This is a genomic window from Roseburia sp. 1XD42-34 (assembly GCF_009917385.1).
GTDB lineage: Bacteria > Bacillota > Bacilli > Bacillales > Amphibacillaceae > Virgibacillus.
Genome location: NZ_QWLJ01000007.1, coordinates 1 through 57,671 on the forward strand (window position 1 = coordinate 1; position 57,671 = coordinate 57,671).

Below are 57,671 nucleotides of genomic sequence, written 5' to 3' on the forward strand. Positions count from 1 at the left end.
AGAAGTTTTCAATAACGGCATTATCATAACAGTTGCCTTTACGTGACATACTTTGCGTAATCAATCTTTCTCTCAAGGCGTGCTGATATTGTTTCATTTGATAATGCCAGCCTTGATCGGAATGAATAAGCAGTGCATCTTCCTCTGATAACCGTTTAAATGATTTCTCCAACATTTCCGATACAAGTGAATAAGTAGGTCTAGAGTCGATTGTATAGGCAATGATTTCCCCATTATATAAATCCAGTATAGGTGAAAAATAGAGTTTCTCCCCAAATAATTTAAACTCTGTAATATCCGTTACCCATTTTGATTTGGCTTTTCGGCATTAAAGTTCCGATCTAAAATATTTGGTGCAATATTGCCAACCTTTCCTTTGTAAGAGCGATATTTCTTCATTCGAACTAGGCTTTTTAAACCTAATTCTTTCATCCAGTAGTACATTTGATGACTTTTTAAATCATGTTCCTGGCACCACTGTGAAACACTTTGACCGCTTTGTTTCCAAGCCTCAATACGAGATTCCCATTCTATTAGTTTTTGTTTTAAGGTCAACGTAATACCTCCTTAAATTATTTATTAAGGAGATTATCGCATGGATTAAGGTACAAGGAAATGTGGGGGTTATTTGACGCTTACCTTTCAATAACCGGCTTTTGATTATTATTCTGCTCCTCTAATATCGTTACCTTTAACTTCCTTTTCTATTGTTTGTAATTGATCCCTTGGCAACTTCGTATTGAGTGCTGCATCATAATATTATTGCATTTCTATTTTTTCACGATTTTTCACATAGCCTTTTTTGTTCTGGATACCTCTCTTCATTTTGTTTAGCAAATAGAAGCTCGCTAACTTTCTTGTTAAATTTGTTTTTGATTGAACCTTAAAACAGAACCTCCTACATTTTGTAAAAAAATAAAAAGAAAAAACTTTGAACAAGAAGTACCTTGCTCAAAGCTTTTTTAGGGGGATAACCTATGTTATTAATGTACCATGTAAATTAACCAATTAGTATTTAGTCTACAAAGTTTGATGTTTACAGAAAAGAATAATCTAAACAACAAATGACCTTACTATTACCTTTAAAACACTGCATTTATAGAACCATTTTGAATTATTCTTAAATATTTTAGTATCAGGTAATTTTTTAAAAATTTTATGCTAGTAGTGCCCCTGTAATCTTCCTTAATTTTTCTTGTTCCTCTTTATTAATTTCACAATCAGTATTATTACAGCAATAATAAAAATCAGGAAAAAAATTTGGAAACCTGCATCAAACCAATTCATTTCTCCCATTTATTAAAACTCCTTAAAAATTTCTTGTGATAGTATGTTTTTTAACATATCCTGCTGGAATACCTTCAATCGCTATTCCGTAAGTTTTTTCTCCGACAGCCCATAACGACCCGCTTCTAGTAGAGTAAGAGTAATCAGTATAAAGTTCCTTCCAAGTGATTCCAAAAATAACCCCAGATTGATAGCTATGTACATTACTTACCCCTGTTATCATACCGCTCGAATTTCTTTTTACTGTTCCTTCGACGCAAATCTTTCCTGTTAAATTCCTTTCACAATATGATGGATTACTTGTTGCGAAAAGTTGAATTTGAGGTTCTTGTTGCTCTAATTTATCTTGTTCTTGTAAGAATGTTTCAAACTCTTCAACAGAATCGAATTCTAATCTTTCTCCTTTGAATTTGCTTGTATCTGTAGTTTCTAAACCATGCTTTTCTGCAGCCTTGTTAGCTTCCTTCAAAATTTCGTCATTTGATTCAGCACTAACTGTAATCCCCCCTACTCCTAAGAAGACTATGAAACATAAAGACGCGACAAAACTTTTCAATTTCATGAATACCCCTCCGATTATTGTAATTTTGTATTACTTTTTAAACATTAACACTGAATATAACATTTAAAAAACTAGATGGTAATGTGTATTTAAAAGTAAATAAATGTTTCATAAAGAAAACCTGTATTAAATAAGCTAGAACCCATAATACGAGAATTAAAGCATCTTTACTTTTGTAGTATTTTTTGTTAAATAACTTCTCCCATGTTATTTCCCCCTTAGTTATTTTTCTTCCATCATTCGGTCAAATTCTTCAATGTTTCGTTCACGTTTATAGTCATGATAGGTTTTCCTTAGACTGTTATTTAACCTCATCAAAGAATAGTTAATATTTAACTTTCGTTCCCAAGCATGCGGGGCATACGTAAAATTAGAATATTGACGACCTTGCTTTTGTTGATAAAAACGGTTAGCACGCTCTTCTTTTACCTGTTCTCTCATTTCTGTTAAAACAGCATTTCCCATGCGCTTTTTTAAATCGTTTAATTTTGTCTGTTTATATGCTTCATGCTTGCTATCTTCTCCGTATAATCGTTTAGAAATTTCCACTTGCTCATCTAATAGTTGGTTCAATTCCTGCATTTCTGTTGCATGATTCGTTTCTAAATAAATGGAAACCATCTCATCAATGTATGGCCTTGCATCATTAACAGACTCATAGCCATACCTCCATTGCCGTAAATCTTTCGGCAAATGAATCAATGCTTGCATGTACGATTTCTTTGTGCGTTTAAAGGTTGCTAGATTCATTCGCTGTTCTTTCTTAGAATGAACAGCACCACGAATTAACGCATCGATTCGATTGTATTCTTTACTTCAGTCTAACATTTGATTGGCAACCTTGGATTTCATTTTGTTTAAAGAACTTTGCTTTCTGTTGCCACGAAACTGTTCTACCCACATATCATTTTCTTCATCATAAAAGCGCACAGTTTCTCTCGTTGGCTTCGGCTCAATCATTGCAATATGCACATGAATATTATCAGTATTATGATGAATGGCAGCTGCCCAAACAGTTGTATCATTCATCTTTTCGGCCTGAAGCATTTCCTTTACTGCACCTCTGACAATATTCTTCATACGCCGTTCATCTAACTGTTTTGTTTTCGAATTATACAAGCCTTGTTCTTCTAAAAAAGCATTATCAAACGAAAGGACATCCTGCCACATAGGAGAGCCCTTTTTCTGACCCAGTTGAAACTGTTGCTTCATTTCTTTTTTTTGTTTATCATCTAATTTATTATGATGCTGCGTAAACAGTTCTCCTTGCTTTTCTTCATCTCCCATGTATTCCATGTAGTGGTGTAATATCTGAAAGTCATCCTCATGGTCACGCTTAAAGTTCAATTGCTGTTTTACTTTCGCTTCATCTCTATCAATATAATTAATATAATCTTGATACTCTTTGGAGTCAGCCATCACGAATTTACTGACTAAAACAATACCTGGTCTGGACATACAATCACCTCAAAAAAAAGAGACTTCCACACTTTAGTGTAGAAATCTCCTTTCATTCATTTTAATTATCTTATAAACATTGCTGGTATTCCTAAAACCATGATAGCTATACCAGTTATTAATGATGGATATATTATATAAGATGGTAAATCTAACTGTAGAATAATAACACTTAATAAAATACCTAATGTAGACATCAATATAACATAAGTATCTTTTCTATTTCTTATTTTCATGTTCATCTCTTTACACCGAACTTTGTGAACTCTTCTTTAAGGTTTAATTATGAACTATTATTTTCTACTACTTATAGACTACTGAATACCAAATTTAATCACCCATAATATTTAATTATATTTCGATTTTATTTTTGGAATGACTTTATAAAGAAATGGTGTTAAAGCTAAATTATGTTGTAATTGATTATTGGCTATTTTATTTTTTGCTGAATCAAAGTCTAAGCTATCCATTAAATCATCAATAAAAGGAATGTCATTAGGGCTTGTGCTTGAATATGCCTCTACTGACTTTTCAAAAATCGTCGAATTTAACCCCCAATCTTGTGCGATATTATATATATCACTTCTCTTTTTATCGTTTTTCCAATTTTCAAATGCTTCGTCAAAGTTGATCTCACTTGATATGTTACCAGGCTCAAGTTCTTCCATCACAAATTCTTTTAATAATTCCGCCTGTTCATGATCCCCCATATTACTTAATTCTTCAATTTGCTGATAAATAATTCGTAATGTTTCCGTATCTACCGTCTGCTTTCCGTTAGATGAGGTGGTCTTGGAACCAATTAAATTTAGTATATGGCTTGCATCAATTACTTGTGTACCTGCTAATTTCGTTTTTCCGACAAGCACATTCGCAGGTGTAGGAGACGCTGGGTTCCCTGGTTCCCACGTAAGATTTTTATACGCACCGACATAGCGCAACCACGTATGCTCATCAATTCCAAAAGCATCGTCATCCCATTTATATTCATAATACTGTTGAACTAAATGAAGTTGTTCAGCTGCATCTTTATAAGCAAGAATAAATGCTTCTTTCTTCTCTTCATCATGTTCAATTGTTTGCCAGCTCGTTGGGTCAGGTAGAGTTGGAATCATTTCACTTATTTTTATTGCTAATTTTTCAACCGCTGTTTGATATGGCTCAACAATCGCCTTACTACTCTTTCCCCCACTTCCATACAACGTTAGTGCTTGATTTACCATTTCCTCAGTTATTCTAGGATATTGAAAATTGATAATCGTTCCAAATTCTTTATTAGGCCCATATACACGATTCGTTCGCGAGTAAGCTTGAATTAGCCCTTGTAATTCGAGTGAACGATCAACATAGAGTGTATTTAGACGTTTCGAATCATATCCTGTCAACAGTTGGTCTGCTACAATGACAAGGTCGATATTTTTAGGATTACGTCCACTGCCTCCACGTGTCGCTCGTTCTACAACATCTTCAAAATAAGCATCTTCACCATGTTTTTTGTCTCCTACAACAAATTCGATTCCAGTAAATGCAGCATAATCTTTAAACATTTCTTCTACAATAAGTGGGTCTAGCGGCTCAGGATCATCTTCATTACCGAAACTAAACGTCATCGCCATATTCAATGATTTTCCCTTTTTTTTCATCTGTTTCTTGAATTCATGATAATAAGCAATGACTCGTTTCTTATAAGCAACGGTTAAAATTGCATTAAACTTTCTACCTTGTGATTGAGATTCCCAATTACTCAATATTTCTTCGACAACACGTGGAATATGCGTTTCATCATGATAATTAAGGATATTTCTTTGTTTTGCCTGTTTTTCAACTTCTAATTCAGACCAGCTGTATACAAGTCGCTCGATTTCTCTTTCAACTACATCAGGTTGCTCTTCTTTCATCTCAGATATGATTTGTTCTCTTAAACTATCATAGCTTTCAAATTCACCTGTGTTAATATAATCGACATGAAAACCTAATACGTTCTTATCAGCAATTGCTTCATCAATGGTATATTGATGTAATAATGGTCCAAATAACTTCTCCGTTGTATTAATAACTTCACTTTTTTCATTGATTTTTCCTTTTACTTTATTTTCATCAAACAAGGGTGTTCCAGTATAACCAAAAAACAAACTATTTTTCTTAAAATATCGCTTGATTGTTCCCATCATTTGTCCCATTGTCGTCCGATGGGCTTCGTCGATAATAAAAACCATTCGTTTCTCGGCTAAATTATTATCTTGCGCTTCTTCTAATTCTTTAACTAGAGTATTTAGTTTAAATGTTGTTGTAACGACAATTCCATTATTGGCTGATGTTAACTTTTTCCTTAGTTGATACGTGTGTTTTGTATCATCAACTGAAACGGACTCGTATGCTGCGTACGCTTTAAAATTTTCACTTGTGCGGTTATCCAATTCTTTTCTATCAACGAGAAAAACGACCTTATCGAATCCTACACGAGTTGATAAGAATAGAGCTGTTTTAAAACTTGTAATCGTTTTTCCAGAACCTGTCGTATGCCAAACAAATCCTCCATGTGGGATTCTATCTTTATTATCCCAACCAAAAGCAGCAGCTTCAACTGCTTGTAATGCATGAACTTGATACGAACGCATCAGCATATGACGTCTATTCTCTTCTTCACGCGCTTCATCAATGACTAGATAATCTCCAACCATTTGGTGCGCCATGGGAATCATTAGAAATTGGCTAATGACTTCTTCCCAATTATTAACGGGTCGATTGTTTTTATCTGCCCAATGGAAAACAAAACTTGGGTTAAAATCGTGCACCGTTTTAGGTGTCGCAAAATAGCGTGTGGCAATTTCTGATGTAATCACCATCATTTGCGAAAATGCCATGAAGTTATATGTATACTCTCCATCTTGGTAATACCGTTTAAATTGTCGAAAAGCTTCGTCTAATGTTTTATCTGTACGCTTTTGCTCAATATTGATTAAAGGCAATCCATTAATAAGCAAAGTAATATCAAAACGATTACCATTCTCTGACTCTACTTCTCTGGCAATACGATAACTTGAATCCCCACCACGTACTTCCGCCTTTTTAAAAATCGTTAATGTAATTTGTTTTCTCGTCACATCAGGGTGATTATCACGATAAATCCCATCAATCTTGCCTTTTGATCCCTCCATCGCTAATAGTTTTGCTGCTTCAAAACTATTAGCGATTTGGTTAACTTTTGTCATCACTTGACGAAACTCATTATCTGTTAGTGGAACACCTTCTAATTGGTCCACATTGATACGATTTAACTCACTACGCCAATGGTTAATTAAATGTTGAACGGTTACCTTTTGTTTATTTCCATTCAGTTCCTCAGGCGCTTCCCATTTATACTTCTGTAATCGTTCCACAAACTTCTCTTGAAACGTCTTCTCAGCAGCGTTTTTTGGTGCATTGCTCATCTATTTCACTTCCTTTTTACACAAACATCTCATGTAAATACGCTTGTTTTAACGCTTGTAACTTTTCTAGTTTACGTTGATGGCTCGCGATTAGGTCGTCAAGTTTTTTGAAAAACTCTCCAATTTTTTGTTGTTCAATATATGATGGTACATCTAGCTTCATTTTATTTATGTTTTCTTTAGAAATCCCAAATACTGAAATTCCAGTTCCTGTTTTATAACTGAATTTCTTAAATAAGTTAGATTGAGAATAGTAAAGGTAAAACAAGGAATTCATATATTTATTAGGTGTAAACTTAAATGTATGAAGCCCTGCAATTATTTTTCTCTTGTCAGTTTCTTCAATTACAACTGTCTTCCCTAAATCCTTGTAGTCCTCGGAGGCATCAGCAATTACAATATCTCCATTGTTTAAAGTCTCATAATTACCTTCCACTTTTAAAGATGGTATTTTTGTAGTCTTTTTTATTAGACCGTCAAACCTCGCATGAATATCTCCATAATGAATATGATAATAGTCACCAACTCCTTCGTTAGCACGAGAATATGAGTATGTCTTTCCAAAACAACCTAAATCTCCAAACTTCCGTTCTTCCCACTCACCCGTAAATCCTGCAAATCTTCTTTTAGGCACTCGCTCGCCTTCAGCAGGGAACATTTCAGCAAGATAAGCAGATTTTATTTCTTTTGTTTTTTCTAACTTGCGTTGTTGGAGAGTAATGGTTTCGTCGAGTTTTTTTAAAAATAACCCTATCATTTTTTGTTCTTCAAGCTCGTTCGGAATCATTACTCTCATAGAAAGTAGATCATCTTTCGTAACTCCCTTAATAGAAGTTCCTTGTACGGCCTTTCTTTCCTTTTGTAAGAGTTTATACATCACGTATGTTCCAAACCAAGAATCAACGTTCAAATCGCTAATTGAAAGGAAATCTTGACTTGTCGAATAGTCATAAGGTATTAATGCTAGCTTACCCACACCTACTCTTGTAACTATTGCAATAGAGTTTGCAGGAACTAGTTTTGTTGCTGAATTTTTAAGTCCAGCCTCTGTAATTGTCTTTTTAGGTTCATTCACATAGAGTATATTTTCACTAATATCTGATGATTGAATCCAAGGTAAATCTCCACCCCAATATTCATCTTTACCAGTCTTTGGAGTTCCTCCTCCATAATAAAAATTACCGATTTCACCAACCTTCTGCTGACTCCACTCATCCACAAACCCTTTAAATCTTCTTTTGGGCACTCGTTTTTTTTGCTCCATCACTCATTCACCATCAATTCATGCATCATTGCTTCGAGTTGTTTTTCTAATCGTTCACTTTCTTTTTCCATTTCAGATAATGTCTCTGAATAGCGTTCTTGCAACCTTTCGAGTGTATGTAACTCCTCTTTTAAAGGGGCTTCGATTAAACGCACCATTTTCTCTAGGACATTTCCAAACCATTTTTCATACATTAAGTGATCAATTTCGTCATCCGTTAATGTTAAAATACGTTCTTCCGTTGCCTGTTTTAATTCTTTTTCTAATTTATTCGTTTTAGTATTTAATGTGGCTTTTTCGTTTAATAATGATTCTACGTTTTTTAACAATGCATATTCTGCCGTATCTTTTTTCACTTCTTTTAATTCCGCTCTAACAGATCCAACAAGAAATGCATTTTCTTTATCATTTAATGTTTCACCTAATGCAAATTCTTCTTCACTACCTTCTACTTTGGCAGCTTCCACTAAGTCAGCTAATTCTGTTTCAATTTCTTGTAATCTCATTTTCTTAGCTTCAATTGCTGCTAACTCATCCCTATATAAATGCTTTGTAATTAAGGCATTAGGCACAATGCTTCCCATCCAACCATCTTGCTCTAGACGTTTTTTCTTTCCTGTTCCTTTTGTTACCATACGCGGGACACGGGTACGACCTGATGTATAAAAACCATTAGATGCAATAATTTCAGTATCATCTGTCAATGTGTGTTGCCAAATTTCTGCAATAATTTGATATCCATCATAGACATCAACATGATTAAATTCGAATAGAATGTTTTTAATTTCGATCAGCATTTCATTTTTCAAATCTGTTATTTGATTTACATTATCTATATTTTTAAGTAGTTCCCAATACTTATTCATGTAAGCTGTTATTTTAACTTCCATTTCATTTGATTTCTCTATGACATAAGGATCTTTTAATATATACTCCGTCATCTCATCGATCGAACTTGATAAGACGAAATAGCCATTACGAATTTCTTTCAAAGATTGTTCCAAAATGTTAGGAACTGTTGATGTTAAAACGTTTAATTCTGCTATATTTGAACGTGGTATGCCACCAAATAAATGCGCATCAACATCGTGCGGAATATCTTCTTCGATTGATTCAATATAACGTGGAATGTTTAAGTTATATTCATTTTTTATGATTTCTTCTCTTGTTGCTAAATGGCTATAACCTTTTTCTTCTCTACGCTCTGTATACGTATCGGCAATTTTTGCAATATCTTTTTCTTGTAAGACGTTCTGCTTTCCTAGTTTCATAAAATCTTTTGACGCATCAATCATTAACACTGGATCACCAATGTTACGATTCTTTTTTAAAATGATAACAGCAACGGGAATGCCTGTATTTGTAAACAATTTATCTGGTAATCCGATAATTGTATCAATATAATTTTTATCTACTAAACGTTTACGAATTTCACCTTCCGTTCCACCTCTGAACAATACGCCATGAGGTAAAACAATTGCCATCGTACCATGCTGTCCTAGATGAAATAGTCCATGTAAAAGGAATGCATAGTCTCCTTTCGAATCTGGAGGCAACACTCCAGCAATTTCAAATCGTGGATCACTTACTTTTAAGTCTGATTTATTCCAGTTTTTTGCGGAATAAGGTGGGTTCATCACAACCGCATCAAACTGCACACCTTCATTTGGTCGCTGTGGGTCTTCAGGCCAATCTTCTGCTAACGTATCGCCATTTCGAATGGTCATTCTATCAGGACGCACACCATGTAGTAATAAGTTCATTCGGGTTAAGTTATATGTTGCAGTATTTTTTTCTTGACCGTAATAAATTAAACTTTTCTGTGCATCTTCATTCAATTGTTTCCTAACAGTTAATAATAGAGAACCCGACCCAACAGTAGGATCATAAATGGACTCAATCCCTGATGTTTTAGCTACAATTTGCGCCATTACTTCGCTTACTTGGTGGGGCGTGTAGAATTCCCCCGCTTTTTTTCCTGACTCCATTGCAAATTGTCCGATGAGATATTCATACGCATCACCTAAGACATCGCCTTTTTGTAAGGCAACCATATTTAAGTCAGCAAAAAGCAAAATAAGCGATTTTATATTTTTGCTACGTTCATTCAAATTACTACCCAAAGCAGTGTCTGTAAAGTCAATTGTCGAATTTGAAAATATCCCTTTAAAGTCATCCGCATCACCAGTGACAGCTACCGTTCGTTCAAAGCTATTTAAACTATCCGTTACTTTTTGAACTTCAAATTCTCCTGCCTGTATATCTTCGAGCCAAGTTTGATATAAATTATCAGGTAATACGTAATAACCAAGTACATCTCGAATCATCGTTATCAATTGTTCACCGTATTGTTCATGCGCTTCACGATAGGCTTGTACAATTTCTTTCTCGTCATTTTGCTTCATACCACTGCTCTTTTTAAATGTGTCTAATGTTTTATCACTTAAAAACTTATAAAACATTAAACCTAACATATAATCTTTGTATCGGCTGGCATCCATAGAACCTCTTAATTCATTGGCACCATCCCATAGCCTTTTCTTTATTTCCTCTGATGTAATCATTGATGCATTCTCCTTTTTGCATGTTAACTAGTATGATTTTGACCTTTCTATAAAAGCATGATTCTTCCTACAGCATTATTAGTTTGAACAAATTCTCAGCAGCTCTTCACCTAAAGATGCTTTGTTCACTTTAAATTGTGCCCATTTTTCAATTTCGGATTTAGGATTAGTGCTAAAACGATAGGATTTACCTTCAGATATAGGATACGCTAATTCTTCAAATTTCTCTGATGGTGTTACCATACTATAGCCACTTCTAAATCATTAGGAGTAGGAGTAAAATACATAAAAATAATGTAAAATGACGGATGACTCTTGAAAGTGTGTAATCCTACATTCTGAACAAAGCGCTTGTTTTTATTTAATATGAATCGGCTCTTCACTTGCACATAAACAGGTCTAAACGCACGTTTCAAATTTACAATGATATCAAATTCCGTCATCATCCGAATCTGGGGTATAGCATGTTAATTGTCCTTGTGAGCCTAATGTTATCAATTCTGCAACTCTACTTTCTGTTATATATCCTTTTACTTAGATGAAATTTTTCTTCTAAGTACTTTCACATACTTTCCCCCAATAATAGAAATATTATAGATTAGTATTTTATATTTTTACTTTTTTTAAAACATAAGGGCTGTGAATATCCAGCAATCCAACTTATCATTTTCTCTTTGGTTTGAAAATTATATAGAAGATGAAAGTGAAATAGTTGTTTTACATTTTTGACGAAGGAGGCATACTTGAAATAAAATCGAACACATGCCTCAGGTTTCCTTCTATTACATTTCACTCGGAAGCATCTTGTTTTCTACATGTTTTTTGCTGTGTTGCTCGAATGAAGCTATATACTTACGAGAAATTATTGTGAAGCATCGTCATTAGAAAAAAATGCAATTTATTAAACTGAAGTATCACCTTTGCTTTTCGTTGATTTTATTAATTCTATTAGCACAAGCAAAGAAATAATCCCCATAAATGTGGCGTCCACATAATCGTCAGCATTAACATTTAAAAAGGTTACAATAACAGATAGAATAAGCGATATAGTAAGTGCTATTCGATCCATCATAACACCTCTTTTATTCATAAAACAGTTCTCATATAAACTAGTTTTATCATAACATATTATTCCACTTCAAGGTTTATACATACTTAAAAAATCACTGCTTAACTTTCTTTTCTGTTCCCTTCCCTGTTCTTAAACAGTTGTTTCGAATTAAGTTGGCCTAAAGATACATAGTTATCAGGATAAGGCAATGGATCTAGTGCTATTCTTTGATCTATATTTTTTGATAGCGCCAGTTTTAATCTTGTTTTAGCCAGTATACAGCAGTTTTATCCCTCCTTATTTTTATACAAAGAAAAAGCGCTCCATCTCACACATGGAGCGCTTCCTACAACGTATATGGACATTTGTTTGATACTAATAACGTAATACGAATTATAGCTAAAATCGTACAAAAAAAGGACACCAAAAGTATTTATCCAAAAAGTTTTCATTTTGTGTCAAAATCAGGTATAATTATAGATAGAAAGACATACAATAAAAAAGACCGTCTGGTGCTGTGACACCAAACGGTATATTGTATAGCCCTTCAAGGGTGCAGCTCACAATGTAAAAAGGATAAAATAACCACTTCCACATGCTTGCTAAGGCGCTATGGGTGGTTATTTTTTTTGATGAAACGATAGCACCGCAACAATAAGTGAAGAAAGAGCGACGGAAAACATTAACGTTTCAAATACTGTCATAAACTCACCCCCTTTCTTATTAAAGGGGTGAGCCACCACCCATGAAAGCCTTATACACTTAGGAATATTATAACATTGTAGCTATAGAAATCTACTATATATTTGATTAATCAAATATAACTTATAGAAAAGTGCATATCATGATAAAAGGAGAGCTAGTTTTAAACTCTCCTTTTATCTATTAAACTTTTTTCTTCTCAGTAGAAAGAATGAACTGATACCGATTAGTAGTATGGTTGATACTTTCTCTTGTCGAGCCCTGCAGAGAAGAAATTAATTTATCTAACTATTCCGTTTTTTAAGAACATCTTTTCAGCCATTGCCGTGGTTTCTTGGTTTCCGAAATAGGCGTTAATATGGATGTGTTTCCTACAGTTAAGCTTTTATGTTCCTGAGCAGGACTAACACCTACGAATAATGAAAGTGCTGGCAAGAAAAAACTAGTACGGGTTTCAAAAACTGGTGTTTATATCAAGCCCTTTTGGTACAGTGTGCAAACTGCTATAGCCAAAAGTGAAAAATATCCTGAAATCCGAAACCGCTTGCACGAATGTTGTTAACTGCAATTTATCACTTTTTAAAGAAAAAAGAACCTTATAATCCAGAGTTATATCAAAAATCATTAGAGACTATCACTCAAATCAGAAATAAAAAAATTGGTAACAAAGTCGGTATGCAACAACCAACTTATACCTTGCAAAAGAAGTATACCTATTATAGTCCTAATGAAACGAACCAAATTGTCTTTATAAAATTTAAAATCAGTTCAAACCACCCATTGGAAATATTAATAAATTAAGAAACAGTTTGCTTCTTACATTGTCTAGTTCAAGCTAGATTTAAAGTGCATTCTTAGAATTTATGTATTGCTCAATCAAAATTCATGACCAAACAATGCTCTTCCAATGCCTTTTTCTTCATTTGATAATATTTGGCTCGTGAGATATTCAATTTTGGATAAATAACCTCATCTTCATATGTATGTCTATTTCCCCATCTTTGTAAATAATTCAATTAAATTGCTGTAATTTATCGGTAGGTTGTGTTCTTCCTTAAGAGGGGATTAAAATCATTTTGATGAAACTTTCTGTTGTAATTTAGCTTAGTGTGTTGTGGGATGTTAAAGCGCTCTGAATTTTTATTTTGCTTTCTATGAATTGAACACTCCCACTAAAACTTCAGTAACAAAACGGTTTTTTGTCTTTACCTTTAAATAAGCGAGTTTGAATTCGACCACCTATTCCAATCATGCTGCATTTATTCATGTAAGCCGCTAGGTTTTCAGCAGTTTTTTAATTTCACAGGAATCAGGCATAGATATAAGATTTGCAAGCAGGCCAAATAAATTCCAAGCTCAATTTATCCCTGTCCTGTAGCATAATTTATAGCCTTTACAACTATATCTTTTAATGTTTCCTCCACCCATTCGTTACACCTCACACACTCTTTTATAACACTTGTCTAAAGTGGAATAGCACCCATGAATTTTCCTAGGACGTAAGTTCGTACAAATTGAACTTTGTATACGTAATACATGCTTCACCACATTGAAGGCTTTCTCCAACCTGTAAACGTTTCATCTTTTGGTAAAGTGGGGCAGTATACACTCCTAGGTATTCTTATTAATGCACATGTTGCATTTTCAAAAACCGCCTCGTTAAATATTTGCTTTATTCGTATAATTTTTGATTTATAATGAACAGTAAAGTAGATATGTGCTTGTCCATCTGAAAAAAAGGAGGCTTATTCAAGCCTGCTTAAATAAGTGCTCTTTGCTTTATCTGGATTGAAATAGGGTTCAAATGCTTTTCGGAAACATTCTTCCATTGGCATGTCGCCAAACGTTTCCTTTCCAAGCTTTAAATGACTTTTTCTCTTTGGACGCTTCTTTTCATTTTGCTTCGTCATGAAATCCCCCCTCTTCTTAACATATGCAAAATGAATAGATGGACTGCCCTATCATTTTTAGTTACTTGCTTTCTGCATTAAAAACTCCGTTTGGGGTAATCTCATAAATACACAAATTTTAATACAATTTTTGAATATTTGATCTTGCTTTTTCCTTTAAGCACACGGTAAATTCGGTTCGACAACAGAACCTAAATACTTAAAACAAAATTTGGGTATTAGGTTATCTAAATAGATAGCTTTTGATCAAGGAAACGAATCGTTTGCTTTTTTTCAAAAAAATTTTCATCAATTGATAAACCATAATACGCAGCGATGTTTTTCGCTAAATGTAAAGAAGGGGTTCTATCTCCTCTTCAATAGAGACAAGCATTTATGGTGTAATACCATTTAGATACTTTTTGATGAGATTTGTCTCCTCTACAATCCATTATTTTTGATGTATACTAGCTTCAACCTCCAACAACAGAAACATCTTGCGTCCTTTATAGACTAGAAATACTTTATTTCCTATAATGATAATTAAAGGTGAAAAAACGTTAAAAAAACGACTTGTTTATTTAAGAAAACAAAAAAATATAATCCAATATTAAACTGCTTCTAGAGGTAAATTAGCAAATTATAAGGGACTAGACGACCTGATACGATACACTAAAACAATTTAGCTGATTTCTACGATGTATCTGTAGACTACTTACTAGGTAGGACAGACAAAAGAAAATGATAATTGGAATAAACTAACCGAAAAAGACGAGAGATATATTGCTAAAAGAATGGAAAAGATTAAAGAGGATTTGCAAAACGCTGATGGATTAAATTTTTCTGGGGAACCAATTAGCAAGGAAGCTGTTGAATCCTTGTTAGAAGCTATGGAATATGCTGTTTGTCAAACACAGAAAATTAATAAGAATTATATTCCTAAAAACATAGAAACGGTATTTGAGGTTTTGTAACTAGCTAGTTTTAAACCCCTTATAACCAAAGTCACGAGAGGTTCAATAAAACATATCTGTCACCTTCATAGTATTATTTTGATTGGGTTATACTTTCATTTGCTAACTCTAAAGCTTTTTTAATAAATTGATCGTGAGAAATTTCTCCATTTAAGCTTTCTCTGACTAAATTAGTCTGTTCTTCACTTACCTTTAAGTTCTCCATTTCAAGAGTTTTCTTTGCATATAGCATGCCTTTTTTTATGCTGCTTTCCTTCATTGAAAAACCCCTCTCAAAGATTTCAAAAGTTTATTGAACAAAACGTATATAGCTATTAAATCCCCACTTATAGCGTGTGGGGATTTAATATTCTTATTTTATAAAACAAGCTTCTTTTCTATAATTTCATGTTATCATAATAAGAACGTTTTCTATTTCTTTATTACATACCTGCTATTTTCAAGATTGTAAACTTCACCAATATTTCCTGCAATAGTTTTATAATATTCTTTTTTTGAAAGGCGGTTATAATCCCCTATCATGTAAAATTCTTTTTTCGCTCTTGTCACAGCCACGTTAATTAGATTAGGCTTAGAACATGACCAATCGGCAGCACTATCGCTTTTTTCATCTGTTCCAGCTACAAAATAAACAATATCTGCCTCCCTACCCTGGAATGTATGAACGGTTCCAATTGATTTAATGATCCAGCTACTTATATCTCTATTTGGAATACCTTCTTGCTTTAAGCGTGCTCTTACAATGTTCTTAATACCGTCTTTTACAGCTGTAAAAGGGGTAATTACATATATATCAGGACGCTCTATACCATTTTTCCATTGTGAGGCGATCTTTTCCGCAACAAAGTATGCTTGTTCTTTTACAAATTGGCGATTAGATGCACTGCCGATACAATGAAACCATGCACTTTCCCCAATCTTTTGCTCTTTAGCTAAAACCATTTTATTATCATAAGCAATTTCATTAGAGATGGTAAACATTGGACTTGAACACCTTCTATGAACCCATAAAGGAATTCCAATCCACTGCCGATACTTATTATATACTCCAAATCTATTTGCATTATCAGCAATAGATTGTACAGAGGACCCTTTATCAATATAAATAGAATCCACATTATAGTATTTTTTAATGTCTCCTAGAATTGTTTGATCAATAGTTACGACTGGTTCTATTTGAAGTGGATCTCCAACTACAATAGCATTTTTGGAACGCCATAATGCTCCTGCTGCTTGCTGTGGACTAGCTTGTCCAGCTTCATCAATAAACAAATAATCAATAAAATCTTTGCTTACCCCTTTGTACATCAAACTAAAACTTGCAAAAGTAGTACTTATTAATGGAGTTATCAAATGAATAGCTTGCCAAGCATATTCCAAGTATCGTCTATGTTCACTCTGGTTTAAATCTAACTGATTTCGGTAATTTAATAAACGAAGGTTAGATCTTATCGCTTTGTAGTTGAATATTAATATCAACTTATGAATCTTCATTGCTTTTAAAAATAACAATCCTCTTTCATAGTTTAATTCATCTGTGATCCAAATTGCTTTTTCTTGCCTATAATCATATACAGAACTACTCCAATATTTCTCATCAGGTAGCACTAAATTTTGATTTTCATATTTTTCCATTACACGATCATAGTAATCTATTTTATTTTTTTCTTCCTTCATAACTTCTTGTGTTGCATACTTTTTTAAGTTTAATTGATGTAAATCATCTAATTCTTTCTGAATTTTTGCATTAATTTCTACTAATTCAGCTTCTAATTGTAATATTTGTTCATTCTTTTTACGAAGCACTTTTCTAATTACTCTCTTTAAAAGCCCTTCTCTTGAAGCTGTTTCAAATTCTTCTTCTAATAATGTTTTTCTCTCTTGGTAATGTTCTAGTGTCTCTTCTACTCTTTTCTTCTCTTCTTCAATAAATATTAAAGTTGTCTCCAATCTATCTAATGCTCTTGGTAACTTATCAATATCTTTAAGCTGCTCACATAGGAATTGTAGTTCTTTTTTCTTTGCTTTAATAGACCTTAGTGTTGCTTGAAAATCATTAACAGCGTCTTTCCAATTAGACATGTCAATGTTTTTACTATCTTGTTCTAATTGATTTATAAAACTATCCTCATCTTTATTATAAAGTTTATTATAATAGCTCGATATATTTTCCTTTTTTCCCATTGCAGCAGAAAACAATCCCCACGCCTTTTCGTCATTTCCCATTAGCTCTTTGGCAGCAATTGGGTACATATTTAACTGTTTTACCTCATCAGCATAAAGTTCCTCAAATGCTTTAAACTTATCCTTTTCGTTAACTTTACGAATTACTTCCCCTTCTTTTGGAAGGTCTTTAGAAATGTTTTCTACTGCACCATTATTACTTGAAGCTACAACCATTGAATAATTTCTAATTGAGTTTTCCATCTCATAGATTGGATAATTGTAGCCTTCTAATTGAAGGGTTTTCAACTTTTGAAACGCTTTTTTTGGATCTCCTAATTTAATCATGGCTTCTGCTCTTTCAACCATGGTATGTGCAAAAATATCTTTTAATAGAGTTGTTTTCCCTGTTCCTGGAGGTCCATTAACTGAATGCACTTTTTCATTCATGTTTATAATTTGGTTAACTGCAACCTGTTGCATCAAAGTCAACCTATGTTCAACTTTGGAAGGCCACCTACCATTTGGTAAATATTTAGGCTGTAATATTTCTTCTATAACCTTTCTATTTTCATCAATGATGATTCTATTATTAGAATCTACTCCTTCGATAAACTTATATAAAGTCTCATTAGTTCCTTTTTGAATAATATTTTCTAAATCTTTTAAAAAGAAGCTGTTGAAACTACTCTGACCACTACTGCCTTCTTTTATGATTTCTTTCTCCACATAGTGTAACGATTGGTTTTCTAGTAGAAAAAAATACTGTCGATATGTATTTAAAGCTTTGTAGAGCGAATGTTCATCTACTCCACCTTTAAAAATAGCATCTACTTTGTCTTCAAACAATTGTAATTTATCATCAAATGCTGTCTTCAATTCATCATATGCTATATGAGCTTTTTCACTCATTATCCTAGTTGCATACATTAAAATAGGAACAAAAATTGAGTCCTTTATGTACTCCCCATTTTGATCAATCGAAAAGGAAAAGCTAAAAAGAATTGTTTTGTCTTTGTTGATAAGTTTTTCATTATTTTGCAGTAAATAACGTAAATACTCAACTAGTTTATATTGTTGAAAGCATCCCAAATAATATCGAAATTGTAGTTTTTCTTTACTAGACTCTTTTAATTTAACCTGCTCCCATGGTTTATCTGACAAACTAATTTGTTCAGTTTTACGACGCTTTTTCTCGTCTGCAAAATGATTTTTGCTGATCACTTTTCCAATACTATTCACCTTACTTGGAGATAAAGATTCAACTAATTTCCAAGCCTCTAAAACAGATTTCACATCTTCTTTCCGCATTGTTTCACTCCTAAATATTCTTCCTTCCCAATTGAAAGGTTTGTCTACTGGATAACTTAAATGCATTATACCAAATTTCCAGTTGCAGGAATATAGATAGGTATATTTATCTATTAAAACCTCCATCTTAGCAAAACAGGTCACCTCTTACCTTGATGCAAATAATAGAAATGCACTTAACCTATTTCTTTTAAGTCTTCATGATGAGCAAAAACGTAGCATCAGGCCTTTACTTTAAGAAACTGCCGCTATGTCGATATTATAAAAAAGGATGGCTACACTATGATGGGAGGATGGATCGATTGAGTTGGATAAAGGATATAGTAAATCAATTAATAAAAAAGTATCGTTCTAATAATCCATTTGAACTAGCAAACTTTAAAAATGTCCATGTTATCGAGTGGAATTTACATGACGAAATCAAGGGGTTTTACAAATATGATAGAAAAAATCAAATATTTTTATTAATTCTAATTTAGATGACATAACTAAAAGATTTGTATGTGCTCATGAGCTCGGTCACTCTCAATTACATACAAGAGTAAATACCCCTTTCTTACGGAGTACCACTTACCTTCCAGTAAGTAAGATTGAAGGTAGAAGCAAACACCTTTGCTGTAGAGCTTCTTCTGCCAGATGAGTGTCTCTATGAATATGTAAGCACAAACATTACCATTAAAGAAGTAGCTGCAACTTACGGTATCCCTGAACAAATTTGTCATTTAAAAATTAGTTTGGGCGGGTATTTAGAACTAAAACTTTTTAAGTGGAATTAAATTCATTTTACAAAACCAATAATATAATTGGTTAGTTTTTACTATATTACCAAATGATAAAGACTGTTAACATTGTAGTGAGCTATAATATTACAGAAAATTTTATTAATATTTTAAGGAGGGAAAACAAGTAATATATCAACAGCTATAGGATTTTTTCTATTACTCTAGCTATATACATTATAGTAAATTATTTAAAATGGAGGGATTACTATGTTGAAGAAAATTATATCGTTAGTGACAATTTTTACAGTAACTATGCTACCAATAGCTGTGTCAGCTCAAACAGTTAGCAATGAAAAGAAAAAGGAAGTTTCACCTGAAGAAGTGGAAGCTATGGCTTCTGAGTTAGAATACATCTTCACTGAAATTGCTGTTAAGGACGAATCGACTGGTGAATATGTTCTTGATAAACAAGAGCTGAATAATTCATCTTTTAGCGAAAAAGAAAAGGATGGCATTCTAAATGTTCTTAATTATATGAATAGCCAAAAAGGAATAACAACTTTTGACAACGCTTTTAAAAGATGTTGGGCTGATGCTGTAGGTATTGCCGGAGATGTGTTAGACGAGTTTTTAGGATACGTTGAAAATAAAGATTGGATTGCTGCAGCTGGTATTCTTGCATTAGCTGGTATATCCATTAATCCAGCTGTTATATTTGTATTTTCACTAACTTGTGGAGCCACTCCAGTAGAATAGAGTCTCTTTAGCATATATCAAGAACCTGTAAATGTAACCATACATTTACAGATTCTTTTATTTCATTACATGATGTTTTATAAGAACATTTTGGATCAATCTTATACTCCACATAAGAGGCTAATACCAATAGGTAATATCATTGAATGAAATTTAGTCGATAGAATAAAGTAAATTAAAAGGAGTTGTCGTATATTAACATTTTAAATAATATAAACGATTTATCTATACTGCTCTTGCTACTATCCTCTTTCTTTTATTATATTCAATTGAGGCAAATTAAAAGAGAAAGGAAGCTTACTACTTTTGAGACTTCAATGTATATATTAACACAAGTCGCATATCTTCTATGGGCAGGTAGTTATCTCCTTATGATATTGTCAAGATGAAAATGTTATACATGTACAGATAATATCGCTAGCTATTTAAACTGCTAATCTTGATGGAGGTAGATATCGGAGTTTGGTACCTTTAATTACTCTTAAGTGTTCACAAACAATCATTTATTTTTTAATACAGAATGGATAATCGCATCCTATAGCACCATTATCCATTCGTTTTTTTAAGCATTTGCAATTGGTATGCATAGCATTTGAAATATGGTTTCGGACTGTTTTTTCTGATATGAATAATTCCTGGGCAATTTCTTTTGTGGTTTTATCCTGTACTAATAGCTCGAATACTTCTTTTTCCCGTTTGGTTAATAATTGCTTCGGTTTATACTCGTTGTCCTTCAAATGGTAACCCCTCCTTGCTGTCAATAGAGCTGCAAAATGAAGGGAAATTATTTAGTCAATAATAGCTTATGTGAAAGCAATTAAACGGTGCGTACATTTATAAGGGTTAACAGAAATCTTCTTTGAGATTAATCGACACATTCAAGCCAGATGACAAATGTTTTTATCTTCCTATTTATTATTTGTTTTATTTTTAACATACACTCCTTCCTATTGTAAACGCCAAAATCTTGATTAGGATTGCGACATATTTTTCCAAACCCTAAGCCAACAATCTCAACTGGTATTCCTTTTACAACCGATTCATTCATTAAGCTCACACTTAATACATGGACCTGTATGGACTATTACTACAGACATACACGAAACAATTCAATCCATAGGTTTTACTTTTTCAACAATGCCGTTCTCATCGTTTTTTCCAATGATACAGGCTTGCCTGTTTTTGCATGAATATAGACAAGCCTTCCTCGTCCGGTTAAAGCTATTTCTTGTTTGTCGTCTAGTACCATATAATGAATATCAACAGATGATCTACCGACATGGTGCGCTTTTACATAAATATCAACGGTTTGATCAAAATACAATTGTTTTAAGTAATCACATTGCAAATCAGATACTACGGGGATGCCATCGGTATTTAAATTGCCATCAAAGATGCCAACTGCTTTTAAAAATTCGATCCTGGCCTGTTCAAAATAAATAAACGCTGCTGTATTGTTCATGTGTCCGAATAGATCTGTCTCAGAAAAACGAACTGTAACCGGGATGGAAAAGGAAAATGTAGAGCGCCATTGATTTAAATCTTCTATATAAGAAATTCTCATGCTTTCACTCACCTCATCAATTAGATATATAATACGTGGGCTTAGAATACTCTCACGGCTATTGAACAATTGAACTTTCATACTTGCACAGTTATGTAATTCGCCATCAAAAACATACTATTAGCTACCTTTTTCCACTTAACTACCTACTTGTCCCATGCCAAAAGCAAAGAAACATTATAGATTTCCTGGTATGGTAATATGTTAACCTAATTAATGTTAAGACCCCTTTTACTACTATCCTGGAATTTACATATTGACTTCCCCAAGCTGCATAAGAAAAGTATTTCCCAAAGTTAAAAAATAATGTGGAGCAATAATATTTCCTGGGTGTGTGCGTGAATAAATAAACAAAATCACCAAAACAAACCGCTATTCAAAAATTTCTCACTTTTTCAAGTGGAAAACAGCCCAAAGCCTAGCTAGAGGCAGAGGGCCGTTTGTCAAAACTAGATGTTAATGTGCGTTGTCACTTCCAAAAAAGTTTTTAAACGCTTGAATGTTTGTAGCTCGGTTCATTGCAGCAATAGAGGTTGTTAATGGAATACCTTTAGGGCATACTTGTACACAGTTTTGCGAATTTCCGCAACCATCAATACCACCGTCTTCCATCAACCCATTTAACCGTTCACTTGCATTCATCGCTCCGGTTGGATGTGCGTTAAACAAACGAGCTTGTGATATAGCAGCTGGTCCAATAAAATTGGATTTGTCATTCACATTTGGACAAGCCTCCAAACAGACGCCACACGTCATACATTTAGATAATTCGTAAGCCCATTGGCGTTTCTTTTCGGGCATACGTGGTCCAGGACCTAAATCATGTGTACCATCGATGGGTATCCACGCTTTCACTTGTTTTAATGCATCAAACATGCGTTCACGGTCAACAATTAGATCACGAACAACTGGAAATGTTGACATTGGCTCTAAGTGGATCGGATGGTCAAGCTGATCCACAAGTGCTGCACAAGATTGTCTTGCAACCCCATTGATCACCATGGAACATGCACCACATACTTCTTCGAGACAATTCATATCCCATTGTACTGGTGTCGTTTTCTCCCCATTTGCATTAACCGGATTTTGCCTAATTTCCATCAATGCAGAAATAACGTTCATATTTGGCTTATATGGTACTTTAAACGTTTCTTTATAGGAGTTAGAATCAGGGCTGTCTTGTCGAGTTATAATAAACGTAATTGTTTTATTATCAGCCATTCTTACTTACTCCCTTCGTTTTTTTTCGTGTAGTCGCGCTTACGAGGCTTAATTAATGAAATATCGACATCCTCATAAGAAAACTTTGGCGCTTTTTCTTCCATATCAAACTCTGCTATAGTAGTTTTCAACCAGTCTTCATCATTTCTGTCTGGAAATTCTGGCTTATAATGCGCACCGCGACTCTCATTTCGATTATAAGCGCCTTGTGTAATGACACGAGCTAGATGAAGCATGTTTTCCAGTTGTCGTGTAAACATGACACCTTGGTTGCTCCAACGAGATGTATCATTAATATTAATGTTATCAAAACGCTGAAGTAGCTCTTGAATCTTTTCATCCGTTTCTAGTAATTTCTTATTCTCACGCACTACGGTAACATTGTCGGTCATCCACTGACCAAGCTCTTTATGAAGTTGATAGGCATTTTCTTCGCCATCCATGCTCATTAACTTATCAAAGTTATCCTGTTCAGCTTTTACATTTTCTTCAAATAAGTTAGCTGGCAAATCATCTACATGTTTATCTAAACCTTCAATATACTCCATTGCTTTTGGACCAGCAACAGCCCCACCATAAATGGCCGACAATAGTGAGTTAGCACCAAGTCGATTAGCACCATGCTGCGAATAATCACATTCTCCCGCAGCAAAAATCCCAGGAATATTAGTCATTTGATTAATATCAACCCACAGTCCACCCATAGAATAATGGACAGCAGGGAAGATTTTCATCGGTACTTTTCGAGGATCTTCGCCAACAAATTTTTCATAAATCTCAATAATTCCACCTAGTTTTATATCTAACTCTTTCGGATCTTTATGAGATAGATCCAAATACACCATGTTTTCACCGTTAATACCAAGCTTTTGATTAACACATACGTCAAATATTTCACGTGTGGCGATATCTCTTGGTACCAGGTTTCCATAAGCCGGATATTTTTCTTCTAAGAAATACCACGGCTCTCCATCTTTATATGTCCAAATTCTGCCGCCTTCACCACGAGCAGATTCACTCATTAATCGTAATTTATCATCACCTGGGATGGCCGTTGGATGAATTTGAATAAATTCTCCATTCGCATATTTTGCTCCCTGCTGATACAATTTGCTTGCAGCAGATCCTGTATTAATCATTGAATTGGTAGATTTACCGAAGATAATTCCAGGTCCCCCAGTGGCAAAAATAGTTGCGTCAGATGGGAATGCTTTGATCTCGTGTGTTTTCACATTTTGAGCTACAATTCCTCTACCAACGCCTTCTTCATCGATTACCGCCCGAACAAATTCCCAGTTTTCATATTTTGTAACAAGGCCCTCTACTTCATAGCGACGTACTTGTTCATCTACCGCATAAAGCAATTGTTGCCCTGTTGTTGCCCCTGCATATGCTGTTCTATGCATTTGTGTTCCACCAAATCGACGAAAGTCCAGCAATCCTTCCGGTGTACGGTTAAACATAACACCCATGCGATCAAACATGTGTATAATTCCAGGTGCTGCGTCACACATCGCTTTTACTTGCGGCTGATTTGCCAAGAAATCTCCACCATACACTGTATCATCAAAGTGAAGCCAAGGAGAGTCTCCTTCCCCTTTCGTATTGACTGCACCATTTATTCCACCTTGAGCACATACAGAGTGAGAGCGCTTTACAGGAACAATTGAAAATAAATCAACACTTACTCCTGCTTCTGCTGCTTTTATTGTTGCCATTAAGCCAGCCAAACCTCCGCCAACTACGGCAATTTTTCGTTTATTCATAACTTGTCACCCACTCCCTGTTCCTTTAAATTAGACACCGTACGCAAACGTGATGATTGTTCTTACCCCAACATAACTCAACGCTAAGAAGACAATCAGAGTTGCATATGTAGCAATTTTTTGTGACTTAGGTGTTTGCGTAATCCCCCATGTCACACAGAAGCTCCATAGACCATTGGCAAAGTGAAAAATAGTAGATAGAACACCAATCATATAGAACCAGAACATAAATGGATTGGAAAGAATTCCTTCCATGAGACTGTAGTCTGCTCCTTCTGACCCTAATTGAATTCTTGTCTCCCACACATGCCATACAACAAAGACAAATGTAATAACTCCCGTTATTCGCTGTAAATAGAACATCCAATTACGGAAAAAGCTATAATTTCTCATGTTGTTTCGTGCTACAAAGACAATATATACCCCTAAAATCGCATGAAACAAAATTGGGATGAAAATAACTCCAAACTCCAATACTAGTCTAAATGGAAGACTGTGCATGAACTCCGCTGCTTTATTAAAATTTTCTTCCCCATAAACAGCGAAATGATTCACCACTAAATGCTGAATCAAAAAGATACCGATTGGAATTACACCTAATAACGAGTGCAATCTTCTTGTTAGAAACTCACGATGCTCTGTCAATGTGTTCCCCCCCTTAATTTGATCAGTAGTTAGTTTCATAATGTTGTACATATTTAAAAGTTCAACTCTTACATTTCTCAAAAAAGGAAAGTACGACGAGTTGACATTGTACAATTGTGACATGTTTATTGTACTTCTAACTGTTTCAAGCGTCAAGAAAACGGTACCTTTATTTCTATTTTTGAATGCGTTAAAAATATTCACATTAAAGGAACTCTTCTTTATATGAAACAACTAACTATAAAACAATCATCTCAGGATAAGAAGAATCGGTAGGATTGCTGTTGCAGACTAAATAAAGTCTGATAAAATGGAATTTCAATCAAGGTCCTTCTCTTTCTGATGGTTAGTTATACATGTTGCCAAACACATCCCATATTTGCTAGAAGCATTCTCTATGATACGGAACGTGCCTTAATCGAACACTTTTTGACAGTTGGCCCCCCTTACCTACATATCCTATGGTTCTTCATGGTTCTTCGGAGGGTAGTGGGAACTCACGGTTAGCTACATGCGAGATAAAATCAATTACATCATTTAGTAGTTGACCTAATTATGATAAACTGTAAGAAGTCACAAAATGTAGTACTATACTTGCGGGTAACCCTAGTTTTATAGATAATAGAAGTATTGGATACAGAAAAAAAGGGCAATACGATTTTGTCTTCGGTTCTAATGTAAGTGCATAAAAAAGTTACGGCCTTTTAATATGTAAAGGATCAATCCATACAAAAGACTAACAATCACAAGTATAATAGATTTTGATGTACATATCGACTTTCATACATATCTTTTAGGATGGTTATTCGGTAGATTATTTCTAGACAATCAACAATATTAATATGTTAATAAGCTAATTTTTTTTGACTATAAGCGCTTTTTATATTTTTCTTGGTTGGGATTATTAGTAGAGAGGATGACACAAATGATAAATCAACAAGAAACGGTAATATCCGTTAGTGAATTAGGAACATTACATACAGAAGGTGCAGGATATGATATTTTGCGATATATTAGCTTACCAGAATTATTAGGAAAAGAATCCCATACATTGTTATATTTCATGGGCAGAAAACTAGCGCGGAAGTTTGATATACAGACGATGGAAGATATTATTCGTTTATTCGCCCTTTTAGGCTGGGGGCAATTAGAAATGGTTAAAGATAAGCGTAAATCAATCACTTTTCAATTGATGGCTGATGCCGTTGCACTTCGCTTGCAAGCCTCTTTCCCTACTGATTTCAGATTGGAAGCTGGTTTCTTGGCAGAAGCTCTTTTGCAAATTGAAAATAGAGATTGTGAATGTATAGAATCCATTAATAAAAGGATTCATCAAGTTGAATTTAAGGCGATGTTTTCAACAGATTAACATGATAATGTATTAGCTTAACGAGCTTGATCAGAACATAAGCACTCTTACTCCGACAAGGAGCTACCAGATTGAAGTAATCTCAATAAGCTGAATTGAAGTTAAGTAAATACGAAACATAACTAAACAATCACCAGCACGAAAAAAGCAGTAGAACCCGAACGAATGGTGCTACTGCTTTTCTGTTTTGGCGGTTTGAAAATGGTTAATAATATTTTCCGCTGTATCACGTGGAATTCCTAATCTCGTGAATTCATCGATACTAGCTTGTTTTATTTCGGTTATCGTTTTAAAATGCGTTAACAACAATCTCCTCCGTTTTTGACCAACGCCTGGGATGTTATCCAATTCTGACTGCACCACATTTTTCCCACGGAGCTGACGATGAAACGTAATGGCGAAACGATGCACTTCCTCCTGCACTCGTTGCACAAGATAAAACTCATTCGATTTGCGATCCAAATCAATAACTTGAGGTGGAAAACCGTATAATAGCTCACTTGTTTTATGGCGATCATCTTTTGCCAAACCACATAGAGGAACATCAAGCCCCAACTCGTTTTCCAACACATCCAGTGCGGCACTCATTTGCCCTTTTCCTCCATCTACAATAATTAAATCAGGGAGCGGCAATTTTTCTTTGAGCACTCTCGTATATCTCCTCCGGATAACCTCTCTCATCGTTTCATAATCATCAGGTCCCTTTACATCACGAATTTTATACTTGCGATATTCGTTTTTCGCCGGTTTTCCATCTATAAAAACGACCATTGCGGAAACAGGATCTGTTCCTTGAATATTGGAGTTATCAAACGCCTCAATACGGTGCGGCGTCTCGATATTTAACCGTTCTCCTAAATGCTCTACAGCTACAATCGTTCGTTCTTCATCACGTTCCATTATGGAAAACTTTTCATGCAATGAGATTCGTGCATTTTCCTCAGCGAGTTTAACCAACTCTTTTTTTCTACCGCGAAATGGTGTATGCACATCCACTTCCAATAAATCCTTTAACAGCTCTACATTGGTACCAAGCGGAACAAGAATTTGTTTCGGTTTCGGATGATTTTGATGAAGATAAAAACGACCAACATAACTGAGGAACGTCTCCTCTGCCTCATCAAAAAACGGAAATACAGCAATATCACGTTCAATCAACTTCCCTTGCCGAATAAAAAACACTTGAATGCACATCCACCCTTTATCATAACTATAGGCAAAAATATCTCGATCCGTCTGGTCATTCAACGTCATCTTCTGTTGCTCCATGACAGATTCAATATGCTGGATTTGATCTCTTAATTCCTTAGCTCTTTCAAAATTTAATTGTTCACTCGCTTGATACATTTTTTCCGTTAAATCTTTTTTTATTGTTTTAAACCCACCTTGTAAGAAGGATGAAACACTTTGCACGATAGTTGCATATTCTTCTTTCGTCGGTGGTTTGTCACTACAGGCATAGCATTGATTCATATGATAGTACAGGCAAGGACGTCCAGGAGGGTTATTACATTTTCTTAGAGGATATAGCCGATCTAATAATTTTTTAGTTTCTCTAGCTGCAATTACATTTGGATATGGACCAAAGTATTTTCCGCGATCTTTTTTTATCTTCCTCGTAATTAGTAATCTTGGGTGACGCTCTGCAGTAATCTTTAAATATGGATACGATTTATCATCCTTTAGCATAACATTATATTTAGGGTCATATTTTTTAATTAAATTCATTTCTAAAATAAGTGCTTCTATTTCTGAGGAGGTTACGATGTACTCGAAGCTTTCAATTTCCTGAACTAATCGCTGCGTTTTTCGATCATGGGCTCCTGTAAAGTAAGAACGAACCCGATTCTTTAATACTTTGGATTTCCCAACATAAATGACCGTTTCGTATTTATCTTTCATTAAATAGCAGCCTGGTTTAGCAGGTAATACCGCTAATTTATCTTTTATATTCTGGTTCATCTAACACTCATTCCCTTAACAGACATGTTCTGCGCTGTACGACTCTAGAAAATCCCTTGTCACTAATAGTAACAAGGGATTTTCTTATTTTCTATTCTACTGAATAGTATATCATTTTTTAAGCATGTTTGTTAATTAAATCAACTAATGCCTCTTTTGGTTGAAAACCGATTACTTGGTCAACAACTTGACCATCTTTAAATAACAACAGTGTTGGAATACTCATCACACCAAATTTGCCCGCCGTTTCTTGGTTTTCATCTACATCTAATTTTACAATTTGAACTTTATCAGACATTTCGCTGTCAACTTCTTCTAGAACCGGTGCAATCATTTTACATGGACCACACCACGGCGCCCAAAAATCTGCAAGTACTAGACCTTCTGCCGTTTCTTTCGCAAATGTCTGGTCAGTAGCATTGATAATTGCCATTCTTTCACTCCTCCTTTTAAAACCTTTCATGATTACGTTGAGTATATCACCGTTTCTATAAGCTTCCTAATAATTTGCTTATGCCTCGGTTATATCATTTCTCAAACATTAAAATCAATTCATACGCTCACTTCGTTATGTACATAGTTGAAAGTCTATCCCTTTTTGATGAGCATCCATTATAGGCACCTATCTAGATGCAAACAATAATCAAATGAAAAGGGTTGGGACATTAAGATTTTCACCAACATATCCGAACTACTGAGAAATGATGAATGGCGCAAGTAATCCACTCAGGAAATATACTTTCCTCATCTCATAGTGACTGGTGAGCTTCCCCGCTAACGAACTGCGGGGTCTCACCGATGTCTTTCCTCCCTAGCAAAGTCACCTTTCTTTCCAAATATAAATACACAACATTCACTTTTAAAGTTAGTCATTTCGATATTTCCTCATCTTAACAAAACAAATGGGATGTTACTTTAATCTTGTAATCTCTTCAATTAACAATGGAACAATATCAAATAAATCGCCCACAATCCCATAATCGGCTATCTGAAATATAGTTGCTTCAGGGTCTTTATTAATCGCCACAATCACTTTGGAATTCGACATTCCTGCTAAATGCTGAATTGCTCCTGAAATACCTACGGCAATGTATAAATCAGGTGTAACCACCTTTCCTGTTTGACCAATTTGCAAGGAGTAATCACAGTATTCCGCGTCACAAGCGCCCCGTGAAGCACCGACTGCTCCACCTAATACTTCAGCAAGTTCATATAAAGGCTTGAAGCCTTCTGCACTCTTTACACCGCGACCACCTGCTACAATTACGTTTGCTTCAGAGAGATCTACACCTTCTGAAGCTTTTCTTACCACCTCTTTAATAATCGTGCGGATATCTGCTACATCCACTGTTTTCTCGCTAACATCTCCTGTTCTTGATGGGTCTTTTTCTAGTGGTGCGATGTTATTTGGTCGAATAGTAAAAAAAGTTAATCCATCTGTGATGATTTTCTTTTCAAATGCTTTTCCTGAATAAATGGGACGGACAAATTGTACGCGATCGCCATCCACCTCAATGTCCACTGCATCTGAAATCAAGCCTGTATTCAGTTTGCTTGCTAATTTTGGAGTAAGATCTTTTCCTATTGCCGTGTGTCCCATCACTATAGCGTCGGGAGCTTGTTCCTCAATTACTGCCATGACTGCCTGACCATATCCTTCAGACGTGTAGTTTTGTAAATTTTCATGGGCTACTGTAATTACACGATCTGCACCATATTGGACCATTTCTTCTCCTAAAGGAGTAAGTTCACCATTTCCGCATATAAGTCCAACTACTTCTCCGTTAGGATTAACCTTTTTTGCTGCTGCAATCGCTTCAAAAGAAACATTTCGTAATGCTTCGTCCTTTACTTCCCCAATTACTAATATTTTTCTGCTCACGTCAATTACTCCTCTCTGTCTTAAAATTACAGTACCTTTGCTTCCGTCTTTAATAAAGAAACAAGTTCTTGCACTTGTTGTTTTGGATCCCCTTCAAGCATTTTACCTGCTTCTTTTTCAGGCGGTAAAAAAACGTCTACTGTCTTCGTTTTCGCTGCTACGTCGTCTTCATCTAAATCCAGATCATCTATTTCTAATTCTTCTAACGGTTTCTTTTTTGCTTTCATAATTCCAGGAAGCGAAGGATAACGCGGTTCGTTTAGCCCTTGCTGACATGTCACCAATACTGGAAGAGCTGTCTCTACTATTTCAACGTCTCCTTCTACATCTTTTTCTATCGTGATTGTTTCGCCATCAATTTTTAAATCTGTAATCGTTGTCACATATGCCATATCTAAAGCCTCTGCTAACCTTGGACCAACTTGACCGCTTGCTTCATCAATTGCCACATTCCCTGCAAGAATTAAATCTACTTCTTTATCTGCAAAAAACGCTTCCAAAATCTTTGCTGTTGTAAATTGATCCCCGTCTTCCAAATCATCTTCGGTATTTATTAACACTGCTTTATCTGCCCCCATTGCTAAAGCAGTGCGTAATTGTTTTTCAGAATCCTCATCTCCAATAGTAACAACAGTAACTTCCCCGCCGTGCTCATCACGCTGATTAATAGCTTCCTCCACAGCATACTCATCGTATGGGTTAATAATAAATTCAGCGCTATCATCTTCAATTTGCCCATTTGATATATTAATTTTCTCTTCCGTATCAAAGGTTCTTTTTAGTAGTACATAAATATCCATTATTGCTCCTCCTTTTGTTTATTTATCCTGGAAGTTTGGTTTACGCTTGTCAATAAACGCTTGCACGCCTTCTTTAGCGTCATCGGATCCAAAAATTTGCCCAAAAGCTTTTGCTTCTTGCGACACGCCTTCAGCAAACAACCCCGTTTTTGCATAAGGAATCAGTTGCATAATTTGCTGGATCGTCAATTTGCTTTTCGTAGCAATTTTCTCAGCTAACTGCTTCGCTTCTTCTTCTAAAGTTTCCTCAGTAACTACTTTATTTGCTAGACCATAGGAATATGCTTCTTCCCCGCTAATAGGTTCTCCGGTTAATATCATTTCATATGCTTTTGCTGAACCGACATAGTGTGGCAAACGCTGCGTTCCAGCAAAACCCGGAATAATTCCTAACGTTATTTCCGGCAATCCTAGTTTGGCAGATTTTGTTACAATTCGCATATGACAAGCCATAGCAAGCTCCAAGCCTCCTCCTAAGGCTGCACCATGGATAGCTGCAATAATTGGAATATGGAATTGCTCCATGCGGTCAAATAAATCTTGCCCTCGTTTAGCCATCGATTCATAATCAGATGCTTTTTGCAATGTAGTAAATTCTTTTATATCAGCTCCTGCTGAAAAAAATCTCCCTTCTCCTTTTAATACTACTGCCTTGATACTCGTTTTAGTCTCTACCTCGTCCAGATTCTCAGCCAAGTCCTGTAATAGACTACTAGATAAGGCGTTTGCCGGCGGGCTTTTAATGGTTACATAAGCGACTGAATTAGTTATTTCTAAATCTAATGACTTCGTCAATCGTTTGCCTCCTTTTGCATGTATGGAATTATTTGGAATGAAGTCCTTTGGTTAATAGGGTGTGAACTTCTGTTGCTTGTTCAACAAGATTATATTTTCTGTCTTTCATCACCCAATTTGTAACCGTTTCATCAAGTGTACCAAAAATCATTTGTCGGACAAGTCTTACATTCAAACCGTTTCGAAATATTTTCTCTTGCATACCTTCTTTAATGATCGAGTCAATCACATTTAAATATGGTTTTAACACATTGTTAATTTGTAATCGCAAAGAAGGATTGGATTGCCTCAATTCAAGCTGTGTCACAATTGCTAAATGGTGATCTTCACTCAGTTGGCGAAAATGAAGCTTAATCAGTTCAAACAGCTTTTCGTCAGCATTGTTTTTATTCTCAATAGCTTCTGTAATATGTGCAATAAATTGTCCCATCTTTTCTTGAAAGACTGAAATTAATATATCTTCTTTATTCTTAAAATACAGATAAATGGTTCCGTCTGCTACTCCAGCTTTTTTCGCTATTTTTGATACTTGAGAGGCGTGGTAGCCATTCTCCGCGATAACTTCTACTGCCGCTTCAATAATTTGATTGTATTTCGGTTTATTTTTTTTCATTGTTCTCTCCTAAACTTGATGCGATAATGAATGACTGTTCATTCATTATTGTATCTCCTTTTAAGAAAACTGTCAATTGCTAAGCTTGTATAACTATGGCGAAAAAAGAGCCTAAGCTCATTTAACTTGAAGCTTTTCTTTCTCTTCATCAACAAGTTGCCTTCTAAGAATTTTACCAACTGCTGTTTTGGGAAGCTCTTGCCGAAATTCATAAATGCGGGGTACTTTAAATGCTGCTAAATGTTGCCTGCAATACGTATTTAAATCGGCCTCCGTTATCGAGTAACCTGGTTTTAAAACAATATAGGCTTTAACGGTTTCCCCACGATACGGATCGGGAACACCTGCTACAACTACTTCTTGAATAGCCTCATGTTCATATAGAACTTCCTCTACTTCACGAGGATATATATTGTAACCCCCAGCAATAATCATGTCCTTTTTACGGTCCACCACATAAAAATAGCCATCCTCCGTTTGGTAACCAAGGTCACCAGTAAGTAACCAACCATCTTTTAATACTTGAGCTGTTTCCTCCGGATTATTCCAATACCCCTTCATAACTTGCGGTCCTTTAACAGCAATTTCACCAATCTCTCCAACAGGAGCTTCTTCCATAGTTTCAGCATCTATAATTTTAGCATCTGTATCCGGCCAAGGTACTCCAATACTTCCGCTCCTTCTTTCATGCCAAACAAAATTAGCATGTGTAACTGGAGACGTTTCCGTTAGACCATACCCTTCTACAAGTTTTCCACCTGTCACCTTCTCAAACTGTTCCTGTATTTCCATTGGTAACGGTGCAGAACCACTAATACAAGCTTCGATAGATGATAAATCATACTGTTCTAATTTAGGATGATTTAACAAAGCTACATAAATCGTAGGCGCTCCAGGAAATAGCGTCGGCTTATGTTTATCAATTGTTTTCAAGACTTCTGTGGCATCGAATTTGGGTAGCAAGATCATTTTTGCACCGATCATAATCGCATTATTCATTACTGCTGTCATTCCATATACGTGAAAAAAGGGCAGTACTCCTAAAACAATCTCCTCTCCAGGTTTTATGTTATAAATCCACGCTTGGCACATTTGTACATTGGAGACCAAATTATAATGCGTGAGCATAACTCCTTTTGGATTGCCTGTTGTACCTCCGGTGTATTGTAATAAGGCCAAGTCTTCCTTAGGATCGACACTAACCTTTTCATATGCGGGTTGAGCAATATCCATCATGTAATCCCATGCATGCACATCTTCTGATTGTTCCACCTTTACAACCATATGGTACTGTTTCTTTTGAATATAAGGGTAGATGAGATTTTTAGGGAATGGTAGATAATCTTTAATACTTGCAACAATAGTATGCTTTACATCCGTATTGTTTTTGACGTTCGTAACACGAGGTAATAAAATATCCAAACATACGATAATAGTAGCACCAGAGTCCTTCAGCTGATATTCTAACTCTCGTTCCTTATAAAGTGGATTCGTCTGCACGATGATACCGCCAGCCATTAAAGCTCCATAATAAGCGATTACAGATTGTGGACAATTTGGTAGCATTACAGCAATTCGGTCTCCCTTCTCCATACCTAGTTGCTGTAGGTAGTTCGCCATTTTAGTTGCTTGCAAATAAAGTTCTTCATACTTCATATCCTTCCCCATAAAATGAAGCGCTTTCTTTTTTGGAAATGTTTCAGCACTCTTCCATAAAAATGCGTGAAGCGGCTTTTCATCATATGGAATGGATGTTTTTATTTCAGGTGGGTAATGCTGATGCCAGCTTCTTCCTTCCATGCTTTTTCCTCCCTTTCCTTTATGTTTAATTACATTATACCGATTAATTGCTATTTTTTGAAATATTATTTAATTTTTTATTTAAAAAACTTGGCTTGTCGCCAAGTCTTATGGCAAAAACCTTTGTTTCTCTTATATTATAAACCAAAAACTGATGCTTCCCTATAGTGTAAAAAAACTTGGCACGGTTGCCAAGTTTCAAATGATAAGTTCCGCTTTTTGGATGCACCTATTTTAACAATTATCACACCTACAATTAAGATTTATGATGTCATCAACCATATAATCCCAACAATAATAAAAACCACAGCTACTACGATTAAAATCTTTGCTAACCGATCCAATACCATCGTTTTTCCCCCCTCACCCTATGCTGGCACCAATAACAAATGCTAATCCTATGGAAATGATCATTGAAATAAATCCCACTGCTTTGTTTCCGTTCCCAATTTCCTCGTCCACTTTAAGTACGGGAGTTAAAAATTCAAATACAAAATAACCAAGTAATAACAAAATAAATCCGAATACACCCCAGCCTATACTTTGCACTAAGGTGTCATTATGTTCGATGGAATAGCGGAAAATAATTGCAATCCCGAATATTTTTCCACCAGTTGCCATCGCTACTGCAAAATTTCCTTTTTTAATCTCTTCCCAATTTTTATACGATGTGACGATTTCTAATATAGCTAAAAACACAAGGGTACATAAAATAACCACACTGTACCTAGCGGCAGTCTGTACAACAATATTTTCCCAAAAGGCTGCTCCAATCTCCATCACAATCACCTCTCGTTTTACTCTATTTTAAACGAATGACAGTTACCCCGCTGCCGCCTTCTCCAGATGATCCCGGTCTAGAATCAGAAATTCTTGGATGCTGCTTGACGAATTCCTGTACCCCTTTACGAAGTGCTCCTGTACCTTTACCATGTATAATAGAAACCCTTGGATAACCAGCTAGTAGCGCATCATCCACATACTTCTCCAGCTTTAATAATGCATCTTCTAACCGTTCCCCACGTAAATCCAGCTCTGTCTTCACATGATAGTTACTACCCTTTATTGTTGTAATCGGTTGTTCATATTTCTGTTTTGATTTACCCATAGATTGTAAATCTTTACGACCTACTTTTACTTTCATAATTCCCACTTGGACCAAGTATTCATGGTCATTGATTTTTTCTAGTACGGTTCCCTTTTGATTAATGGTTAACAGTTTAATATCATCACCCGGCTTTAATTCCTTTACTTCTTTATTAGCTGAGGATGGGGTTACGTCTTTTTTTGTAGATAGCTCGGGTTTAGCAGAGTCAAGTAGCTTCTTAGCCTCGATCCACTCATGCTCCTTCCATTCCGCTTCCCGGTGCATGTTACGAATTTCTTGAACGATTATTTCAGCTTCTTCACGCGCTCTTTGAATAGCTTTGTCGGCTTTTTCCTCTGCTTTTTGATATAGCTTTTCCCGTTTATCTTGCCACTCGTTCCAAGCATTCATCAGATCTTGATGCAATGCCTCAGCTTGCACCAACAATTCATGTGCCTGTTCATAATCCTTTTCTGCCCTATTTTGAGACTGTTCTAAGGATGCAATCATATTCTCTACGTTTTTAGAGTCGATTCCTATATATGACTTTGCATGTGCTATTAGCTTACTGGAAATACCTAACCGTCTAGAAATATCAAAAGCATTACTTCTACCGGGAATTCCTAACAACAAACGGTAGGTTGGACGCAACGTTTCAACATCAAACTCAACCGAAGCATTTACAACTTGCTTTCGATTATAACCGTATGCCTTCAATTCTGGATAATGCGTCGTCGCGATCACTCGCGCTTGCCTGTCAATGACTTCATCCAGAATGGCCATGGCTAAAGCTGCTCCTTCTTGAGGATCAGTACCAGCCCCTAGCTCGTCAAACAGCACAAGAGTTTGTTCATCCACCTGCTTTAAAATTTCTACAATTGTCGTCATGTGCGAGGAAAATGTACTTAAATTTTGTTCAATGGATTGCTCATCACCGATATCAGCGAATATATGGGAAAACACTGCAAGCTCACAACCATCTAATGCCGGTACTTGTAAACCAGATTGAGCCATCATCGAACAAAGACCGACCATTTTTAAGGTTACCGTTTTCCCACCAGTGTTTGGACCTGTAATCACAATTGCTTTAAATTCCTTGCCTAGCTCGATATCATTGGCTACTACTTCACGTGGGTCGATTAGTGGGTGTCGTGCTTGCTTCATTTTAATAATGCCACTGTCATTCATGATTGGCTTAGAGCCTTTAATAGACTGACCATATTTAGCTCTTGCAAAAATGACATCCATTTTACCTAGTATATGAACGTTATGCTCTAATGGACTTGCTTCCTCAGCAATTAGCGAACTAAGCTCCATTAAAATTCGTTCTATTTCTCTTTTTTCGTTAACGATTGCTTCTTGTAATTGATTGTTTATATCTACTACTGCCTTCGGTTCCATAAATAACGTCTGTCCCGAGGCAGATTGATCGTGAACAATGCCTCCAATAGATGCACGATATTCTTGTTTTACTGGGAGAACATAGCGATCATTTCGAATGGTAATAATCGCGTCCGACAGTTTGTTATTATGGGTTCTCGTAAAGCTGTCCAGCTTTTCTCTCACTCTGCTTTCCAATGTTCGGATGGAAGAGCGAATTCCACGTAATTTTTCCGATGCACTATCCAGCACATGCCCATGATCATCGACACAACGATTGATCGCTTGTTCCAAATGCCGTAATGGCGTAATTTCTTCAACCATAGCATGTAGAATAGGAAGATCTTCTTCCAATTCTCCCATAAAATCCTTTGCAATTCTTCCACCATAAATGGTACTCGATACTTCAATACATTCTCCTGCGGTTAACACTCCACCGATAGAAACACGTTTTAAGCTTGGACGAATATCAAAAATTCCACCAAGCGGCAAGGTTTTATTTAAGCGCGCTACATGGGTTGCTTCATCCGTCTCATCTTGCAATCGAACCACTGTTTCGATATCAGTGGCAGGACGAATTTGTTTCATCTGCTGTTTTCCAATTGATGTTTCTGCATAGTTGATTAATTGTTCAATAATTTTATCAAACTCGAGTACGCGAATCATGCGCTCGTTCATATTAATAACTCCTTTCCCGAATAACAAATCAGCTAATTGACAGACTATGTTAGTTTGTCATCCTTGATCCATTTCCAACTTCATACAACATTACGGTCATTTAGTTGGCGGGAGTTTAAAATTAATGTTTCTTTCATCCTGCTAACAATTTTCTATTACCGATTAATGAAATCCCGGCTACCGTCCGGAAAATCTGTTTGTTTTATTGCGCTGTTTCTTGAATACTTGTTTTTGTTTCCTTCCTCACCTTATGAAACCTTGTTCCTCCCTGTTAACACTAGGAAATCAGCATATCTTAATAAAACTGCTATGCAAGGTGTTAGCTAAAGGTAGAGAGCCCTCTCAACTGTTTTTCAGGCTTTTGCCGCCGATCTTTGATCTGAGCATAACAGATTTAGCAAGGGCTTGGAAGTTAAAAATTATTACTATTAGCACGCCCCAGGTTTCTTCTTAAATGAATCCTTTAGTGAGGGGACTGGAAAGTAACGAATCTATATTTTTAAAATTTTACATTGTTAAAAGAGTCAGGATCTACTACTTATTTCTCTTTAAGTAAGCAATTAATTCTTGTGTAGACCAAGTATTCATCACAGAAGGCTGTTTTATCCAGCCTTTACGGGCTATGGACACACCATATGCCATATGTTCAAGCATTTGATAATTATGGGCATCCGTATTTATCGCTAAAGGAACACCTACTTCTTGTGCCTCACGCGCCCATTGATAAGATAAATCAAGTCGATTTGGGTTTGCATTAATCTCTAACGCTGTATTTGTTTCTTTTGCCTTTTCAATTAGTTTCTGCATATTCACTTGATAGCCAGGTCGCCTGCCAATTAATCTTCCAGTAGGATGAGCAATTAGTGATACGTAAGGGTTTTCCAACGCTGTTTCTAATCGGTACATGATTTGCTCTTCCGTTTGATTAAAACTGGAATGTATGGAAGCAATGACAAAATCCATCTCCTGTAAAAATGCATCCGAGAAATCAAGACTTGCATCAGGTAGAATATCCATTTCAACACCTGAAAAAATATGAATATCTGAATATTTTTCGTTTAAACGGGCTATTTCTTCTCGCTGTTTACATAACCTTGTTTCATTTAATCCGTTAGCAACCTTTAAAAACTTGGAGTGGTCAGTGATAGCGATATATTGGTATGATTTTTTCATTGCTTTTGTAACCATTTCTTCTAACGATTGTGCACCATCACTCCAGGTTGTGTGCATATGTAAATCGCCTTTTATATCAGAAAGCTCTATAAGTGGGTAGGGGGATTGAAATACTTCCGTTTCTCCTGTATTTTCCCTTAATTCAGGAGGAATATAATGTAAATCAAAATGATTAAAAAAAGCTTCTTCTGTATCGAATGTAAAAATTTCTCCAGTTTCTTCGTTCTCGACTCCGTATTCATTTATTTTTTCGCCACGTGCTTTTGCTAGTTGACGCATGGATACATTATGCTCCTTTGAGCCAGTAAAATGGTGTAAAGTAGAAGCAAATTCTTCATTTTTCACCATGCGAAAATCAACATTCACATCGTATCCATCTTCTATTACGATGGATACTTTAGTTTCTCCTTTAGCAACAACATTTTTTATGCCATCCATCTTTAGGAGAGCGCCTCGTACTGCAGCTGGTTGCTCAGTTGCAATGATAAAGTCGATATCTTTGACCGTCTCTCTCATACGCCGTAAGCTACCCGCTCTCGAAAAACGTTCCACTTCGTCGATTTGACCTAAGTAGTTTTCGATTTTTTCGGCCAATGGTAGCATAATAGCAATCGGGAGACGTTCTGGACGCTTACCCGCTTCTTCAAGTGCTGCTATGAGTTTTTCAGCTGTTTTTTTACCAAAACCTGCTAACTGTTCAACCTGTCCTGACTCACATGCTTCTTTTAATCCCTTAGCATCTGTAATACCAAGTTCTTGATGCAGCTTAGCAATCTTCTTGCCTCCAAGACCAGGTAGTTGCAATAAAGAAAGCAAGCTTTTTGGAACTTGCTGTTCTAGGTCTTGCAATGTCTTTGATTGACCTGTTTGAATATACTCTTGAATAACGGCGCTTGTTCCCTTGCCAATGCCTTTTATTTTTTCAAAGTTATCGATTTCCTCAAGTGAACGATCATCTCTTTCCAATGCCTGAGCTGCTTTACGATAGGCGTTAATTTTAAATGGGTTTTCTCCTTGTAATTCGAGATACGTCGCTATTGTTTCCATCAACTTAATAACATCTTTTTTATTTATATTCATTCATCTTCACCAGTCCTACTCCCCCTGTAATTAACAAAACGACGATAAAATGATACTGTGGTCACAGCTACACAGCTACGTATTTTTTCTCAGTCATTATTCGTGCCTCGCGCCTGTATCTATAAGTTTGTTGTGCGCTAATCTAGATGTAAATTTGCGAGCAAACACTTACTCACTCTATCTCTTATTTCCGCTACATGGTTCCATTCGCTATTGATGTATGATGTGCATCACTTATCTGCCACATGTGTAAACCAAAGCTCTTTAATTTCCCCCGAAAAATAAGGCGTATGCTCAATGATAAACAACGCTACTGCAGAATCATTTATCCATGTTTGTATTTGAGCAACAGGGATTAAAGCTACAATATATAGCAGGATAAAGAGTATTAAGTATATTTCAACAAAACCAAGAATAGCTCCCAATAATTTATTCACAGAATTTAAAATAGGGAAAGAAGCTACAAAATCAAGCATCGAAGCTATAATTTGCAACACAATTTTTACAGCTATAAATATAAGCAAAAACGCAATTGCATTATAAAATCCTGATTCAAGAGGCAAATCTTGTAAAAATGCCGCCCATTTTCCATTTTCATTTAAATCAGGATAAGGAATCCATAAGGACAGTTTAGGACCCAAGTCATCATAATACAAAGCAGCAGCAATAAATGCTGCAATGAAACCGATGAGATGGAATAACTGCAAAATGAATCCTCGTTTTAACCCAATTAAAAAACCTACAATTAATAACAAAAGTAATAAAATATCAACCATATGTGAATGTTCCTCTTTCTAGTTAGTTATCCTTTTTTTTCATAGCACCTAATAAAGAAGCGTATTCTTCTTTTAATTTCAAATAATCATTCATTGTATTTACAGCAGTTAGTACTGCTAGTCTTGTCGTGTCCAGTTGCCTGTTTGCTTCTTGGATTTCATTCATTTTCTGATCCACTAAACTGGCGACTAATTTAATATGATTTTGTGGCTCTGTTCCTATAATGGTATAGGTACGATTATGTATTTCTACAGTTGTTCGTGTTTTTTCATCTTTGGCCACGTGTAAATCCTCCCTGATTAAGAAAATTGTTCACCTTATCTTAACATGAAGTGAGCCATTTAGGAAACTATCCACTTCTTTAGAATGCGATTTTGTCAATGGTTTGCTGAAATATAAATTTTGCTTTAGTATAAAATGAGACTTCCATTCCTAGGGGGCTTTTTTGTTCATATTAGCTGAACGAAATGAAAGACAAGTTACAAAAAGTATCTACTGTTTACATATATTCTTAATGGAATATAAAATAGAGAATGATAGGAGAGAATACGATTGCCGCAATATGTATATCAATTTCCCAGTAAAACCATTGCGCAAATGAAAGATTATTATGCAAATTCTTCTGTAACTCCTCCACCGGGAGCAATTTTCCGTGCAAAAACAAGTGAAGCAGTTATTACAGCGTATAAATCAGGGAAAGTTTTATTTCAAGGGTCTTCCCCTGAAAAAGCCGCAAGTATTTGGCAGCAAGATGCAAGCACGATTTCCGCAAATGTTGCAAAGTCAAGGAAACATAAATCACACGCCTATGCTCCTGATCCGAACCTTTTTTCAAGTAATCACGCCGGCACAGATGAAGCAGGAACAGGTGACTACTTTGGTCCGATTACAGTTGCTGCTGTCTATCTGACAAAACCACGAATTGACCTGCTTAAAAGTAATGGAGTAACCGACTCCAAAGTTTTGACCGATACAAAAATTCGCCAGTTGGCCCAAGAAATAACTAACCTAAATATTCCTTATTCACTTGTTATTCTGCGGAACGAAAAATATAACAAACTGCAAAGTCAAGGATGGACACAGGGAAAGATGAAGACAATGCTTCACCATCATGCCATCCAAAGGCTCCTGAAAAAAGTGGACCAAAGGTTTATGGACGGGATTATCATTGACCAATTTTGTGAGCCTTCTGTTTACAAAAAGCATCTGGCATCAGAAAAAGAAACGCTGACGTCCTCCACGTTTTTTCTTACAAAAGCGGAAAGCTACTCGACTTCAGTGGCAGCAGCCTCCATCCTTGCCCGTACTAGTTTTCTAAAACAAATGGATCAATTATCAGAACAAATAGGAATAATATTACCCAAAGGCGCCTCGCAAAAAGTAGATCAAACTGCCGCCACAATTATGAAAAAACACGGAACCAAGGCTCTTGAAAAATTTGCTAAACTTCATTTTGCTAATACAAAAAAAGCGCAAGTTTATTTAAAATAAAGTAAACCTCCACTTTTCATTAGTAGGATACACTAAAATTGGAAGATCAAAGGCCAAGCTCGTTAGTATTGAAATAGAAAGTAGCGTTTTTCTGCTTATAGGTTGTTATACCACTTCCAAACTTTTGAAAAATATTAGCTTGTTACAGTTCTTGGAATTAGCACCTTGCTAACATACCATTAGGGATATGATTGGAAGGGGCAATTCTACTAGGTCTCCCCTTTTAGCTAAAAAGTCACTTTACATCGTAGATTAATCAACTGACTCGTCCTTCGCTTCTGAACTAAAAGGACATCCACCTATCTACCAGAATGGGACAGGTGGATGCCCTATTTTTAAGGTGAAGTGTCATTCAACAATGCAATTAAGAGCGAATATAAGCTGCAAATTTATCTTTTACTGCAGTAATAATTTGGTCGTAAGAAGCTTGAACCTCGTCATCGGTCAATGTTTTTTCAGGGTGCTGATAAACTAAATGGAAGGCTACTGACTTCTTCCCGGTCTCTAAATGATCTCCTTCATAAACATCAAAAACAGATACATGTTTAACTAACGGTGCACCAACATCCATAATTACTTGTTTTACTTCAGCTGCAAGCACGTTTCTATCAAGAACAAAAGCAATATCCCGATCAATAGAAGGATACTTAGGAATCTCTTGATAGGAAGGCTCTTCCTTGTACGCGCTCAATAATTCTTCCATGTTTACGTCAAATACATACGTCTCTTTTAAATCGAATTGGTTTTGCAAACGTGGATGCAACTGTCCAACAAATCCAATTGTTCTTCCTTCTAACTGAAGTGAAGCCGTTCTTCCTGGATGCATATCCTGATGTTTTAATGGTTGGAAAGCTACGGAACAACCAAGAAAAGTAAATAATTTCTCTAAAATGCCTTTGACGACATAGAAATCTACTTGTTTACTTTCTTGCTGCCACGGATGGTGAATCCAATTTCCGGTTATAGCTCCTGCCAAGCGGAGTCGCTCTTCCGGTTGCTTCTTTAACGGTTTTTCGGTAGTTAAAAATGTTTTCCCAATTTCATAATAACCTAAATCAAATTGATTACGAGCTCTATTATGAGCTAAAACGCGAAGGATTTCTGGCAAAAGGCTTATTCGCAAAAATTTATGATCTGCGCTCATTGGTAAAGCTAATTCAATCGGTACATAGTTTGCTTCCGTTAACTCAGGGCTAATTAAAGTATTAGCCGCTGCTTCACTGATTAACGTATAGGTGCGACTTTCTAATAATCCGGAAGCTTCCATGAGATGCTTTATTTTGCGAAGTAATAACTGCCTTTCTGTGAGCCCACCCGCCTGTCCTGCTCCTATTGGCAATGTATACGGCAGTTTATCATAACCGTAGATACGTGCCACTTCTTCTAACATATCTTCAAAAATAGTAATATCGCCTCTACGTGTCGGAATGTGCACAAGATATCCATTCCCTTTTGGTTCAAATTCAAACTGCAGGCGCTTTAAAGCATCTTCTACATCTGAGGTCACTAATGATGTACCAAGCCGTTTGTTGATTTCTTCTATATTTATTTCAACTTGTTTTTGTCCACGATTTAGTTGATCAAACGCAACAACCCCTTTTGCAACCGTTGCATTTGCGTATTTTTCCAGTAATTCACACGCACGAAGTCCCGCTTCTTTTACCCGGTTTGGATCGACCCCTTTTGTAAACCGTGTACTGGACTCGCTTCGAAGACCCGTCGCCTTTACGGCATTCATGACTATAGCTGAATCAAAATAAGCTGCTTCCAGCAAAATATTCTTCGTCGCATCCGTTACTTCCGTAGATAGACCACCCATTACACCTGCTAAAGCAATTGGTTCCTTTCCGTTGGTAATAACCAAATGGTCTTTTGATAAAACTCGCTCCTGCTCATCTAATGTAATAATGGTTTCTTTCTCTTTCGCATGACGAACAACGATTTTATCCGATTGTAATTTATCGTAATCAAAAGCATGCAGTGGCTGCCCATATTCCAGCAATACGTAGTTCGTTATATCAACAACATTATTAATCGGCCGAATGCCAGCTGCTATTAAATAATTTCGCATCCATAAAGGAGATGGCTGTATAGTTACGTTACGTACAATAAAAGCGCCGTAATACGGGTTTGCATTAGGTGCTTCTACTTGAACAGCGATATAGTCATTGGCAGCTCCTGTGGCCATCGTTGGCTCTGGATTTGGCAAGTGGACTTCTCTATTTAAAATTGCTCCCACTTCATAGGCTACTCCTAACATGGATAAGCAATCCGCACGATTTGGGGTTAGGTCAAATTCCAGAACCGCATCATTCAAGTTTAGTAAAGGCTCTACTGACTCTCCAACGGTCACATCAGTTGGAAATACATAGATACCGTCAGCTACATCCTTTGGTACATATCTTTCCTCAATGCCTAGTTCTTGCAAAGAGCAGATCATCCCATTAGATTCGACACCGCGTAGTTTAACCCGTTTAATTTTGAAATTCCCAGGAAGAACAGCTCCCGGCTTCGCAACTGCAACTTTTTGACCTTGGGCGACATTCGGAGCTCCACATACAATTTGTAGCGTTTGGTCTCCAACATCTACTTGGCATAAATGAAGTTTGTCAGCATTCGGATGCTTTTCACAAGATAGGACATAGCCAACAACGACATTTTCACTTTTTTCAGCTACATATTCAATGCCATCGACTTCAATTCCTGATTTTGTCATTTTATTTGCTAACTCTTCTGGACTTATATCTGTTATATCTACATAATTATTTAACCAATTTAATGATACTAACATGCAAACCTTCCTCTCTAAGCGTTATGATATTGCGTCAAAAAACGTACGTCATTCGTATAAAATTGTCGAATATCTTTTATTCCATATTTCAGCATAGCAATTCGCTCTGGTCCCATACCGAATGCAAATCCACTGTACACTTCTGGATCGTACCCTGCCATAGAAAGTACGTTTGGATGTACCATGCCAGCGCCTAATATTTCAATCCAACCTGACCTTTTACAAATCGAACAACCTTTACCTGCACACGCTTTACAGGAAATATCGATTTCTACAGATGGCTCTGTGAACGGGAAAAAGCTCGGGCGAAAACGAATTTCTCTATCACTTCCGTACATTTTCTTTGTAAAAACATCTAATACGCCCTTCAGATCACTCATTTTCACATCTTTATCTACATATAACCCTTCAATTTGCGTAAATTGATGTGAATGCGTTGCATCGTCTGTATCACGTCGGTAAACTTTACCAGGAGAAATCATCTTAACTGGCTTGTTGCCACCGTATTCGAGCATTGTTCTCGCTTGTACGGGGGATGTTTGTGTACGCATTAATAACTCTTTGGTAATAAAAAACGTATCCTGCATCTCTCGCGCTGGGTGGTTTTTTGGCAGGTTTAATGCTTCAAAATTGAAATAGTCGGTTTCAACCTCTGGCCCCTCCCGCACTTCAAAGCCCATACCGATGAATAAATCTTCAATTTCTTCAATCACCTTTGTTAATAAATGTGGTCCTCCAAGCCTTACTGGTCTACCAGGAAGAGTGACATCAATCGTTTCTTGTTCTAATTTATGTTCCAATGCTACTTCCTCTAGTTTTTCCATCTGCAGTGCTAAGTTCGTAGTTATTTGCTCACGCACTTTATTAGCTAGTTCGCCAATAAGTGGTCGTTCTTCTTTAGATAGCTTTCCCATCCCTCGTAGCACACTTGTCAATGAACCTTTTTTTCCTAGATAAGCCACTTTGATCTCCTGCAGTTCATTGGTGTTTTTTGCTTGAGAAATCTTTTCTAAAGCTTCTTGTTCTATTGATTGCAACTGCTCTTTCATTTTCCATTTCCTCCTTCATTCGCTCTTTCTATAGCATAAAAGCATAACAAAAAGCCTCCTCCCGGCAAGGGACGAGGCATATGTCGCGGTACCACCCTAGTTCATACATTGTCTTCAATGTATCCACTTCATTCTGATAACGGAATATCCCGGAATACCTTTACTCACCGTTCGTGAGGTCCAAGTATCTGCTCCAGAGTGAAAGGATGAACACTGCTACGATGAAATGCTTTCAGTCTGTGGCATTTCTCCCTGTAAACGTGTGGGTAGGCAGTTTATCCGCTCTTTCAACGCTTTTGCTATAAAGTTATCTATATTATAGAGAATAACGTTATTGTTTGCAACATTATGAGCGTAAATAGTACATTAAAATTCCAGCAGCCACACTTACGTTTAATGATTCGGCTTGTCCGTATATAGGTATCGTAACCCGTTTATCCGCTATATCCATAATGTTTGACCTTACTCCGTGCCCTTCATTACCAACAATTAGTGCTGTTTTTGTAACGGGTTTAACGGCTGTATAGTTATCTGCCTCTGTTAAAGCAGTTACCCAGATTCCAAAGCCCGCTTCTTTTAGCAATGGTATTTCAGCTAATAAATCAGCTTGACGAAGAGGGATATGAAACAAGGAACCCTGTGTTGCTCGAACGACTTTATCATTAAATACATCTACCGTTCCTTCTCCTAATATTACTTCAGAAAAGCCTGCAGCATCTGCGGTACGAATAATCGTGCCTAGATTTCCCGGATCCTGAATGGCGTCAATTAATAATACAGGTCCTTGCCTTGAGCTATTTAACTGCTTCATGATAACAATAGCGGCAATTCCTTGGGGAGTATCCGTCTGTGATATCACAGCAAACACACTGTTTTTAACCACAACTGTTGGTATATCTCGAGCCCATTCAGGTAAAGATACACCTTCTTGGATAATCAATTCCTTAATTGACCAATTACTCTTAAAAGCAGCTTCCACTAAATGAAAGCCTTCAATGAGAAATGTTTGTGTTATTACTCTCTCTTTTCGTTTATGTAATTTTTTCCAGTACTTTACTTTTTCGTTTTTTATAGAAGTAATTATATGTGTCATTGCTCTTCACCCTCATTCATCTTACATAGTATACATATTTTCACCTCTTCAGGTCAAACTACTTGTAAGCACAAGGTAAATAAGAGATGGCATCAAAAGAGTTTTCGGTAGCAGCACTTTTTTACGGGAAAGACTGCAGTATTTTAGTATACGTTAAATTTAATAAGTTCGTATTCGCCTTAGAAATGTAAACTGTCTTTTCTTTACTTTTTTATTCCATTAACTCATGTTGCACGTTGCCGATTAGTAAATCTTTTTTTGAAGCTCTGAGTTAAAAGTAAAAAAACCTTGTAAAGGAGGAATCGACTTGGATCTAAATTTACGTGAGGCAATACTTAGCAATATTGCTTCCAACAACCAAGACCAATTAGAAGCAACTATTGTAGATGCCGTGCAAAGTGGCGAAGAGAAAATGCTTCCAGGACTAGGAGTGCTATTCGAATTAATCTGGGAACATGCGGATGAACAAAATAAGCACCATATGTTGGAAGCGTTAGAACAAGGTGTAAAGCAAGCGACAGCACGATAACCATTCCGCCGTTTAAACGGCGGTTTATTATATCCTATTTATCGCGTCCTAAACAGTGTACGGCTTATGCCTTGGATGCAAAACTTCCTCGCTTTGGTGCATCAGCTTTCCCGCTTTGGCGTATAGCCCTCTCACTTTGATGCACCATTTTTTCTGTGCTCAGTTTTTCGATACACCACTATTTCTGTTCGTATTAGCATTCGCGCTCAAGCTACACGATTTTTCAGCTACGTAAATACACCATTCTTATTGTGAATATTTTAACATGATATACATTGATTTCCACAATCTTCGACTATTGCAAAAACAGTACTAATTACCTAATTTTGAAAACACAAGAGACCAAAGTCGTAAAAACTAGAACGAATTCATAACACCCATCGTTAATTAAATAGGTATTAGTTCCCTTTTTTTATCTTAAATTCAAACCAATGATTTCATTTTTCAGCTTATCTTGTTTGGACAAGTTTTGGCACAATTTGACTATATTTTTACGAAGTGATATAAACATAACAGAAACTTCATTGTAATCCTTTTAATAATTCAATAATACAATCAAAAATGAAGTTACTTATAGAGAGGAGAAAGTAATAATGGAAGAAACAAAGAAACGGAAATTGTCACCGAAAATGCTTGTCGGCATTATTATCGGGGCAGTATTGTTAATCGGCGGCAGTGTTGCTGCGTACATTTTTTCAAATTTGTCAGATAAGCAACAATATTTTTTAGCAGAAAAAGAAACAATGGAATTTATGAATGATCAAATTGAAAAAAGATATGAGGCGGAATTAGATTGGTTTGAAACCTCAAAAGAAAAACCGACAGAAACAAATTATGACTTATCAGCGGAATCAAATCTACCTAGTAGTGATATGGGAATGGGAGAAATGGACCCTGTACAGCTAATTAATAATTCGACTATTTCCCTCACACATGCTGCTGATATGAAAAATAAAAAAATGTCGGGAGAGCTCAAAGCAGATATTGGTGGAATGCAAGTTGAGGACGTCTCATTTCATTTAACTTCCGAACAGTTTATGCTTGGCTTGCCATTTCTTGATCATTTGCTCTCTATAAAAGGAGAGAATGTCGGAAACTTAATGAAACAAATAGATCCAATGACATTTACTGGAGAAGAAAAAATTGACTTTGGTTCCCTCTTTGAAGGCGCTTTTTCAGAAGAAGATATCGAGTATATTAAAGAAGAGTATGGTACTCTCATATATGAACAATTACCTGATGAGGCGTTTAAAACAGAAAAAGAAAGCATTAAAGTTCATGACGAATCTTTAAAAACCGAAAAAATCACCATGCAGTTAAGTGAAAAACAGGTAAAAGACATTGTAAAGAAGGTCATCGGTAAATTACAAAAAGATGATAAAATGAAAAAGTTGATTCGCAAATACATTGAGGATCAATCGATGGGAACATCGGCTCTACCAGAAGTGAAAAATGAAATTGACCAGTTAATGGAAGACTTAGATGAATCTTTAGCGAACGCAAAAACAAATGTAGATAAACTACAAGCCCCAGATGGCTTAACATCAACGATTTGGGTACATGATGATTTAATTGCTCAGCGCGATTTTAATCTTAAACTTGGCCCAGACAAAGAACAGCTCACTACATTTAAAATTAAAGGAACACAACTGCTTACAGAAGAAAAGCAACAATTTAACCTTGATTTAGGCTTGGCAGACTCCGTAAATGAAGGTAAAATGAACCTTACAGGAGATTTATCATGGAAGGATCAGAAAGCTGATGATTCTATTAAACTCACTATGGACGATTTTGCGCTTACCTATGATGGCACCGAAACATTAAAAGATGGCAAGCGTGATTTTGAACGTACAATAAGTTTCCAAGATCCATATACTGATAGTATGCAAGTTGTATGGAGCGGTACGTCTGATTATAAAAAAGATCAAATGAGCGGAGAACACAGCTTTGCTTTTACGGCTCCAAATGAAGATCAAAGTCTATTTTCACTTAACGTTGCTATGGATGGAAAAACGATTGATAAAGTAAAAATTCCAAATGAAGATAAGACAAAAGATATCGGAACGATGAATGAGCAAGAACTTATGGAATACTTTGAAACCGAAGTAACTCCTAAATTCGAAGGCTGGATAGTAGAGATGTTATCAGCGACTGGAAACATGGAATTTTAGATAAATACTTGGATGAAATGGAAGTGCCCACCATGCATTTCATAAGAACAACGCTTTTGTTTTTTAAATATAATTTATTACAGCTTAAGAGGAAGTGGTTAACACTTCCTCTTGTTTTACTATTTCCTGTTGTCATGGTAAGTTTACTTGCGGTTATTATCATTACATTTATTACACCAGAAGATGAGAGCCCTATCCAAGTCGGACTAGTAGACTTGGATGAATCAAAGGAAACTAAATTGCTGGTTAACATGTTGGATGAAGCATCTCAGCTAGGTAGTTACATTCACCTACATAATATGGAAGAAACAGTGGCCAAACAAAAAATTAGCAGTGATGAGTTAAGTGCATACATAGCATTCCCAAAAAACTTCACAGCAAATCTGTATCAAGGGATACCTGTTACTTTACCAATTGTTGGGAATCCAAAGCAACCGATTCAAAGTCAAATGGTGAAATCATTAATTGAAAGTGTTACGAGACATATAAGAGCTTCACAAGCAAATGTACTCACCATCAATCAATATGCCAAGCAACTCCCGTTAGATAATGCGACACGTAATGACCTTGTATTTGAGCAGTTCAAAGAATTTGTCTTTTATACAATAGGAAGAAAACAGCTAATGCAAGAGGAGCAAATTGTCAACCAAGCCACTGCTAGTCCTACCACGTATTATAGTCTGGCTGGTTGGTTTATCATTTTTACGATCTGGTTGCTCCTTATATACAATTTCTTATACCAAGATGTAAGCCGACGCATGCGCCAAAGAATGGCTCTCTATGAGGTTAAAGTGATTCAGCTAATACTTGCAAAGCTAATCGTAACATTAAGTCTGGTTACGATGATTAGCTTGGGATTATTATTTGCGCTTACTCTGTTACTGCAATGGGATGTGCAGCTAATTGATACATTGCGGATAATAATTGTTACCGTTTTGTATAGTACTTGCTTTTTACTGAGTGTCTCCATTATAGAAGCTACAATTGCTTCGCATCGATTACGATTGCTTACACAAATCGGCTTGACATCATTTATTCTTTTATTAAGTGGCGCTATTATGCCAACAATCTATCTTCCTTTATGGCTACAAGAAATATTGCCCTTTTCCTTTTCATCAGAAGCATTGTATTGGCTACAAGAAGTGTTGCTAAATGAACGTTTATATGTGGACTACCTACCTTTATTATTGATGACAGGTTCTGGTAGCTTTATCCTATTAGGCATTACAATTGGAAAGGAGCGAATTTACTGATGAAAGCATTAATTCATACCCGCTTCTTACATTGGAAACAAGCACCGTTTCACCTTATTTTTTGGTTGCTCTTTCCTATAATCGTTGTAATTTTCCTTCAGTATTTACTTCTAAATTTTGAGGAAGATACTAAAGTTCCTGTGGGGATTGTTGTAGCAGATCAGACCAACACCGCTTTTGAACTGGTAGAAAAAATAAAAGAGTCTCCTTTAATTCGAGTTTACCAATTAGATGAAAAAAAAGCTCTTAATCAGTTAGAAAAGCATGAGTTAGATAGTGTATTCGTCATTAAAGAAGGATATGAGGAACAAATTAACAGAGGGATCCGGAATCGGCTGATCACTAGCTATCAGTCCGATTTATCGTTTGCGTATACCTCTGTTTCAGAAATGGTAGCCTCCATGGTTCAACAGGATACAGGACGGATAAAAACAGCCTTCACTGTATTACAAATGGAGGAACAACTAGCTAACAAACAAAATTGGAAGCCAGAGGAAATTATAGCTACTAGTAAAGAAATAGAATCAGAGCAGAACTTATTATCCGCTCACTTTCGATACCAAGGACAAGCGGATGTTGGTAAAAGTCAATCACAATTATGGAACCCATGGGGATTATGGGTCTTATTTTCATGTTTAGCAACCTTTTTTCTGTTTGGCTGGCTTGTAAAAGAAAACCATTCTTCCGTTCGAGCGCGTTTTGCCTTTATTCGATTTTCCTTTAAAACTTACGCTTTACTAAATCTCACGTTATATACATTGATTTTATTGCTAATGGACGCTGTTACGCTAATCATCTTCAACTATTTCCTTGAAACGCCAATTGATACTTCACGAATTGCAGCAACTATCTCTTTTCGATTCGTGATCAATGGGCTAGCTTTTTTATTTGCTTTAAAAATGAAACAAATTGTTACATACTATAGCTTATCGCTTATCCTTACATTAATGCTTGCTTTAACAGGTGGAGCAATTATTCCTATTGATGGTCTTACGAATAGACTTCCACTTTTAAATAACGTACATCCGCTTATCCCATTTCTTAATGGTACATTTCATAATTTTTGGCTTTATATTGTTGGGGTATTTATTTTCATATGGTATGTTAGAAAGGACGAAACTTATGCTTAATGTGGATCGCATTTCCAAAACGTACAATAAACAAGCTATTTTCAGCAACCTATCCTTTTCCGTTCACCCTGGAGAAATCATTGGCTTAGTAGGAGAAAATGGTGCAGGAAAATCAACTTTGCTTCAATTGCTGGCTACTTTACAGCGACCGACTACAGGAAGCATTCAATTGTATGATTGGTTCTATAAACAGCATCGCAAGCATGTACGGCGCTATATCGGGTTTGTACCACAGGATATTGCAATTTGGGAAAACTTTACGGTACGAGAAAATATGGTCTTCTTTGAAAAGTTAGCTTGGAAAAAGAAGTCTGAGAAAGAGTTAAAACAATTGTGTCTAGATATGAATTTAGACCGGTGGGATGAAAAAGTGCACACATTGTCAGGCGGGATGAAGCGAAAATTAAATTTAGCCATTAGCCTCATCCACGATCCAAATCTTATCCTGTTAGATGAGCCAACGGTAGGGATTGATTTAAAATCAAAAAAAGAAATTGCAGCTTACTTGAAAAAATTAACACAGGAAAAAGAAAAAATGGTCCTCTACACTTCTCACGATATGGATGAAATTAACGAATTGTGCACACGGGTTATTTGCATTGGTAAAGATCCGTTTTATAAAAATCTATTGCAGCAGGCTGGCAAAAAGATGATAAGTTTTGAAATCTGATTGGCTAAAATACAAGGATGTAGTAAAATAGTAGGAGATAAACAGGAAGGAGAACGTGATATGGAGATTAGAGAGCTGCAAAAAATGATGCAATATGAAGCAATGTCTATCCTTACGTCTAATTCAAGTGGATTTTCTAGTCATTCTCCAATGATTGATCTCGCTTTTAAACAACTGTTACAAGAGCAGTTAAATAAAGCGAACGTGATGCAAGCTTCTAAAGCATTACAGCATAAAAACAATACATATCCATTTACCGGTCCGGTTACTAATGATTCGAAAGTTCCTTCAAGCAACACAGGAGATATTGATGCACTTATTCGAGATGCAGCAAACCAGTATCAAATAGATGAACGCCTCATTCGCTCTGTTATCCAGGCAGAATCCAATTTTAACCCCCATGCGCAAAGCAGCGCTGGAGCGCAAGGGTTAATGCAATTAATGCCAGCTACTGCAAGAGGCTTGGGTGTAGCAAATCCTTTTGATGCTTGGCAAAATATTCAGGGTGGGGTGAAATATTTAAAGCAGATGATGCAACGGTATAACGGTAATACCGAATTAGCGTTGGCTGCCTATAATGCTGGACCAGGAAATGTAGATAAATATCAGGGAATTCCACCTTTTAAAGAAACGCAAAACTATGTTCAAAAAGTAATGAATGGTTATTTAGCCTAATGAAGGATAACAATAAACGTCTACTCATTGAAGATTCACTTCTTTTCATTAATTATGAAGCGAAATGAACTCAAATGAAAAAGAAATGGAGACATATAAAACAAGTCTTCATTTCTTTTTCATGTTAAGCAAGAATTAATTCATTAACTGTATTACGATCCAGCTTTTTAATTGTTTCCACGATTAATTTTACTGCATGATCAAAATCATCACGATGCAAGATACCAGCATGCGTATGAATATATCGCGTCGCAATCGTAATCGATAAAGAGGGTACACCGTTTGCTGTTAGATGGATGGAACCAGAATCTGTTCCGCCACCAGCCATAGATGTATATTGATATGGAATATTGTTTTCTTCTGCAGTTTTTACAACAAGGTCGCGAACGCCTTTATGCGCTACCATAGAAGCATCATATAACACAATTTGTGGCCCTTTCCCTATCTTGCTATCTGCTTCATGATCCGAAACTCCTGGAGTGTCACCAGCTATCCCTACATCAACGCCAAACCCAATATCAGGTTTTATCGTATTAGCAGCTGTCTTAGCTCCACGAAGTCCGACTTCTTCTTGAACAGTTCCTACCCCGTAAACAATGTTAGGATGATTCTCCTCTTTTAGCTGCTTTAGCACTTCAATAGCAATCGCGCAGCCGATACGATTGTCCCAAGCTTTTGCTAATAATAGTTTTTCATTTTTTAATGGTGTAAACTCAAAATAAGGTACTACTGAATCTCCTGGTTTCACACCGAAGGACTCAGCTTCTTCTTTGCTAGAGGCACCGATATCAATAAACATATCTTTAATTTCAACTGGCTTTTTCCGCGCTTCTGCAGAAAGGATATGTGGCGGTTTTGATCCAATAACACCGGTTACATCCCCATTACTTCCCATAATCGTTACACGTTGGGCGAGCATAACCTGGCTCCACCATCCTCCTGCTGTTTGAAAATAAACAAACCCTTTGTCGTCAATTCTTGTAACCATGAAGCCAATTTCATCTAGATGACCCGCAACCATGATTTTCGGGCCATTTTCGTCGCCTGTTTTTTTGGCAATTAAGCTCCCTAAGTTATCGTATATTACTTCATCCGCATACGGAGAAATGTACTTGTTCATTACATCACGAGCTTCTTTTTCATTACCTGGTATACCTTTTGCATCTGTTAAGTCTTTAAACATCGTTAACGTTTCGTCCAACTTTACCATATGTAGTCACCTCTTCATTAAATTAATTTCTATTATACCTCTTATTAGCGAAGTTTCAAAATCGTTAATACATCCCTAGTATGTCTACAAAAAATTCAATTCCACTGACGAAGAGAACACACCTTTTGATTAAACCACCTCGTCTCTTTATTTTAGCGAACTGACGGTTATTTTACTTAAAAGCTTCTCCAAATAAGCTTGCTGAATATCTAATTCAGAAGTACCTAGTGTTGTTAGATTTATTTTCCCCTAATACGGATGTGGTTAACTGCAATTTATCCCATTTTGAAGAAAAAAGAACCCCTTTCCTAGATAACCCCCTATGGAAACCAGCTGTTCTTCCTGTATGTAAGCCGCGAAATAACGTCTATTGTGTATAAGGCTATGATGGCGGTATATTTCTCGGCGCTAAAAAGAGAAACTTCAATCAGGGGGGGTTTCATCCATCTCCCATTGATTGTTAGTGCCATAATGGTATGGCTTAACAGACGCTTACGAAATAGGGGATTTAGGCGCTGTTATCTCGACTGGTTGCTGTACAGATTGACCAACTCCTAAAGTGGAAGTCTTACAGCAACTTAATATACGAGATAAATGTAAATCACAATTTATTTTTTACCTATTTTTAAATATCATGCTTCAAACACCAATTGAAAAATAAAAGGACATATAAATCGGCATTTCAATATGATACCCGCAATTCGAAGATGTTTCAGTACTTTCTACATCATCTGGTAGTTACTGAAGCAATATTATTTGCCATCACAATAAGAAACAGCCCTTGTGCTTGGTAGTTTTTTCAGGACAAGTATACTCTACCAAATGTGGGGGTGCTTCTTGAAGCTTTTTATCCAATGAACATATCTAGTTACCCAATGGGCTATGATGTATTTATTATTACACTGCAAAAGGTTGAGGTAACAAAGGTTTTTTATTTTTGAGACAGATGTCACTTTCAACAAATATGTCTGGACTGCCTTTATTTATTTGCCAGATGAGCCAAATCCATTTTTGTCTCTAGCTGTGTTAGACAAATTGTCTGCTTGTACAGGTTTAACTTGTACTACTGGAGCAATAATCATCTGAGCAATTCTCATATGTTTTTCTATTGTAACATCCTCTTTCCCATGATTAATTAAAATCACCTTTATTTCACCTCTATATCCTTCATCAATAGTTCCAGGGCTATTTAAAACGGTAACCGAATGTTTTAAAGCTAAACCACTTCTAGGTCTAACTTGTGCCTCTGTCCCTTTAGGTAATTCAATTTGTATTCCAGTTCGAACTAATTCAGCTTCTCCAGACTTAATTATCTTCTCCTCAATAGAAAATAAATCAAGACCAGCGTCCCCAACATTTGCACGAAACGGTAATTTTGCTTCTTCATCTATTAACTTAATTTTCAAATCGTACTCCATTCGTATCACCCATTTTTTAAATTTATAGCACTAATCTTTTTATTTTGGTTAAAGATTAATCGTTAAATAAGGATTCATGTTTTACATACATAGCAACAATTGCTCCCTAGCTTAATTCTACAACTAAAGCTAAATATTTATCCACGAATACATCTTGGCTATCTACTCCTTTATTTGTTAAACATATCGAATTATTTAACTGCCTTCCAATTCATAAGAAATCTTCCTTGCCTCTTCTTTTTAACGATTGTAACATGAAAAGTAAAAAATAGTGAAACCTTTAGATATATCGTTTCGTATAATAAGGGAATAATAATCAGGGAGACGATAGTATGATAGTCATTTTATTTCGTATACTGATTGTGCTTGCTTTGGCATTGCTTATATATACTTGGATTCAATATTATCGTAATCCCCAACGAAAATTGCAAATTGCTAAAGCAGAAGGAACTTATTATTTTTTAGACGAACCTAGTAATAGTAAAAAAAATCTCCAATTTGTGTATAAAGGATGTTTGTTTGAGGGTGAAAAATATGTGGGAACAACAGAGGATTCTTTTGAAGTTGTTAATATCCACGTAACAGCAAAGGATCCTCTTGAGCTTAGCGGTTTGCGAAGGGACGACTTATATTTCCTTGAAGAGGAAATATTAATTCGTTATCCCCACGCTAAAATTGAATGGAAACATCCGATTAATCAATTGCTGATAAGTTCCATGGAATAATTAAAGCGAAAAACGCCATTCGATATAAATTTCCTTGCCTTCCTACTAATAAAAATTAAAAAGGCTCTTTTCGACGTGGGGCTATCGAATGTGAAGTTTTTTCTTGTCTTTAAAAAAGAAGCACACTTTTTCCATGTCATGCATTCTATTGTAGCATCTTTCCTATGCCGATCGAGATTTTACGTGCGCTATCTCCCACTTAGACTTTTTTGCGCTTACAAATCCTGAAGTGGGAGCTTTATGGCACCTTTAATGGGGGATACATGAAAAGTGGACATACGATTCATAATTCGTAAGCAAGTTTTTTCAGTTCGCGCTATGTGTGCTACCACAAACCAGCGATAGATAGATCTAGTGCTTTTTTTTCATTAAGTGCCCTCCCTTGTTTGAATATGGAAAAATTCTTGCCATTTGATATAAATTTCTTTTCTGCGCAGCATATAGATGCACGGCAGCAAAATTAGGAAGCATAAACCAATATATAACGGCGTTAAGTTAGAAATCCACTGACCGATGGAAGTATAAATAAACGCCAGAGGAATATTAGATAAAAACGATGATTTCGTATAATCTTTCCAGCTTGACGATATTTCCAGTAAACATAAAGACAGCAAGTGAAAATGAATAAACGGAATAAGACGAAGCAGTGCTATTTGTGATGTTGTCAAAGCTGTTTGTTTACCTATCACTTTCTCCTTTACTTTTTGAAAGCGTTGCATAGACTTTGGCATTTTATACAC

Annotated in this window: 44 protein-coding genes and 5 pseudogenes (1 of these 49 running past the window's edge); 14 read left to right on the forward strand and 35 right to left on the reverse strand. The window is 36.0% G+C overall.

Features of this window, described 5'->3' with window-relative positions:
* The 9 genes and pseudogenes from D1839_RS05460 to D1839_RS05500 form a co-directional block, all read right to left on the reverse strand.
* Positions 1 to 432, reverse strand: a pseudogene (locus D1839_RS05460) (IS3 family transposase); the annotation flags it as partial.
* A 39-nt stretch (positions 433 to 471) separates the two neighbouring features.
* Positions 472 to 555, reverse strand: a pseudogene (locus tag D1839_RS21265) (hypothetical protein); the annotation flags it as partial.
* Between the two features lie 754 nt (positions 556 to 1,309).
* Entirely contained in the window at positions 1,310 to 1,849 is a 540-nt protein-coding gene (locus D1839_RS05465; RefSeq protein WP_120379032.1) for a hypothetical protein, read from the reverse strand.
* Positions 1,850 to 2,071: 222 nt separating this feature from the next.
* Positions 2,072 to 3,307: pseudogene (gene mobP2, locus D1839_RS20745) on the reverse strand (MobP2 family relaxase).
* 347 nt (positions 3,308 to 3,654) lie between these two features.
* On the reverse strand, positions 3,655 to 6,738 hold the full coding sequence (locus tag D1839_RS05480; RefSeq protein ID WP_120379035.1) for a type I restriction endonuclease subunit R: 3,084 nt from the start codon (positions 6,736 to 6,738) through the stop codon (positions 3,655 to 3,657).
* Between the two features lie 16 nt (positions 6,739 to 6,754).
* Positions 6,755 to 8,002 (reverse strand): restriction endonuclease subunit S, encoded by a 1,248-nt coding sequence (locus D1839_RS05485; RefSeq protein ID WP_120379036.1) that lies wholly within the window; start codon positions 8,000 to 8,002, stop codon positions 6,755 to 6,757.
* Positions 8,002 to 10,566 carry a type I restriction-modification system subunit M gene (locus D1839_RS05490; RefSeq protein WP_120379037.1) on the reverse strand — a complete coding sequence of 855 codons (2,565 nt, stop codon included), beginning with the start codon at positions 10,564 to 10,566 and terminating at the stop codon, positions 8,002 to 8,004. The genes D1839_RS05485 and D1839_RS05490 overlap by 1 nt, the downstream gene beginning before the upstream one ends.
* Positions 10,567 to 10,644: 78 nt before the next feature.
* Positions 10,645 to 10,809, reverse strand: a complete 165-nt coding sequence (locus D1839_RS05495) for a hypothetical protein (protein ID WP_158589609.1) — start codon at positions 10,807 to 10,809, stop codon at positions 10,645 to 10,647.
* Between the two features lie 658 nt (positions 10,810 to 11,467).
* Complete coding sequence (locus D1839_RS05500; RefSeq protein ID WP_141130709.1) at positions 11,468 to 11,656, reverse strand: hypothetical protein; 189 nt, start codon at positions 11,654 to 11,656, stop codon at positions 11,468 to 11,470.
* A 997-nt stretch (positions 11,657 to 12,653) separates the two neighbouring features.
* Between D1839_RS05500 and D1839_RS21270 the strand changes: the two are divergent.
* Positions 12,654 to 12,943, forward strand: a pseudogene (locus D1839_RS21270) (transposase); the annotation flags it as partial.
* 1,121 nt (positions 12,944 to 14,064) lie between these two features.
* Here the strand turns inward: D1839_RS21270 and D1839_RS05505 are convergent.
* Positions 14,065 to 14,229 (reverse strand): hypothetical protein, encoded by a 165-nt coding sequence (locus D1839_RS05505; RefSeq protein ID WP_162985790.1) that lies wholly within the window; start codon positions 14,227 to 14,229, stop codon positions 14,065 to 14,067.
* Between the two features lie 773 nt (positions 14,230 to 15,002).
* Between D1839_RS05505 and D1839_RS05510 the strand changes: the two genes are divergently transcribed.
* Positions 15,003 to 15,182: a hypothetical protein gene (locus tag D1839_RS05510; RefSeq protein ID WP_199689984.1), complete on the forward strand. Its 180-nt coding sequence runs from the start codon at positions 15,003 to 15,005 to the stop codon at positions 15,180 to 15,182.
* 73 nt (positions 15,183 to 15,255) lie between these two features.
* Here D1839_RS05510 and D1839_RS05515 read toward each other — a convergent pair whose 3' ends face one another.
* Together D1839_RS05515 and D1839_RS05520 are read right to left on the reverse strand one after the other, a co-directional pair.
* Positions 15,256 to 15,441 (reverse strand): hypothetical protein, encoded by a 186-nt coding sequence (locus tag D1839_RS05515; RefSeq protein WP_077703342.1) that lies wholly within the window; start codon positions 15,439 to 15,441, stop codon positions 15,256 to 15,258.
* A 152-nt stretch (positions 15,442 to 15,593) separates the two neighbouring features.
* A complete protein-coding gene (locus D1839_RS05520; RefSeq protein ID WP_120379038.1) occupies positions 15,594 to 18,656 on the reverse strand; it encodes a DEAD/DEAH box helicase in 3,063 nt (1,020 codons plus the stop codon).
* A 463-nt stretch (positions 18,657 to 19,119) separates the two neighbouring features.
* Here D1839_RS05520 and D1839_RS21275 point away from each other — a divergent pair, with 463 nt between their 5' ends.
* From D1839_RS21275 to D1839_RS05530, 3 genes are all read left to right on the forward strand, one after another.
* A complete protein-coding gene (locus tag D1839_RS21275; RefSeq protein WP_442970606.1) occupies positions 19,120 to 19,296 on the forward strand; it encodes an ImmA/IrrE family metallo-endopeptidase in 177 nt (58 codons plus the stop codon).
* Positions 19,247 to 19,432 (forward strand): ImmA/IrrE family metallo-endopeptidase, encoded by a 186-nt coding sequence (locus D1839_RS20755; RefSeq protein WP_286164731.1) that lies wholly within the window; start codon positions 19,247 to 19,249, stop codon positions 19,430 to 19,432. Before D1839_RS21275 ends, D1839_RS20755 begins: the two co-directional genes overlap by 50 nt.
* Positions 19,433 to 19,645: 213 nt before the next feature.
* Positions 19,646 to 20,134: a hypothetical protein gene (locus D1839_RS05530; RefSeq protein WP_120379039.1), complete on the forward strand. Its 489-nt coding sequence runs from the start codon at positions 19,646 to 19,648 to the stop codon at positions 20,132 to 20,134.
* 584 nt (positions 20,135 to 20,718) lie between these two features.
* Here the strand turns inward: D1839_RS05530 and D1839_RS05535 are convergent.
* The 5 genes and pseudogenes from D1839_RS05535 to D1839_RS05555 form a co-directional block, all read right to left on the reverse strand.
* A pseudogene (locus D1839_RS05535) lies at positions 20,719 to 20,871 on the reverse strand (helix-turn-helix domain-containing protein); the annotation flags it as partial.
* Between the two features lie 386 nt (positions 20,872 to 21,257).
* Positions 21,258 to 21,698, reverse strand: coding sequence for an acyl-CoA thioesterase (locus tag D1839_RS05540; protein ID WP_120379043.1), 441 nt, complete (start codon positions 21,696 to 21,698; stop codon positions 21,258 to 21,260).
* A 456-nt stretch (positions 21,699 to 22,154) separates the two neighbouring features.
* The gene (gene sdhB, locus D1839_RS05545; protein ID WP_120379044.1) at positions 22,155 to 22,919 is read right to left on the reverse strand and encodes a succinate dehydrogenase iron-sulfur subunit; all 765 of its coding nucleotides are present in this window, start codon (positions 22,917 to 22,919) and stop codon (positions 22,155 to 22,157) included.
* A 2-nt stretch (positions 22,920 to 22,921) separates the two neighbouring features.
* The gene (gene sdhA, locus D1839_RS05550) at positions 22,922 to 24,685 is read right to left on the reverse strand and encodes a succinate dehydrogenase flavoprotein subunit (protein WP_120379045.1); all 1,764 of its coding nucleotides are present in this window, start codon (positions 24,683 to 24,685) and stop codon (positions 22,922 to 22,924) included.
* Positions 24,686 to 24,715: 30 nt separating this feature from the next.
* Complete coding sequence (locus tag D1839_RS05555; protein ID WP_286164732.1) at positions 24,716 to 25,330, reverse strand: succinate dehydrogenase cytochrome b558 subunit; 615 nt, start codon at positions 25,328 to 25,330, stop codon at positions 24,716 to 24,718.
* A 925-nt stretch (positions 25,331 to 26,255) separates the two neighbouring features.
* Here D1839_RS05555 and D1839_RS05560 point away from each other — a divergent pair.
* Complete coding sequence (locus D1839_RS05560) at positions 26,256 to 26,699, forward strand: YslB family protein (protein WP_120379046.1); 444 nt, start codon at positions 26,256 to 26,258, stop codon at positions 26,697 to 26,699.
* Between the two features lie 171 nt (positions 26,700 to 26,870).
* Here the strand turns inward: D1839_RS05560 and uvrC are convergent, their stop codons facing one another.
* From uvrC to zapA, 12 genes are all read right to left on the reverse strand, one after another.
* Complete coding sequence (uvrC, locus tag D1839_RS05565; RefSeq protein WP_120379047.1) at positions 26,871 to 28,661, reverse strand: excinuclease ABC subunit UvrC; 1,791 nt, start codon at positions 28,659 to 28,661, stop codon at positions 26,871 to 26,873.
* Positions 28,662 to 28,779: 118 nt separating this feature from the next.
* Complete coding sequence (gene trxA, locus D1839_RS05570) at positions 28,780 to 29,094, reverse strand: thioredoxin (protein ID WP_050353311.1); 315 nt, start codon at positions 29,092 to 29,094, stop codon at positions 28,780 to 28,782.
* A 477-nt stretch (positions 29,095 to 29,571) separates the two neighbouring features.
* Positions 29,572 to 30,543, reverse strand: a complete 972-nt coding sequence (locus tag D1839_RS05575) for an electron transfer flavoprotein subunit alpha/FixB family protein (RefSeq protein WP_120379049.1) — start codon at positions 30,541 to 30,543, stop codon at positions 29,572 to 29,574.
* Between the two features lie 26 nt (positions 30,544 to 30,569).
* On the reverse strand, positions 30,570 to 31,343 hold the full coding sequence (locus D1839_RS05580; protein ID WP_120379050.1) for an electron transfer flavoprotein subunit beta/FixA family protein: 774 nt from the start codon (positions 31,341 to 31,343) through the stop codon (positions 30,570 to 30,572).
* 18 nt (positions 31,344 to 31,361) lie between these two features.
* Positions 31,362 to 32,138 carry an enoyl-CoA hydratase gene (locus D1839_RS05585; protein ID WP_120379051.1) on the reverse strand — a complete coding sequence of 259 codons (777 nt, stop codon included), beginning with the start codon at positions 32,136 to 32,138 and terminating at the stop codon, positions 31,362 to 31,364.
* Between the two features lie 28 nt (positions 32,139 to 32,166).
* Positions 32,167 to 32,751, reverse strand: a complete 585-nt coding sequence (locus tag D1839_RS05590) for a TetR/AcrR family transcriptional regulator (RefSeq protein ID WP_120379052.1) — start codon at positions 32,749 to 32,751, stop codon at positions 32,167 to 32,169.
* A gap of 117 nt (positions 32,752 to 32,868) precedes the next feature.
* Positions 32,869 to 34,551: a long-chain-fatty-acid--CoA ligase gene (locus tag D1839_RS05595; RefSeq protein ID WP_120379053.1), complete on the reverse strand. Its 1,683-nt coding sequence runs from the start codon at positions 34,549 to 34,551 to the stop codon at positions 32,869 to 32,871.
* A 363-nt stretch (positions 34,552 to 34,914) separates the two neighbouring features.
* Complete coding sequence (locus tag D1839_RS05600; protein WP_077299134.1) at positions 34,915 to 35,331, reverse strand: DUF350 domain-containing protein; 417 nt, start codon at positions 35,329 to 35,331, stop codon at positions 34,915 to 34,917.
* A gap of 22 nt (positions 35,332 to 35,353) precedes the next feature.
* Complete coding sequence (locus D1839_RS05605; protein WP_120379054.1) at positions 35,354 to 37,696, reverse strand: endonuclease MutS2; 2,343 nt, start codon at positions 37,694 to 37,696, stop codon at positions 35,354 to 35,356.
* Positions 37,697 to 38,230: 534 nt separating this feature from the next.
* Positions 38,231 to 39,949 (reverse strand): DNA polymerase/3'-5' exonuclease PolX, encoded by a 1,719-nt coding sequence (gene polX / locus D1839_RS05610; protein ID WP_120379055.1) that lies wholly within the window; start codon positions 39,947 to 39,949, stop codon positions 38,231 to 38,233.
* Positions 39,950 to 40,179: 230 nt separating this feature from the next.
* A complete protein-coding gene (locus tag D1839_RS05615; RefSeq protein WP_120379056.1) occupies positions 40,180 to 40,725 on the reverse strand; it encodes a CvpA family protein in 546 nt (181 codons plus the stop codon).
* A 22-nt stretch (positions 40,726 to 40,747) separates the two neighbouring features.
* A complete protein-coding gene (gene zapA / locus D1839_RS05620) occupies positions 40,748 to 41,008 on the reverse strand; it encodes a cell division protein ZapA (protein WP_050353321.1) in 261 nt (86 codons plus the stop codon).
* Positions 41,009 to 41,278: 270 nt separating this feature from the next.
* Between zapA and rnhC the strand changes: the two genes are divergently transcribed.
* A complete protein-coding gene (gene rnhC / locus D1839_RS05625) occupies positions 41,279 to 42,217 on the forward strand; it encodes a ribonuclease HIII (RefSeq protein ID WP_120379057.1) in 939 nt (312 codons plus the stop codon).
* A gap of 364 nt (positions 42,218 to 42,581) precedes the next feature.
* Here rnhC and pheT read toward each other — a convergent pair whose 3' ends face one another.
* The 3 genes from pheT to D1839_RS05640 form a co-directional block, all read right to left on the reverse strand.
* On the reverse strand, positions 42,582 to 45,008 hold the full coding sequence (gene pheT, locus D1839_RS05630; RefSeq protein WP_120379058.1) for a phenylalanine--tRNA ligase subunit beta: 2,427 nt from the start codon (positions 45,006 to 45,008) through the stop codon (positions 42,582 to 42,584).
* Between the two features lie 14 nt (positions 45,009 to 45,022).
* Positions 45,023 to 46,057 carry a phenylalanine--tRNA ligase subunit alpha gene (gene pheS / locus D1839_RS05635; RefSeq protein ID WP_120379059.1) on the reverse strand — a complete coding sequence of 345 codons (1,035 nt, stop codon included), beginning with the start codon at positions 46,055 to 46,057 and terminating at the stop codon, positions 45,023 to 45,025.
* Positions 46,058 to 46,403: 346 nt separating this feature from the next.
* Entirely contained in the window at positions 46,404 to 47,150 is a 747-nt protein-coding gene (locus D1839_RS05640) for a TrmH family RNA methyltransferase (protein ID WP_199689985.1), read from the reverse strand.
* A gap of 307 nt (positions 47,151 to 47,457) precedes the next feature.
* On the opposite strand from D1839_RS05640, the gene sspI reads away from it, so the two are divergent.
* The 6 genes from sspI (at position 47,458) to D1839_RS05670 (ending at position 53,578) form a co-directional block, all read left to right on the forward strand.
* Positions 47,458 to 47,679, forward strand: coding sequence for a small acid-soluble spore protein SspI (sspI, locus tag D1839_RS05645; RefSeq protein WP_120379060.1), 222 nt, complete (start codon positions 47,458 to 47,460; stop codon positions 47,677 to 47,679).
* Between the two features lie 593 nt (positions 47,680 to 48,272).
* Positions 48,273 to 49,850 carry a DUF6583 family protein gene (locus D1839_RS05650; RefSeq protein ID WP_120379061.1) on the forward strand — a complete coding sequence of 526 codons (1,578 nt, stop codon included), beginning with the start codon at positions 48,273 to 48,275 and terminating at the stop codon, positions 49,848 to 49,850.
* 32 nt (positions 49,851 to 49,882) lie between these two features.
* A complete protein-coding gene (locus D1839_RS05655) occupies positions 49,883 to 51,103 on the forward strand; it encodes an ABC transporter permease (protein WP_120379062.1) in 1,221 nt (406 codons plus the stop codon).
* Positions 51,103 to 52,233 carry an ABC transporter permease gene (locus D1839_RS05660; protein WP_120379063.1) on the forward strand — a complete coding sequence of 377 codons (1,131 nt, stop codon included), beginning with the start codon at positions 51,103 to 51,105 and terminating at the stop codon, positions 52,231 to 52,233. Before D1839_RS05655 ends, D1839_RS05660 begins: the two co-directional genes overlap by 1 nt.
* Entirely contained in the window at positions 52,226 to 52,903 is a 678-nt protein-coding gene (locus tag D1839_RS05665) for an ABC transporter ATP-binding protein (RefSeq protein ID WP_120379064.1), read from the forward strand. The genes D1839_RS05660 and D1839_RS05665 overlap by 8 nt, the downstream gene beginning before the upstream one ends.
* Before the next feature lie 60 nt (positions 52,904 to 52,963).
* Complete coding sequence (locus tag D1839_RS05670) at positions 52,964 to 53,578, forward strand: lytic transglycosylase domain-containing protein (RefSeq protein WP_120379065.1); 615 nt, start codon at positions 52,964 to 52,966, stop codon at positions 53,576 to 53,578.
* Between the two features lie 124 nt (positions 53,579 to 53,702).
* Here D1839_RS05670 and D1839_RS05675 read toward each other — a convergent pair whose 3' ends face one another.
* Together D1839_RS05675 and dut are read right to left on the reverse strand one after the other, a co-directional pair.
* The gene (locus D1839_RS05675; protein WP_120379066.1) at positions 53,703 to 54,788 is read right to left on the reverse strand and encodes a M42 family metallopeptidase; all 1,086 of its coding nucleotides are present in this window, start codon (positions 54,786 to 54,788) and stop codon (positions 53,703 to 53,705) included.
* A gap of 983 nt (positions 54,789 to 55,771) precedes the next feature.
* The gene (gene dut, locus D1839_RS05680) at positions 55,772 to 56,194 is read right to left on the reverse strand and encodes a dUTP diphosphatase (RefSeq protein ID WP_330585428.1); all 423 of its coding nucleotides are present in this window, start codon (positions 56,192 to 56,194) and stop codon (positions 55,772 to 55,774) included.
* A gap of 344 nt (positions 56,195 to 56,538) precedes the next feature.
* On the opposite strand from dut, the gene D1839_RS05685 reads away from it, so the two are divergent.
* Positions 56,539 to 56,931 (forward strand): sigma-w pathway protein ysdB, encoded by a 393-nt coding sequence (locus D1839_RS05685; protein ID WP_120379068.1) that lies wholly within the window; start codon positions 56,539 to 56,541, stop codon positions 56,929 to 56,931.
* A 368-nt stretch (positions 56,932 to 57,299) separates the two neighbouring features.
* Here the strand turns inward: D1839_RS05685 and D1839_RS05690 are convergent, their stop codons facing one another.
* A protein-coding gene (locus tag D1839_RS05690) for a TVP38/TMEM64 family protein (RefSeq protein ID WP_120379069.1) crosses the window boundary here: on the reverse strand, positions 57,300 to 57,671 show its 3' portion. Its footprint extends 213 nt past the window's final position; the window shows 372 of its 585 coding nt (coding positions 214-585); its start codon lies off the right edge, out of view; it ends in the stop codon at positions 57,300 to 57,302.

Excerpts from the sequence above, each read along its gene's own strand:
- D1839_RS05465 (WP_120379032.1), bottom strand. The coding sequence starts at position 1,849 with ATGAAATTGAAAAGTTTTGTCGCGTCTTTATGTTTCATAGTCTTCTTA.
- D1839_RS05480 (WP_120379035.1), bottom strand. The coding sequence starts at position 6,738 with ATGAGCAATGCACCAAAAAACGCTGCTGAGAAGACGTTTCAAGAGAAG.
- D1839_RS05485 (WP_120379036.1), bottom strand. The coding sequence starts at position 8,002 with ATGGAGCAAAAAAAACGAGTGCCCAAAAGAAGATTTAAAGGGTTTGTG.
- D1839_RS05490 (WP_120379037.1), bottom strand. The coding sequence starts at position 10,566 with ATGATTACATCAGAGGAAATAAAGAAAAGGCTATGGGATGGTGCCAAT.
- D1839_RS05495 (WP_158589609.1), bottom strand. The coding sequence starts at position 10,809 with ATGGTAACACCATCAGAGAAATTTGAAGAATTAGCGTATCCTATATCT.
- D1839_RS05500 (WP_141130709.1), bottom strand. The coding sequence starts at position 11,656 with ATGAATAAAAGAGGTGTTATGATGGATCGAATAGCACTTACTATATCG.
- D1839_RS05505 (WP_162985790.1), bottom strand. The coding sequence starts at position 14,229 with ATGACGAAGCAAAATGAAAAGAAGCGTCCAAAGAGAAAAAGTCATTTA.
- D1839_RS05510 (WP_199689984.1), top strand. The coding sequence starts at position 15,003 with ATGGAAAAGATTAAAGAGGATTTGCAAAACGCTGATGGATTAAATTTT.
- D1839_RS05515 (WP_077703342.1), bottom strand. The coding sequence starts at position 15,441 with ATGAAGGAAAGCAGCATAAAAAAAGGCATGCTATATGCAAAGAAAACT.
- D1839_RS05520 (WP_120379038.1), bottom strand. The coding sequence starts at position 18,656 with ATGCGGAAAGAAGATGTGAAATCTGTTTTAGAGGCTTGGAAATTAGTT.
- D1839_RS05530 (WP_120379039.1), top strand. The coding sequence starts at position 19,646 with ATGTTGAAGAAAATTATATCGTTAGTGACAATTTTTACAGTAACTATG.
- D1839_RS05540 (WP_120379043.1), bottom strand. The coding sequence starts at position 21,698 with ATGAGAATTTCTTATATAGAAGATTTAAATCAATGGCGCTCTACATTT.
- sdhB (WP_120379044.1), bottom strand. The coding sequence starts at position 22,919 with ATGGCTGATAATAAAACAATTACGTTTATTATAACTCGACAAGACAGC.
- sdhA (WP_120379045.1), bottom strand. The coding sequence starts at position 24,685 with ATGAATAAACGAAAAATTGCCGTAGTTGGCGGAGGTTTGGCTGGCTTA.
- D1839_RS05560 (WP_120379046.1), top strand. The coding sequence starts at position 26,256 with ATGATAAATCAACAAGAAACGGTAATATCCGTTAGTGAATTAGGAACA.
- uvrC (WP_120379047.1), bottom strand. The coding sequence starts at position 28,661 with ATGAACCAGAATATAAAAGATAAATTAGCGGTATTACCTGCTAAACCA.
- trxA (WP_050353311.1), bottom strand. The coding sequence starts at position 29,094 with ATGGCAATTATCAATGCTACTGACCAGACATTTGCGAAAGAAACGGCA.
- D1839_RS05580 (WP_120379050.1), bottom strand. The coding sequence starts at position 31,343 with ATGGATATTTATGTACTACTAAAAAGAACCTTTGATACGGAAGAGAAA.
- D1839_RS05590 (WP_120379052.1), bottom strand. The coding sequence starts at position 32,751 with ATGAAAAAAAATAAACCGAAATACAATCAAATTATTGAAGCGGCAGTA.
- D1839_RS05595 (WP_120379053.1), bottom strand. The coding sequence starts at position 34,551 with ATGGAAGGAAGAAGCTGGCATCAGCATTACCCACCTGAAATAAAAACA.
- D1839_RS05600 (WP_077299134.1), bottom strand. The coding sequence starts at position 35,331 with ATGGAGATTGGAGCAGCCTTTTGGGAAAATATTGTTGTACAGACTGCC.
- D1839_RS05605 (WP_120379054.1), bottom strand. The coding sequence starts at position 37,696 with ATGAACGAGCGCATGATTCGCGTACTCGAGTTTGATAAAATTATTGAA.
- polX (WP_120379055.1), bottom strand. The coding sequence starts at position 39,949 with ATGAATATAAATAAAAAAGATGTTATTAAGTTGATGGAAACAATAGCG.
- D1839_RS05615 (WP_120379056.1), bottom strand. The coding sequence starts at position 40,725 with ATGGTTGATATTTTATTACTTTTGTTATTAATTGTAGGTTTTTTAATT.
- pheT (WP_120379058.1), bottom strand. The coding sequence starts at position 45,008 with ATGTTAGTATCATTAAATTGGTTAAATAATTATGTAGATATAACAGAT.
- pheS (WP_120379059.1), bottom strand. The coding sequence starts at position 46,057 with ATGAAAGAGCAGTTGCAATCAATAGAACAAGAAGCTTTAGAAAAGATT.
- D1839_RS05640 (WP_199689985.1), bottom strand. The coding sequence starts at position 47,150 with ATGACACATATAATTACTTCTATAAAAAACGAAAAAGTAAAGTACTGG.
- D1839_RS05650 (WP_120379061.1), top strand. The coding sequence starts at position 48,273 with ATGGAAGAAACAAAGAAACGGAAATTGTCACCGAAAATGCTTGTCGGC.
- D1839_RS05655 (WP_120379062.1), top strand. The coding sequence starts at position 49,883 with ATGCATTTCATAAGAACAACGCTTTTGTTTTTTAAATATAATTTATTA.
- D1839_RS05660 (WP_120379063.1), top strand. The coding sequence starts at position 51,103 with ATGAAAGCATTAATTCATACCCGCTTCTTACATTGGAAACAAGCACCG.
- D1839_RS05665 (WP_120379064.1), top strand. The coding sequence starts at position 52,226 with ATGCTTAATGTGGATCGCATTTCCAAAACGTACAATAAACAAGCTATT.
- D1839_RS05670 (WP_120379065.1), top strand. The coding sequence starts at position 52,964 with ATGGAGATTAGAGAGCTGCAAAAAATGATGCAATATGAAGCAATGTCT.
- D1839_RS05675 (WP_120379066.1), bottom strand. The coding sequence starts at position 54,788 with ATGGTAAAGTTGGACGAAACGTTAACGATGTTTAAAGACTTAACAGAT.
- D1839_RS05685 (WP_120379068.1), top strand. The coding sequence starts at position 56,539 with ATGATAGTCATTTTATTTCGTATACTGATTGTGCTTGCTTTGGCATTG.